The following is a 57,671-nucleotide window of genomic DNA, read 5'->3' as shown; positions in this document are numbered from 1 at the left end:
CGCAGTACGACGGTGTCGCCCGGGCGGACGTCCTTGCGGGCGACCTCCTTGGCGTTGTGCAGCGTGGCGTACTCGACCGTGGAACCGGCCACGCGGACCGGCTCCATGTGCGCGAACGGGGTGACCCGGCCGGTGCGGCCGACGTTCACCTCGATCTCGATCAGCTTGGTGTTGACCTCTTCGGGCGGGTACTTGTACGCGATCGCCCAGCGCGGGGCGCTCGAGGTCGACCCGAGCGCGCGCTGCAGATCGACCTCGTCGACCTTCACCACGACGCCGTCGATCTCGTGGTCCACCGAGTGCCGATTCTCGCCGTAGTACGCGATGAACTCGTTGACCTCGTCGAGCGTGCCGACCCGGCGCGCACGGTCGCTGACCGGCAGGCCCCAGGCCTTCAGCTGGTCGTACGCCTCCGACAGCCGGCCGACGTGGTAGCCCTCGACCTTGCCGAGGCCGTGGACGACGAACCGCAGCGGGCGGCCCGCCGAGACTCGCGGGTCCTTCTGGCGCAGCGATCCGGCCGCGCTGTTCCGCGGGTTGGAGAACACGTCCTTGCCGGCCTCGACGAGCTGGGCGTTGAGCTCCTCGAAGTCCTCGACCCGGAAGTAGACCTCGCCGCGGACCTCCAGGAAGGCCGGGAGGTCGTCGCCGCGCAGCTGCTCCGGGATGCCCTTGATCGTCCGGACGTTCGGCGTGACGTCCTCGCCGGTGCGGCCGTCGCCGCGGGTGGCGCCGCTGACCAGCTTGCCGTTCTCGTACACCAGGTCGAGGGCGAGGCCGTCCACCTTGAGCTCGCAGAGGAATCCGCTGTCGTGGATCTGCTGGACGGTGACCTCGCGCTCGAGCCGCTTCGCCCAGGCCTCCATCTGCTCGGCGGAGAACGCGTTGCCGAGGCTCTCCATCCGCGTCGGGTGGTCGACCGGCGTGAACAGCGTGGAGATCGGCGCGCCGACCTTCTGGGTGGGCGAATCAGGCGTCCGGAGCTCCGGATACTGCTCCTCGAGACCCTGCAGCTCGTGCATCAGCGCGTCGAAGTCGGCATCCGAGATGATCGGGCTGGCCAGGTAATACCGCGCCCGGTGGTCCTCGATCTCCTGGCTCAGCTCCGCGTGCCGCGTCCGTACCTCAGCCGGCGCTTCAGCCTTCTCCTCCGTGGCCATGGAGAAAACTTACAACTGTCCACCGACGTTTCCGGCGAGGTGAACGCCGCCTTCGGTGGCGGGTTGGGAGGGCTTCGCTCAAGCGTCGGCAGCTTCGCCGACCACGTCGACGATGTCGCGCAGGAGCTTCAACCGCGCTCTGGCATCGGCCGGTGACGGAGCGGATGCCAGCCCGCACGCGGGCGTGATGACGACCTTCTTCAGCAGTTCCGGGTCGAGCCCGAGTTCGCGCCAGCGGCGTACGAGCAGGTCTGCTGCCTTTTCGGCGGACGGAAGCGCGCCGGTGGTGGGTACGACGCCTGCGTAGAGCGTGGAGCCCGCCTCGGCGGCGATTGCTATCTGGTCCCAGGCCGCCGTGTTCAGCAGGGCCGTGTCGACGGCCACCCCGGTGGCGCCCGACTTGGAGAAGACCTCGATCGGCGGACGAGCCGCGCAGCAGTGAACGATGGTGGGTGCACCCGTGGTGAACAGGCTGAGGAGCTCCACAGCACCAGGCCCGTCGACAGAGCGGTGCTTGCTCCAGCCGGAGGCAGTTGGCACGGCTCCCGCGAGTACGGCGGGCAGCCCAGGCTCATCCACCTGCAGCACGACCTCAGCTCCCGGAACCCGCTTCCGTACGTCGGCCACGTGCTGCTGCACGCCATCCGCCAGGGCCTGCGCCAGGTCCCGCCGCGCACCGTGGTCCGCCAGCATCTTGTCCCCGCGCGGCCGCTCCACCGCTGCAGCCAGCGTCCACGGGCCGGTGACCTGTACCTTCAGCGGTCCCTGATACCCGTCGGCGTACTCCTCCAGCACGTCCAGGTCTTCATGCAGCAGTGCCCGCGCCCGCCGCTGGTCCAGACTCGCCCGCGAGTCCCCACCACCGGTCAGCCGCCACCCGACCGGCTGCAGGTCCGCAGCCAGCCCTGTCAGTACGGCGACGGTCCGGCTGATCATGTCGCCGTACGGACGCGCCGGCAACTCCGGCAGGAACGGGACGTCGACCAGCTCGAGTACGGCCCGCATCCACTCGCGGATGTCATCACCAGGGAGCGAGCCCAGGCCACTCGTCGTCATGGGGCCCCCGTCCTGGACTGAGGAGCGTAGGGAGCGTAGCGACTGAAGCGACGAGGGAAGGACGGGGACCAAGGCCCCATGACCCGCCGCGCCGGAGGCGTGGCATCCAGTTCAGTCGTCATACGGAAGCGGTGACGCGCTCGACGGTGTCGATCGTCGCGGAGCCGATCACGCGCGTGCCGTCGTACAGCACCACTGCCTGTCCGGGCGCGACTGCCGAGGTCGGCTCGTCGAAGGTGACCTGGACCTCGTCGCCGTCGACCTGTGCAGTCACAGCGACCTCTTCACCGTGCGCACGGAGCTGTGCCTTCACCTGGAGCTCCGCAGCGGGAGCTGGGCCGCACCAGCGGGGCTTGGACGCGGTCAGGTGCGAGACAGCCAGCTCCGCGCGGGAGCCGACGGTCACGGTGCGGTCGACCGGGCTGATGTCGAGGACGAAGCGTGGCTTGCCGTCCGCGGCCGGCGTACCGATCCGCAGGCCCTTGCGCTGGCCGATGGTGAAACCGTGCGTGCCCTGGTGCTCGCCGAGCTTGTTGCCCTGCGCATCGATGATGTCGCCCGGCGCCTCACCCAGCTGCGCGCCGAGGAAGCCCGCGGTGTTGCCGTCAGCAATGAAGCAGATGTCGTGGCTGTCCGGCTTGGCCGCGACCGACAGGCCACGCCGCTCGGCCTCCTCGCGCACCTCGGTCTTGACCGTGTCGCCGAGCGGGAAGAACGCATGCGCGAGCTGCTGCTGCGTCAGTACGCCGAGCACGTAGGACTGGTCCTTGGCCGGGTCAACGGCTCGGTGCAGCTCCCGACCGTCGGATGTGTCGACGATCCGCGCGTAGTGCCCGGTCGCGACCGCGTCGAAGCCGAGCGCGAGAGCCCGCTCCAGTACGGCGCTGAACTTGACCTTCTCGTTGCAGCGCAGACACGGGTTCGGCGTACGGCCGGCCGCGTACTCGCTGACGAAGTCCTCGACCACGTCGGCGTGGAACCGCTCGGCCAGGTCCCACACGTAGAACGGGATGCCGATCACGTCCGCGGCCCGGCGCGCGTCGCGGGAGTCCTCGATCGTGCAGCAGCCGCGTGCGCCGCTGCGGTACGACTGCGGGTTGCGGCTGAGCGCCAGGTGCACACCGGTCACGTCGTGCCCGGCCTCGGCCATCCGCGCGGCCGCGACGGCGGAGTCCACTCCGCCGGACATGGCTGCGAGTACCCGCATCAGTTGTTCCTTCCCACGTTCTGCAGGCCGGCGGACTTCGCCCGCTCCACCACCGGCCCGATGTTGTCCAGGACGGCGTCGATATCGGCCTGGGTCGAAGTGTGCCCGAGGGTGAACCGGAGCGAGCCGCGGGCCCGCTGGTCGTCGTACCCCATCGCCAGCAGCACGTGGCTCGGCTCGGCGACCCCGGCGTTGCACGCGGACCCGGTCGAGACCTCGATCCCCCGTGCGTCGAGCAGCAGCAACAGCGAGTCGCCCTCGCAGTCGCTGAACGACAAGTGTGCGTTACCGGGCAAGCGGTCCGTCGGGTCCCCCGACAACAGAGCGCCCTCGACGGTGCCGGTGATGCCCTTGATCAGGGTGTCCCGCAGTTCCGTCAGCCGGCGGGCCTCGTCCGCCTGGTGCTTCACCGCGTGCTCGGCCGCCACGGCGAACCCGGCGGTCGCGGGCGCGTCGAGAGTGCCGGACCGTACGTCGCGCTCCTGCCCGCCGCCGTGCAGGATTGGCGTCAGCTGCGTCTCCTTGTGGACGACGAGCGCCCCGATCCCGTACGGACCGCCGAGCTTGTGCGCGGACACCGTCATCGCGTCCACGCCCAGCTCGGCGAAGTCCACCGGCACCTGCCCGATCGCCTGCACCGCATCGGTGTGCACGGGTACGCCGTACTCCTGCGCGATCGCCGCCACATCAGCGACCGGCTGCAGCGTGCCGACCTCGTTGTTCGCCATCATCAGCGTGATGAACGACACGGACTCCGGGTCTCGCTCGACAGCCCGCCGTACGTCGTCCGGACGTACGCGACCCAGCTCGTCGACCGGGAGCCACTCGATCTCGGCGTGCTCGTGCTGACCGAGCCAGACCGCCGGGTCGAGCACCGCGTGATGCTCGATACCGCTCAGCAGGATCCGGCGCCGACGCGGGTCGGCGGCCAGCCGGGACCACCACAGGCCCTTCAGCGCGAGGTTGTCCGCCTCGGTGCCGCCGGAGGTGAACACGATCTCGCTCGGCTGCGCACCGAGCGCCGCGGCGATCGACTCGCGGGCTTCCTCGACCGTACGCCGTGCGCACCGGCCGGAGCCGTGTAGTGACGACGCGTTACCGGTCCGCGCGAGGTGATAGGTCATCGCCTCGATCGCGGAGGGGAGCATCGGGGTCGTCGCCGCGTGGTCCAGGTACACCGTGCGACGGTCGGGAGGAGTCATAACAGTTTCAAGGGTATGTCCGACCCGGATGTTCCCGCTCCTCGGGAGCCACCGCGCGAGACTACGAGCACACCGAAAGCGCCCACCTGACGTACGACGTACCCCATCAGGAGCAGTGATGACACAGGAGATCCTCGACCGGCGCGCGGCGGCGGTCATCGAAGCCAACAAGTACCTGGCGCTCGGGACGGTCGGCAGTGACGGGCTGCCCTGGGTGACGCCGGTCTACTTCACACCGGACGGGCACGACACGTTCTACTGGGCGTCGTCGCCGAACTCGCTGCACTCACGCAGCATCGCCGAGCGGCCGGACGTGAGCATCGCGATCTTCGACTCGACCGTGCCGATCGGCGGCGCGTCGGCCGTGTACTTCCGCGCGCAGGCCGCTCTCGTCCCGGACGACGAGCTGGAGGCGTGCGCGACGCTCTACTCGTCGCGGTACGAAGAGCTGCGCGCGTACACCGCCGACGAACTGCGCGACGACATCCGCCTGTACCGCGCCCGCGCCACCGAGCACTGGATCCTGGTCACCGGCGGCGACCCGGAGTTCGGCACCGGACGCGACTCCCGGCGGCCCGTGTGGACCTGATGACCCGCTGACACGCCATCCTTCCGGAGAGCAACGTCTGGTTGAGCGGAAGGCAGGAAATGAGCGACTGGTGGACCGAACGTAGGCAGAACCAACAGCTGTCCAACCTCGAGAGCGAGATGTCGTACGCGCGCGAGGAGGCCTCTAGTCTCCGGTCCCAATTGTCCCGGGTCCAGGGCAGCTTGCAAAGCCGCGTGGACAGCATGTCGCGTGCGTTCGACGCCTTTGTCGAGCTCTCCGACCTCCGCCACGAGACCGCCGGTTTCGTCGACGCCGCCGAGCTCCGCCGCTACGCCAGCCGGGTCCTCTCCGCGATGGCGTCCAGCACCGACCTACCGGAGCCCAGCGCGCCCGTCGCCCGGTACTGGTTGGACCCCGCCACGCAAGCGCTGATCTCCCTGCGCGCCTCCACGCCGGACGAGCAGGCGATCAGTACGGCGATGGAACTCGACCAGCGCCGTACGTCGATCTACCTGTCGCTGGCGTTGGCGGTGCTGGGGCAGCGGCACCAGGTGCAGAACGAGTGGCTCGACGTCGCATTCGGCGTACCGGCTGCGGACGGGACGCTCACCCGGGTGCAGCGGGTGCTCTGGACGACAGCCGCGCGTGGTGGCTTCGGGGCGGACGGCCTCGAGCTGGTGGTGAAGCGGCTGCAGTCCGCCCCGTCCCCCGAGGGCGTTTGGCTGTCGCGGCTCGAGAATCGCGGCAGCTCGAGCCGCTCGAGCGGTCCACGTCTCAAGGCGACCGAGCAGCAGGACGACGCAGCGAACCGCTTGAGCCGGATCCGCGACGCCGTCGAGACGATCCTCGGCAACACCGAGGCCCGCGAGCCCGACCCCGACCTGAACTACCCCGAGACCCGCAAGACCGACAGCACCCCCGACGACCGCAAGTCGTCCCGTCGCGACGCTGACGACGAGCCGGCTGAGGACAGTGCGGCGGCCATGCTGCGACTGCTGATCTCCGAAGGCAGCGCGCCGGAGCGCGAGACGCTGGCCCGCATCGCCGTACTGCGTGCACGGGTGACCGGGGCTGCCGAGTCGGCCGCTCAGACGCTCGACGACTCGGTCGGCACGGTCGACGCGCTGCTCACCGAGGACCTCGGCCTGTCCGCCGACCCGCACCTGGCGGCCGCCGCCCTACGCGTCGTCGGCCCGTTGGTGCTGCCCGCGGTCGAGACCGTGGCGCAGACGGCCGAGCTCCCGGGCCCGTCGGAGGTCTCCATCGACAGCGGCGCACACACGATCACCATCCGCGCCGACGGACCCGACCAGCTCGAACTCGGTAAGGCGACGTCATCGCTCACCGCGACCGCCGGCGTGATGACCACCGGACAGCGCGCCACTCCGATCGTGCTGCTGGCGGGCGGCGCGGTGGTGGCGATCGGGCTCGGCCTGCTCCTGCACTGGTTCTGGATCGTCGTCGGCCTCGCCGTGATGGCCTTCGGCCTCAACAGCTACCTGAAGCTGCGACGCGCCATCGACGCCGACAAGACCAGAGCCGCCGGGGAAGTCGCCAACCTCAACGAACGCTGCGCAACAGCCACCACCGCACTCGCGAACTACCTCAAGAACACCGACGCCCGAAAGACCGCCATCACCGACGACCTCACCACGATCCGCCACCAACTGACCACCTGAGTAAGCCGATCCACCGGCGTCACCGGGTCCGCTCCGCATCAGCCGATCCGCCACGCCCCGTCGTCCCCTCCAGCACCCGCCGCGCCCCATCACTCGATGGGATATCCGGCTCTTGTGACGCATGTGTGGGGTCATCGATTGGCCGTGCCGTCCTGCGGAGCGTGGCTCCCGGCGGTGTCTGAGCCGGTGCCGCCCCCGCCCCCTTCACCACCACGGCGTCCGAGCGGGTTACCGGGCGTGGCGTGGAGCGAGACTCAGGTGAGCGGGGAGGAACCCTGCCCGATCAGGGCAGAACATCCTCCCCAGTCCCCCAATCCCCCCAATGCCCCGGTGCCCCGGAGCTCTCGGGAGTGTGAGGTGTCGTGGCGGGGAAAGAAATCGTCACAACACGCACATTTGTTTCCCCGCTCCCAGGCACCCCGGATCGAGCATCGATCCCCCGCACCCGGCTCCACGCCGCGTAGGCGAACCGCCCGGCCGACAACCATGCCGCGACGACGGTCCGGAGACAGGAACCGGTAGCCACCGACACGAACTCACGGCTGAAGACACCCAGCAACCTGTTCAAGCCCCCGCCAGCCCCGACCCCGCCCTCCGCGCACCAGTCACCGCCCACACATCGAGCAGAAGAGCCGGATCTCCCCTCCAGGAATGTGGCAGCCCGGCTCGGGGTTCCGGGCCGGGCTGTCGGTGGTGCTGGGTGTCGCTGTGGTCAGGACTTGCGTTTGGTTACTTCTTCGGTGGCGGTGGGGAGGACCTTGTGGAGGTCGCCTACTACGCCGAAGTCGACCAGTTCGAAGATTGGGGCCTCGGGGTCCTTGTTGACTGCGACGATGGTCTTCGAGGTCTGCATGCCGGCGCGGTGCTGGATGGCGCCGGAGATGCCGGCGGCGACGTACAGCTGGGGGGACACGGTCTTGCCGGTCTGGCCGACCTGGTAGGCGTGCGGGTACCAACCCGAGTCCACCGCCGCACGGGATGCGCCCACCGCGGCGCCGAGGGAGTCGGCGAACGCCTCGATCGGGCCGAAGTTACCGCCCGTACCGCGGCCACCGGACACGATGATCGCGGCCTCGGTCAGCTCCGGGCGACCCGTCGCCTCGCGGGGCTTGGAGTCCGTGATCCGCGCCGTCTTGGCCGCGTCGGAGATCGTGACGTCGAACTCCTCCACCTCCGGCGAGGTCTCAGCGGCCTCGGGAGTGGCGGCGTTCGGCTTCACCGTGATGATCGGCGTGCCGTGTGTGACCTTCGCCTGCACGGTGAAGTTGCCAGCGAACACCGACTGCGTGGTGACAGGGCCGCCGTCGCCAGCGACCACGTCGACGGCGTCGGTGATCAGGCCGGAGTCCAGCTTGACCGCGAGCCGGGCCGCGATCTCCTTGCCCTCGGCGTTCGACGAGATCAGGATCGCCGACGGCTCGATCTTCGCCGCGACCTGCGCCAGCGCCTCGGCCTTGGGCGCCACCAGGAACTGTGTGAGCTCCGGGTTCGACAACGCGATCACCTTCGTCGCGCCGTACTGCCCCAGGGCCGGCAGCGCGTCCGAAACACCCTCACCGATGAACACCGCGACCGGCTCGCCGAGGCGGCGGGCGATCGTGAGGAGCTCGGCGGTCGTCTTACGGACCGTGCCCGCGGCGTGGTCGACAAGAACCAGAACGTTCGACATAACTAGACCCGCACCCCTCAGAGGAACTTGTTCGTGGACAGGAACTCGACGAGTCCGGCGGCACCGCTACCGTCCTCGTCAGTGACGATCGTGCCGGCGCTGCGCGGCGGACGGGCGGTCACCTCGACCACCTCGGTCCAGGCGCCCGAGCCACCCACCTGCTCCGGGGTCAGCTCGAGGTCGGCCAGCGACCAGGTCTCGACCGGCTTCTTCTTCGCGGCCATGATCCCCTTGAACGACGGGTACCGCGGCTCGTTCGCCTGGTCCGACACCGACAGCACCAGCGGCAGCGTGCCTTCGATGGTCTCGCTCGCGGTGTCGCCGTCACGGCGGATCCGCACAGTCTGCCCGTCGACCGTCACCTCCGACCCCAGCGTCACCGCCGGCAGCCCGAGCCGCTCCGACACCATCGCCGGAACAACACCCATACCGCCGTCGGTCGAACCCATGCCGAACACGACCAGGTCGGCTTCCAGCTTGGCCAGCGCCTTGGACAGGATCAGCGACGTCGCGACCGCGTCCGAACCGTGGATCGCGTCGTCGAGAACGTGGACACCGGCGTCGGCGCCCATCTGCAGACCCTTCTTCACCGCGTCCGCGGCCTGCTCCGGACCGACGGTCAACACCGTCACTTCGGCGTCCCCGGCCTCCTTGACGGTGAGAGCGGTCTCGACGGCATACTCGTCCAGCTCGGACAGCAGCCCGTCGACACCCGCACGGTCCACCGTGTTGTCCTCCGAGCGGAAGCGGCGGTCCGCGGTGGCATCCGGCACGAACTTCGCGCAGACGACGATCTTCATAGCGTGTGGGACCCCTTCTGGTTAACGGTCTCTGCCAGCCTGCCACGGATGTTACTCGCGAGAAACATAACTCTGGTGCGAGTCCCATCACAGTCTCGTAGACGACTAGTCTGACTCAGGTGATCGAGACGTTACCGCTGACCGGCGAGAGGACCGCGCCCGGGATCTGGCACGAGAACTATTGGTTCGCGCGTCATGATGCCGCCTATCGCTGGATCACGGCCCATCTGCCGATCGGGACCGGCCGGTTCCTCGACGCCGGCTGCGGCGAGGGCTACGGCGCGGAACAGCTCCGGCTCGCCGGAGCGAACCCGGCGACCGGTCTCGACTATGAAGATACGACGTTGCGGCACGTCCGCCGCGCTTATCCACAGGTCAATGTCGCGCGCGGCAATCTCGTGCAGACACCCTTTGCGGACAACGCTTTCGAGACCGTGACGTCGCTGCAGACGATCGAGCACCTCTGGGAGCAGCCGCGGTTCGTCGCCGAGTGCGCGCGCATTCTCGCGCCCGGCGGAACCTTGGTCCTCAGTACGCCGAACCGCCTGACCTTCCCGAGCGGGAACTGGTACCACACGCGCGAACTCACCGCCGCCGAGTTCATCGAACTGCTCGAGCCGCACTTCGAGATCACGCAGGCGCTCGGCCTCCACCACGGCGTACGGCTCACGTCTTGGGAGACGCAGTACGGGTCCTGTGTCGACGCACAGCTCGGCGCCGAGCACGACCAGTGGGACGACAACCTGGCCGGACTCGTGCGCAGTACGACGTACGCCGACTTCGAGATCCGCCCAGGAAACCTGGACGAATCTCTCGATCTCGTGCTCGTGGCAACGCCTACGGGCGGATGATCCGCTCGACGATCTTGCCGGCGATCAGGTAGACCAGGGCCGCGATCCCCCAGTTCACCAGGAGGGTGTTCTTCGCGGTCTCCAGCCGGAACAGGTCCTTGAACGGGCCGACCAGGTCGTGACCGCGTTCGAGGATCCAGCGCACGATCTCGTTGCTCTGGTTGGTCTGGTCGAGCGCGGTGAACAGCGCACCGAGCGCGAGCACCGCGGCCGCGAGGACCGCGATCAGCCAGATCAGCGACGCGATCAGGTTGCGCAGCTTCCGGACGCCGGAGCCGACCGAGGTCAGCGCCTGCTTGCCCACGCCGGATGCCGAGGAGCCGCTCTTCGCCGGTTTGTTGCCCGAGGCACCGGTCGGCTTCGCGGGCGGCTTGGCCGCCGCGGCAGTCGCACCAGTGGCCGCCGCAACCGGCTCCTTGCCAGAAGCAACAGCATCCTCCGAGCCGGCCGCGTCCGCTGCCGGGGCCTCGGCCGCCGCCTTCTCGCGGGCCCGCTGCTCCGCCACGATCTCCGCCGCCGTCTTCGGCCGCGCAGTCTTCGTCACGGTCGCCGTACCCGAACCGCCCGCGCCGGCCCCTGCACCAGTCACGGCGCCGGACTCGGTTGCGGTGCCCGGCTTCGCGCCGGCCTTGCCGGCTTCGGCGGCCGGGTTCAACTCAGCCTTCTCGTCGTGCGTACCCACGTCGTCCATCTCCTCAGCCGGGGTCCGTTCCTCGTCCGTGGCCACTGCGGCGGCCGGCGGTCTCCTCCGCCGGCTGACCGGGACCGGGCGTGGCGACAACCGGCGGCGCGCGCCCGCAACCGGTGCCGCTGCCGTACTGCCGTCCACTGTGCGGTCAACTGTGCCGTCTGCTGTGCCATCTACTGCGCCGTCCACTGCCTGTGCTTCCGGGTTCACGCTGGTATTCACGCCCATGTCTGACTCGTTCGTTTCAAGCACTGGTTCCAACGTAGCGCTGCCGGCGACCATCGGCTCGGCGACGATCGGCACCGGGTCGACCGCGCGGGTCCTCGCCTGCGTGATCGAGTTGTCGGCCGCGGCCTGGTCGAGCAGCGACCGGGCAGCCTGGTCGGCCGGCTCGATCGCAGCCTGGTCAGCCACGCTACTTCTCCTCTCCGATGCTCAGCAGCTGCTCATCAGGTCGTGGGCGTCCGACCGGATGTGGGGGCCATAGTGCCCGACTGGTGAGTAACTTGAGAACCCCTCACGCTCTCTTTTTCACCATCTGCTTCTACCTCATCACCACCCGCATCCCCCGGCGCCACGCTCGGGGACGGCGCAACCGGGGTTTCGCCGGCCCGCAGCAGGCCGGCGGTCCGGGTGTTCGCGGCAGCCAGTCCGGCCAGGTACTTGCGGCGTTCGGCGCTGGCGGCGTACCGAGTCGTGCGGTCACCGAGGACCTTCGCCGGTACGCCGGCCGCGATCGAGTACGCCGGGATGTTGCCGCGGGCAACGCTGTTGGCGCCGATCACCACGCCGCGGCCGATGTCGGCGCCCCGGGTGACCGTGACCTTCGTGGCCAGCCAGCAGTCCGGGCCGATCCGGACCGGGGACTTGACCAGGCCCTGGTCCTTGATCGGCAGGTCGAGGTCCTCGGTCTTGTGGTCGAAGTCGCAGATGTAGGTCCAGTCCGCGATCAGGGTCGACGCGCCGATCTCGATGTCCAGGTAGCAGTTCACCGTGACGTCGCGGGCGAACACCACCTTGTCGCCGATCCGCAGCGTGCCCTCGTGCGCGCGCAGCCGGGTCTCGTCGCCGAGGTGCACCCATTTGCCGAGCACGATCCGCCCGTGTCCGGGCCGGGCCACGATCTCCAGGTGCTTGCCGAGGAACACGAAACCCTGGGTGATCACGTGCGGGTGCCGCAGCCGGAACCAGGCGAACCGCCAGTAGCGCTTCAGGTAGTACGGCGTCCACGCCCGATGGCGCACCACCCAGCGCAGATTCGGCACGGACAGCAACCGCATCAACACACCCTACTGCTTGTCGGCTACCCCGGTGATCGAGACGTTGTAGTACAGCTCATCCGGTACGACGGCCGACAACGCCTTGTCCACCTTGGACAGTTGCAGCCACGACTTGTACGCGAACATCCGCCACCCGAACCCGAGCTTCTGCTCCGGTACGGCGGCCTCGAACGTACGGATCGGCCACCCGACCCATGCCGCCAGCAACTCCTCCGTGACGGTGCGAACGTCCGCGGCGCCCGCCCGCGACGCCATCCGCGCCAGCGTGTCCGGGTCGAACGTGTGCAGGTCCACGACAGCTTCCAGCGCGGCCGCTCGCGACGACTCGTCGAGCTCCTCCTGCGGCCGCCGCCAGTGCGCGAGCGCGGGCAGCTTGGTCACGTTGGTGGTCGCCCACCAGGTGAACCGGGACAGTCGCCGGGCCACGATGTCGCCGTACCGGGTGGGCTCGCCGCAGATCACGAAGCGTCCGCCCGGCTTCAGCACCCGGAGCATCTCGCGGAACGCCAGCTCGACGTCCGGGATGTGGTGGATGACCGCGTGCCCGATGACGAGGTCGAACGTGTTGTCGTCGTACGGCAGCTTCTCGGCGTCCGCGACCTTGCCCTCGATCGCGAACCCGAGGGTCTTCGCGTTCTTCTTCGCGGCCTCGACCATGCCCGGCGAGAGGTCGGTGACGTGCGCCTCGTCGAGGACGCCGGCCAGCTTGAGGTTCAGCGTGAAGAAGCCGGTGCCGGCGCCGATCTCGAGGGTCTTGCCGTACGGCCAGCCGCGGGTGCCGGCGACCGCGGTGAAGCGGTCCCGGGCGTAGTCGACGCAGCGTTCGTCGTACGAGATCGACCACTTCTCGTCGTACGTCGACGCTTCCCAGTCGTGGTACAGCACCTGGGCGAGCTTGTTGTCGTTCCAGGCGGCCTCGACTTCCTCAGCGGAGGCAGCAGGCTTGGAGGTAGCAGACATCAGATTCCCTTGAACTCAGCTTTGCCAGGACCGTTCTCGACGAAGGACTTCATGCCGATCGCGCGGTCCTCGGTGGCGAACAGCGCCGCGAACTGCTGACGCTCGATCTCCAGCCCGGTGGTCAGGTCGACGCCCAGCCCGGAGTCGATCGACTCCTTGGCCGCGCGCAGCGCCATCGCCGCGCCGCGGGAGAACTGGGACGCCCAGGCAACGGCTTCGGAGTACACCGACGCGGCCGGGACGACCTTGTCGACCAGACCGATCGCGAGCGACTCGGCGGCGTCGACGAAGCGGCCGGTGTAGATCAGGTCCTTGGCCTTCGACGGACCGACCAGGCGGGACAGCCGCTGCGTACCGCCGGCGCCCGGGATGATGCCGAGCAGGACCTCCGGCTGGCCGAGCTTGGCGTCCTCGGCCGCGATCCGGTAGTCGGCGCAGAGCGCGAGCTCGCAGCCGCCGCCGAGCGCGTACCCGGTGATCGCGGCGACGGTCGGCTTCGGGATCGCGGCGACCGCGGACAGCGAAGCTTGCAGCGGACCGGAGCGCTTGGCCATCTCGGCGTACGACATGTCCGCCATCTCCTTGATGTCCGCACCGGCCGCGAACACCCGCTCGCCGCCGTAGATCACCACGGCGCGGACGGCGTCGTCGGCCGTCGCCTCGAGCGCGGCGGCCCGGATCTCCTCCTGGACCTGGACGTTCAGCGCGTTCATCTTCGGCCGATCCAGCCGGATCGTGCCGACACCTTCACTCACGGTGAGGTTGACGAACTCGCCCATGGCGTCCACTCCTTACGGTTCCCGGGGCTTACCGGTCGGTCACATCCCCGGGAACCGTACCTGACAGGAGCGGGACCTTAAACATCCACCGCCTGGCCGGAGGCCGCCGAGCGGCGGGCTGCGTCGACGATCCGCAGCGTGCGGAGGCCGACGGCGCCGTCCGGCTGCGGTACGACGGCGGGCGCCTGGCCGGGCTGCGCCGGACCCGTCGTACGGACGGCGTCCAGGAACGTGTCGAGCAGCGACGCGTCCAGGTTGCCGCCGATCGGGAGGTAGACCTCGCCCGCGGCGTCCGTGCCGCCGACGTGCGCGACGAACGGCTCGATCTCCACGGACCCGTTGGTGCCGGTCACCTGCAGCGACACGCCACCCCAGGTCGGACCGTTGTCCGGCATGCTCCACGAGCAGTCGATGGTTGCCAGCAGCCCGTTGTCGTAGTTGATCGTCACCAGACCGCCCGTCTCCACCTCCACACCCTTGTCCTGGTGCAGGATCCGGTTCGCGGCGGCGTACACGCGGGTGGCGGACGCACCGCCGGTCAGGCCGTCGATCAGGTCCGCGCAGTGCACGGTGTGGTCGACCAGTGCTCCCCCACCGGCGAGTTTCGCGTCGGTGAACCACTGCCGGGCGGCGTGCGGGATCTTCCCGTTGTTGGTGCCGAGGATCGCGAACACGTCACCGAGCCGGCCCGCTTCGACGTTCGCCCGCAGTTGCGCGTACGACGGCGCGAACCGGACCGGGTACGCGATCATCAGGATCGTCCCGGCCGCCTCGCACGCCGCGAGCATCGCCTCTCCGTCCGCAACCTCGGTGGCGAGCGGCTTCTCGCACAGGACATGCGCACCGACGGCGGCGGCACGCTCGACCAGTTCGCGGTGGCCCGAGTTCTCGGACGTCACCACGACCGCGTCGGGTCCCCACGCGAACAGTTCGTCGTACGAGTCGACGTACGGGATGCCGAACTGCGCGGCGAAATCGGCACCGCGCGGACCGGGGTCCGGCGCCGCGGCGCCATCGGGGTCGGCGGACAGTACGTCGATCTCGGGCAGCGACGCGAGCAGATGCGCGTACGAACCCGCGTGGACGTGCGCGAACGAGGCGATCGCGACCTTCAAAGTCATGCCACTGCTCCCGTCGAGACGAAGGTCTTCATGTCGATCGGCTGACCGGATTCCATCGACGCGCGCGCCGCCTCGGCCAGGTAGACCGCGGTCGCACCGTCGGACGCGAGAACGCGCGGCTCCGGTCCGCCGCGCAGGCCGATCGCCAGCTCCCGCAGCTGAGTCTGGTACGGGCTCTCGCCCAGCGCCGACTCGGGAATCAGCAGGTCGCCGGCGGCAGCGCCGTTCTGCAGCTCTTCCTTGTAGCCCGTGTCGCCGTCGGACTTGAACTTCAGTACGCCGCTCGCGCCCGCGACCGTGAAGCCGGTCTGGAACGTCGTACCGGTCGCTCCCCAGGTCGCACGGCAGTGGCTGATCGCTCCGGACTCGTGCGTCAGCGTCACGTGCGCCGCCACGTTGACGGGGCTGACACCGTCCACGGTCGGCGGGTTCTGTACGGCGTACACCGTGGTGACCTCGCCGCACAGCCAGCGCGCCTGGTCGAGGTCGTGCACCATCAGGTCCATGATCACGCCACCGGACCGGGCCACGTCGCGGTACCAGCCCGCACCGGCCGGCGAGGACGCCTGGCGGTAGAACCGCGCCACCGCGATCTCACCGAGCCGCCCGGCCTCGATCGCGTCGTACGCCGCCTTGTACGCCGGGAACCACCGCACCACGTGCGCGGGGTAGAGCCGGACGCCGGCCGCCTTGGCCGCATCGATCACCTCGTGCGAGTCGGCCGCGGTGAGCGTCAGCGGCTTCTCGCAGATCACGTTCTTGCCCGCCTTGATCGCGGCCAGCGTGATCTCCTTGTGGGTCGCCGACGGCGTGACGATGTCGACGAACTCGACCTCGGCCAGCAGCGCGTCCAGCGACGGTGCGACCTCCAGCCCGTACTGCTCCGACAGCTCGTGCGCACCCTCCAGCGAGTACACCAGCACGTGGGCCCCGAGGGCCTTCCACGACTGGACGTGGATGCGGGCGATATTGCCCGCGCCGATCAGACCGACGGTCAGATCGGCAAGCTCTTCCGACATGAGATCCCCTACAACCGGAGAGATGGGAAATTATGAACGATCCTTGCGTATCACTGCGCACAGACGTTCGCAACTACCGTCTCACGAACACAACCACCTCACTATCGTGAACTGACGCCGTACTGTGCAGAATGACCCGGTGACCGAAGCGACCGCCGCCCCGAGCGCTCCAGACCTGTCCGCCGCGACCGGTCTGCGTCTGGGTGCAGTGGTCCAGACCGATGGGACCACCTTCACCCTCTGGGCTCCGGCCGCGGAACGGGTCGAGCTGGCGCTCATTGCCGACGACGGCAGTCAGCGGAACCTGGACCTCGCGCACACCGGTGAGTTCTGGACCGGGTTCGTGCCGGAGGTCGGCGCCGGCCAGCGGTACGGGTACCGGGTGCACGGTCCGTTCGACCCGTCGCACGGGCTGCGGTTCAACCCGTCGAAGCTGCTGCTCGACCCGTACGCGCGGGCCGTGGACGGTTCGCTGGACTTCACCAGTCCGCACATCTACGACTCCTCCGACGGCGACTCGGCAGGGCATGTCCCGGTCGGTGTGGTGGTCGCCGACTCCGCTCCGCCGCCACCGATCAGCAGGCCGGTGCACTGGGGCGAGACGGTCATCTACGAGCTGCACACGAAGGGGTTCACGAAGCTGCATCCCGACGTACCCGAGCACCAGCGCGGCACGTACGCCGGGCTCGCGCATCCGTCGGTGATCGAGTACCTGACCGAGCTCGGCGTCACGTCGGTGGAGCTGTTGCCGATCCACCACTTCCTCACCGAGCCGGCGATCGCGGCGCGCGGCCTGCCCAACTACTGGGGCTACAACACGCTCGGGTTCTTCGCGCCGCACGCGCCGTACGCGTCGTCCGGTTCGCGCGGTGAGCAGGTGGCCGAGTTCAAGGCGATGGTCGCCGCGTTCCATGCCGCGGGCATCGAAGTGATCCTCGACGTGGTCTACAACCACACCGCCGAGGGCGGCTTCGACGGGCCGACGCTGAGCTTCCGCGGGATCGACAACCGCGCGTACTACCGGCTGACCAGCAGTGACGGTCACGGCGCCGCGATGTACGACGTCACGGGCACCGGCAACTCGGTCGACACCTCGCACCCGCAGGTACGGCAACTGGTGATGGACTCGCTGCGGTACTGGGTCGAGGAGATGGGCGTCGACGGGTTCCGGTTCGACCTCGCCGTCACGCTGGTGCGCAACGAGCGGCACGAGGTCGACATCCCCGACCACCCGTTCCTCGCCGAGGTCGCGGCCGACCCGGTGCTCGGCCGGGTGAAACTGATCGCCGAGCCGTGGGACGTCGGGCCGTTCGGCTACCAGGTGGGCAACTTCGGCCCGCCGTGGTCGGAGTGGAACGGTAAATTCCGCGACAGCGTGCGCGACGTCTGGCGCAACACCTCCGACGGCGTAAAGGACCTCGCCTACCGGCTCTCCGGGTCCAGTGATCTGTACGGCGACGACGGGCGCTACCCGTACGCGTCGATCAACTTCGTCACCGCGCACGACGGGTTCACGCTGCGGGACCTGGTCAGCTACGACCACAAGCACAACGAGGCGAACCACGAGGACAACCGGGACGGAACCGACGACAACCGGTCCTGGAACTGCGGCGTCGAGGGCGAGACCGGCGACGCCGGTGTGATCGCCTTGCGCAAGCAGCAGATGGCGAACCTGATGTCCACGCTCATCCTGTCCACCGGCGTGCCGATGATCACCGCCGGGGACGAGTGCGGGCGGACGCAGGACGGCAACAACAACGCGTACTGCCAGGACAGCGAGATCTCCTGGTTCGACTGGTCGTTGCCGAGCGCCTGGTCCGATCACCTCGAGCTGACCAAGAAGCTACTGGCCCTCCGCGCCGCGCATCCCGCACTGCGGCAGTGGCACTACTTCTCCGGGCAGCCTGTCGTGTCCGGCGGCCGCAAGGACCTGTCGTGGATCGCTCCGCACGGCGGCGAGATGACCGACGCGGACTGGTTCGACGGGAGCCTGCGGACGATCGGCATGTTCCTGCGTGGTGACGCGCTAAGGGCCACCGACGCGGAGGGCAACGCCCTGACCGACAGCTCGTTCCTGCTCGCCCTCAATGCGACAGCGGAAACCAGACCGGTCGTCGTACCGGATGCGTCGTGGGCCCCGGCGTACGAGGTGGTACTGGACACTAGCAACAGCATGGTGACCGAGGTGGAGGCCGGTGCGACGGTGCCGCTCGGCCCTCGCTGTTTGGTGCTGCTGCGCGCTCTCTGAGGTCGTTAACCTTCCCCCTGTACATTCGGCGGTCACCTTCTGTTCATGTCTGGGGGGACCGATGTTCTTGCTGCGCCGAGGGGGCCTTGAGCGGACCACACCGATTGGCGCGCTGCACCAAGCGATCATGCGGTGGGGTGAGGCCGAGCGGACCAGTTCGCGGCTGGCGATCCAGCGCTGGGTGGACGGCGTGGCGTACGTCGACGTACAGGCGCGGACGTATGCGGAGTACTGGACGCAGCAGAACTCTCTGACGCTGTCTGCGGACGGACCGCTCTGGGTCGTCCTCGGTGACTCCACTGCGCAGGGGCTGGGCGCTTCGTCGCCGCTGCACGGGTACGTCGGCCAGGTGCTGAACGCCCTGCGCCGCAAGGGCACGCCGTGGCGGGTGCTGAACCTGTCGCGGTCCGGTGCGCAGACACGGCACGTGCTGGAGGATCAGCTGCCGTTGCTGGACGGTCTGACGCCGGCACTGGTCACCTGTGGCATCGGCAGCAACGACATCCTTGCTACGCCGCCAAAGCGTTTCCGCGACCACCTCCGCGAGGTGATCGACCGGCTCCCCTCATCGTCCGTGGTGATGGACCTGACGGTCCCAGACCGTTTCTGGCGAGTCGGAGGAGCCGTCAGCCCGTACGTCTCCGGAATCAACCAGCTGATCAGCAGTACGGCGACCTCCCGCGGCCTGCCGGTCGCTGAAGTGTCCCGCTACGCCCGCCCACCGTGGCGCGGCATGCTCGCGCCAGACGCGTTCCACCCCAACAACCTCGGGTACCGCCGCCACGCCGATGCACTACTCGCCGCGATCCCTGAGGAGCTCTTGTAGCCGGTCCAGCGTCTTTCTCGGATGTGCGTGACATCTGCGAAGAGGAGCCGGTCGGCCGAGACGTTCCCTGCGATGACGCAGGTCTCAGGCTTCGGGTGCCTTCGGGGTCTCCGGGATCACTGTGGTGTCGGGGATCACTGGGGCGTCGGCGAGCAGCAGGTAGAGCGAGCGCCGCGCCTCGGCGAGGATCTTGGCGGCCGCGGTGCGCTGCTCCTCCGAGCCGCTGCGGGCAACCTGCCGAGTCGCTGAGTGCAGTTCCTCGAGCAGCGCGCGCAGGTCGGTCGCGGGACCGGAGCTGGCGAAACCGGCGAACGGATCGATCGACGTCCCGCGACGCGTCTCGACGTACTCGCGGCCGGAGTCGGTCAGGGTGACGAGCTTGCGGCCGGCGTCGGCGGTCACGGTGACCAGGCCCTCGTCCTCCAGTTGGTTGATGGTCGGGTAGATCGCGCCGGGGCTGGGGGTCCAGCGCCCGTCGCTGCGGTCGGCGATGGCCTGCATCAGCTGGTAGCCGTGCATCGGCTCCTCGGCGAGCAGCATCAGGACGGCCGTTCGGACATCGCCGCGCGGGGCCCGGCCGCGGCCGGAGCCACGTCCAGGACCTCGACCACCGCGTCCGCGGTGCATCGGCATGCCTTCTCCCATCCGCGGTCCACCGCGGCCGCGTCGGCGGCCTCGGATTTCGTTGGGGGTGTTCATACTTTCCTCCTCGATATTCTTCATGACACTAACGATATATCGTTACCGTCTCCAACGCAAGCCCTCGTCCCTGCGCGAGGCAGGTCTCAGGCGCCGGCGAGGAGCTGGAGCGAGTAGCGGGCGTCGGCCAGGATCTTGGCGGCCGCGGTGCGCTGTTCCTCTGAGCCGCCGCGGGCGACCTGTCGAGTGGCTGCGTGGAGTTCCTCGGCCAGCGACATCAGGACGTCCGCCTCGGTGGAGACGAGTACGGGATCCTGCCGCAGGATCGCCTCCTGCAGTTCGTCGATCTCCGGCGCCGGATCCACACCGAGCTCGCGATTCAGCATCGCCCGCAACCGAAGGACCGTGTCCAGCGCTTCGGCCTGCCGACCGGATCGGTACTGCGCCGTAGCGAGCAGAACCGACCGTCGCTCCCGCAGTGGAGCTTCGGCGACCAGTGCCTGCGCCCGGCCGAGGACGCTGCTGTGCCGGCCCGACCGCAGCGCGGCCTCCACAGCCGTCTCCTGCGCGAGTTGCCGCAGCTCTTCGAGCCGGGCCGCCTCGATCCGGGCCGCATCCCAGCACTCGACCTCGATCAACGGCCGCCCCCGCCAGAGACGCAACGCGCCCGACAGCACGACCGCCGCACGCTCGGCATCGGTCGCCAGCAGTACGTCGGCCCGCTCGACAGCCCGTTCGAACCGTTGCGCGTCGATCTCGTCCGGCGGGACGGTCAGCCGGTAGCCGCGCGGCGCCGTCTCGATCGCACGGCTGCCCAGCGCCTTGCGCAACCGCACCACGCAACCTTGCACGATCTTGGTCCATGACGCCGGGAGTTCGTCACCCCACAGGACGTCCGCGAGTACGTCGGCACTGACGACGTCCCCCGGATGCACCACGAGCGCAGACAGGACGACGCGATCGCGCCGGCCCAGATGTTGCCCCCCATCGACCGTGAGTGGGCCCAGAACAGCGATACCCACCACTCGACTGTCGATCGGGCGGCGCGCCGCGTCAAGACCCGCACTCGATACCGCGCCGATACCTGCCCGGCCGACCATCAGGACGGGGGCGGTACGAGCATGTCCAGACGAGCACGAGGGGCACCGGCGCCACGAAGCAAGCGATCGATCACGGCCTGGCTGAGGAGGCTGGCAGCCGTCGCATTGTGCAGTGTGCCGCTGATCGCGACTGCTCCGGCGACGGCGCAGAACTATCCGCGGCCCGAGGGCGCGTCGGCGAGCTACAGCACGCAGACACCAGACCGTGGCGGTCTGGACGCAACCTCGGTGGCGGTCGGCGCAGCGAGCGGCATCGCACTGACCTGGCTCGGCCTGGGCGGGCGATCGCGCCGCGACCGCAGACCGGCGCCCTGAGGCCCCGCAGAATTCCGGTGGCGGATATTACGGATTCGGATAATCTGGATTCGTGGAAAATGACGAGTTGCTGCTGGTGCTGTTGCAGCGGGCTACGCATGTGACGTTGCAGGTGCTGGGGACGGAGCTGGCCGATCTGGGGTTGACGGCTTCCGAGCTGAACGTGCTGGCCATCCTTGCGGACGGGCAGCCGCGGACGGTGTCCGAGATCGGGATCGCGGCGGGTGTGCGGCCGACGACGCTCACCGGCGTACTCGATCGGCTTGCCGACAAGGGTTTGCTGAGCCGCGCCGCGCGAACCGGGGACCGGCGTGCCGTGGAGATCTCGTTGACCGCGGCCGGCGCCCGGAGTGCGGCCCGGGTGGCGAAGGCGTTCGAAGCGGTCGAAGTACGGGCGTTGCACGACGTACCGGCGTCGGCGGTCAAGCAGGCGCGGCGGCTGCTGAAGGCGCTCGCGGACTCATGAACGTCTTCGACGAACTGATGGACGATGTGATGTCGACCGCCCAGCGGTTCGGGCATCGAGAGCACGTCCGCCTGACCTGGCTCGCCGTACGGCGGTGTGGGACGGCCGGCGCGGTGGACCTGATCAGCGACGGGATCCGGAAGACGGCTCGGTACGCCGGAGTGCCGCAGAAGTACAACGCCACGGTCAGTAGGGCGTGGGTCGAGCTGACGGCGTACCACATGACCGAGGCGCCAGGCGAAGACTTCGAACAGCTGGTACGCCGAAACCCGGGGCTACTGGACAAGCGGCTGCTGACGCACTTCTACAGCTCACGTGCCTTGGCGTCTCCGGCCGCGCGGACCGGGTGGGTGGAGCCGGACGTCAAGGCATTCCCCTTTACTCTGCCCCAAGGGCAGGGGGTGTGATGGTCCGGTGTTGACGATCAGTGAGTTCGGGCGGAGGGCCGGGCTTTCGCACAAGGCATTGCGGTTGTACGACGTGTCGGGGCTGCTGGCACCGGCGCAGGTGGACCCGGCCAACGGGTACCGCTTGTACGACGAGGAGCAGCTGGAGCGGGCGCGCCGGATCAGTGTGCTGCGGCAGTTGGACATGCCGCTGACCACGATCGCCGAGGTCCTCACCGGGACGGACGAGGACGCGTTGATCCGGCTCGACCGGTGGTGGGCCGCCGAGGAGGCGACCACGGCGTCCCGGCGCGCGACGTTGCAGTACCTGCGGGACCGGCTGTCGCGATCAGGTACGACGGGACTCGCGCCGCGACCGGTGCGTACCCGGGACGTGCCGGCGACGAAGATCGCGTCGATCCGGGCGGACACCAATCAGCAGATGCTGATCGGGGTGATCGTGACGTGCACCGACGAGATCATGTCGTACCTGCGGGCCACCGGTGCGACCGCGGACGTCGGGTCGTGGGTGATCTACCACGGCGCGGTGACGCCCGAGGGTGAGGCGACGGTCGAGGTGTGCGTGCCGTTCGAGGGACTGGTGGACCCGGCCGGCCGGATCGGGATCCGGGTCGAGCCGGCGCACCGGGAGGCGTACTGCACGATCACGATGGACGAGTGCGCGTACCCGCGGATCATGCTCGCGTACGACCTCGTCTTCGATTGGGTCCGCGCATCCGGCGTACCGGATGCTGGTCCGCCACGGGAGGTCTACCGCCCGGACTGCCACCTGCTCCCCCGCAACGAGCCGGCCGTCGACATCGCACTGCCCATTCTCGAGAGGAACCTGTGATGGACTACGCGATTCAGACCCGCTTCAGCGACCCCGGCGTACACGCCGGACTGTTCGACGCGCTGCCGGACGATGTCAACGAGATCGCCGCGGTCGTCCGCAACCTGCTGATCCACTACCGCGGCGGCGGCATCGAGTTCACCGGCGAGCGACTCGCCGAGATCGACAACCGGTGGGTGTCGGCGATCCTGGCCACGGACCAGAAACGCAACGGTACGGCGCTCGCGGTGCCGCGCGAGCCGTTCGACCGGGTCGTCGGGTGCTGCCGGGACTACACGCTCTTGTTCGTCTCGATCCTGCGCCACAAGGGGATCCCGGCCCGCAGCCGGATCGGGTTCGCGGACTACTTCGCCGAGGGCTTCAACCACGATCATGTGGTCGCCGAGTACTGGAACGGCGACCGCTGGGTGATGATCGACGCCCAGCTGGATCCGGCCGACGCTCGCTACACGTTCGATGTCACGGACATGCCGGCCGGGCCGTTCGTGTCGGCGGCCGAGGTCTGGGTCGGGTACCGATCGGGTGCGCTCAACGGCGATCTGTACGGCGTCGACCCCAACCCGGACGCTCCGGTGAAGCTGCACGGCAGCTGGTTCATCCGCAACTACGTGCACAACCAGCTCGCCCACTTGAACGGCGACGAACTGCTGCTGTGGGACAACTGGGGCACGATGTCCGACACGCTGGACGGCGCCGACGTGGAGCTCACCGATCGGATCGCCCAGCTGATGGTTGCCTCCGACAACGGAGACGACACGGCGACGAAGGAGGTCGACGAGCTCTACCGCACCGATCCCGGCCTGACGTTCGCCGGCCGCGCGTTCGTCACCTCCCCTGCCGGCGGCGAGTTCGCCTGGAAGGACCTCACCTAGCCCGCTTTCCGGAACTTTTCTGCCGCCAGGTGCAACATTCTTTCCGGAAACCCCCGGCGGCAGAGCACTCAGGTCGCGAAGCCGTCGCGGAGTTTGTCGAAGAGTTGCTCGACCCGGGCGCGGTGGTCGTCGGCGACCTCGTCCGGGGTTTCGCCGGCCACGAGCCGCCGCGCGGTCCCGGTGAGGACCGTGGTGTAGCCAGCAACCAAGAACGCGGCGAGGAGCGCGGCGTCGCCGTCGAACGTGGCGTCGCCGGACAGCTCCTCGACCAGCGTCTGCTGGAGCTCGTCCGCGATCTCCCGGGCTCGCGCGATCAACGCCGGCGACGCAGCGACCGTCACGAAGAACGGGATCGACCTGTCCTTCAGCCCGGACAGGGCGTGCCGGTCGTGGGCCAGTCCCAGGACGGCCTGCCGGAGCGACGTCAGTACGTCGACGTCGTCCGAGCGGTCGCGTATCGCCGTACGGAGAAGTTCTGTCGCGTCGTCGGCGCGGTCGAGGAGCAGGTCCTCCTTGCGCGGGAAGTGCTTGAAGACCGTCACGCTCGACACGCCGGCCTCGCGCGCGACCTCGGCGACCGTCACGGCGTCGAAGCCGCGGTCCAGGAACAACTGGGTGGCGACGTCCGAGATCCGCGCACGCGTCTGCGGTCCGCCACGGGCTGCGGTTCTGGGCATGGGACCTCACTCTCTTGTGTCACTAAGTTTAGTCAATTAACCTAGTGGCATGTCCTCCGATCAGACAACTGTCATAGCAGGCGCTCCCCGGTCGTTGCGGGAGGCGTGGGTCGCGCTGGCGGGGCTGTCGGCGGTGTTCCTGTTCGAGATGCTCGACAACTCGATTCTGAACGTCGCGCTGCCCACCATCGGGCGCGAACTGCACGCGTCGACGACCGCGCTGCAATGGGTGACCGGCGCGTACGCCGTCGTGTTCGGCGGGCTGATGCTCGCGTTCGGGGCGATCGCCGACCGGTTCGGCCGCCGGCGCATCATGCTCGTCGGGCTAGCACTGCTAGCGGTTGCGAGTCTCGCGACCGCGTTCGTCTCCACGGTCGAGCAGCTGATCGCCGTACGCGTGGCGATGGGCGTCGCGGCCGCGATGACGACACCGGGCTCGCTCGCGCTGAGCTTCCGGCTGTTCGAGGACGACGGGCTCCGGGTGCGCGCGACGACGCTGATCTCGACCGTGGGGCTGGTCGGGCTCGCGGTCGGTCCGACGGCGGGTGGGTTCGTGCTGGCGATCGCGCCGTGGCAGGTCCTGCTGCTCGTCAACGTACCGATAGCAGTGCTAGCGATCATCGGCGTACGGCGCGGCATCTCCCCCGACGTACCGGCCGAGCTGCACCGCGATCCGATCGACGTCGCGGGCGCTGTCCTCGGTACGGCGACGATCGTGCTGGCGCTCGTGGCGCCGACGCTGTTCGTCAACGAGGGCGCCGGGTCGTGGAGCCCGTGGGCGATCACCGTCGCGGCCGCGGTCGGGGCTGTCTTGTTCTACATCCGCGAGCGTTCAGCGACGTACCCGCTCCTCGATCCCAAGCTGGTCGCGCATCCGCTGGTGTCGAGCGGGCTCGCGTTCAAGGCGGCGGCCGGTCTGGCGACGGCGGGGCTCGGGTACCTCGTGACGCTGCAGCTCCAGCTCGACTGGGGTTGGTCGCCCGCGCTCGCCGCGATCGGGATGCTGCCGCAGGTGGTGGTGCTGGTCGCCGGCGGTGCGCTGATCAGGCCGTTCGTCGAACGGGTCGGCCTCGAGCGGGCCGCGTGGATCAGCGCGGCGGCGGTCGTGTTCGGGCTCGCGGTCTTCGGAGCGCTCAGCCGGTACGGCTACGTGTGGGTCGCGATCGCGCTCGTCCTGGTCGCGGCCGGTATGCGCGTTGTCGGAGTCGTTGCCGGAGTCAACGTACTGCGGGGCCTCCCGAAGAACCGCACCACGATCGGCGCCGCCCTCACCGACACCGCGACGGAGGTGACCTCGGGCGCCGGCATCGCCATCAGCGGCACCATCCTCGCCACGATGTTCACCGGCACGATCACCGCCCCGAACTGGACCGTCCACCAGACCGCCCAGTTCCACCACGCCACCACGACTGCCGGCCTCACCCTCACCGCGCTCGCGGCCGCATTGGTTGCCTGGGGCATCGTTCGCAGTCGGGCCTGAACACACCCGCCGGTGCCACGAGACAGGTTATTGCCTGTCCCCCGCCCCCAAGAGGTGTTCACACCCCCGGCTCACGGCGCCGGGGCGGCGGGATGGCGGGCGGCGAGGTGGCGAGGTGGCGGGGTGCGGACACAAAACACCCCCGCCTGGTGAGGCAGGCGGAGGTGTGTCTTTTGTGGTGGTGGCTCAGAACTCCGAGCCGGCGGGGAGGTCGGGGGTGGATGGGTCGTCCGGGTCGGACGGGCCCGCGGCGAGGCCGAGTTCGGCGACGCTCGCCAGGCCGGTGTGGTTCGGGACGACGCGGACGGTGTAGCCGAACGGACCGGTGCGGTCCAGCTTCAGTTCGCCCTCGTACCGGTGCCGGTTGCCCTCGTACGTCTCGGCCAGCGAGAGCGTGGCGCGGACCGGGCCGGTGATCTCGTCGTTGGTGTCGACGCGACCGTGCAGTACCTCGACGCAGATGTCCGACGGGGCGAGGTCGCCGAGCGCCGCGAAGGCGCGGATCCCGACGGTCGTGCCCAGCTGCGGTACGTCGCCGAGGCCCTGGAGCTCCACGTGGTCGACCCGGATCTCCGGCCATGCGGCGCGGACCTTGTGCTTCCACGCAGCCAGTTCGCGAGCACCGTCGTACGTCGAGTTGAGCGCCCGGGACGACTGCGCCGCCGGTACGTACAACTGCTCGACGTAGTCGCGCACCATCCGGGTGGCGAGCACCTTCGGGCCGAGCTCCTTGATCGTGTGCCGCAGCATCTCGATCCAGCGGGTCGGCACGTCACCGTCGTAGAAGCGCGGCGCGACCTGCTTCTCGATCAGGTCGTACAGCGCGTGCGCCTCGAGGTCGTCGCGGCGGTCGGTGTCCTCGATCCCTTCGGCGGACGGGATCGCCCAGCCGAACTCGTCGTCGTACCACTCGTCCCACCAGCCGTCGCGGATGGACAGGTTGAGGCCACCGTTGAGCGCGGCCTTCATCCCGGACGTGCCGCACGCCTCGTACGGGCGGAGCGGGTTGTTCAGCCAGACGTCGGTGCCCGGGTACATCGGCTGCGCGAGCGCAATGTCGTAGTCCGGCACGAAGACGATCCGGTGCCGCACCTCCGGGTCGTCGGCGAAGCGGACCATCTCCTGGATCAGCTTCTTGCCGCCCTCGTCATGCGGGTGCGACTTGCCGGCGATGACGATCTGCACCGGACGCTCCGGGTGCAGCAGCAGCGCCTTCAGCCGCTCCGGGTCGCGCAGCATCAGCGTCAGCCGCTTGTACGACGGAACGCGCCGGGCGAACCCCATCGTCAGAACGTCCGGGTCGAGGATCGAGTCGACCCAGCCGAGCTCGGCCTCGCTGGCGCCGCGGTTGATCCAGGACTGCCGCACCCGCGCGCGGGTGTCGTCGATGAACCGCTGCCGGAGCAGCCGCTTGGTCTCCCAGATCTGCGCGTCGGTGGTCTTGTCCAGACCCTCGAACACCTCGTCGCCGTCGGCGGTGTAGTTCGCGTAGGTCAGGTCGTGCACCTCACGCGCCACCCACGTCGGCGCGTGCACGCCGTTCGTGATCGAGGTGATCGGCACGTCGACCGAGTCGAAGCTCGGCCACAGCCCCGCGAACATCCCGCGGCTGACCACACCGTGCAGCTTCGACACGCCGTTCGCGCGCTGGGCCAGCCGCAGCCCCATGATCGCCATGTTGAACAGCGCCGGGTCGCCGCCCTCGAAGTCCTCGGCGCCGAGCTCGAGGATCCGGTCGACCGGGACCTCCGGGCCGAACACGTCCGGCGAGAAGTGCTGCTGGATCAGCTCGACCGGGAACCGGTCGATACCGGCCGGGACCGGGGTATGCGTGGTGAAGACGGTGCCACCGCGGTTGACCTCGAGCGCGGTGTCGAAGTCGAGATCCTTCTCGGCGGCCAGCTCACGGATCCGCTCGATCCCGAGGAAGCCGGCGTGACCCTCGTTCGTGTGGAACACCTCGGGCGCCGCGTGACCGGTGATCCGGCAGTACGTGCGGACCGCGCGGACACCGCCGACGCCGAGCAGCAGCTCCTGGAGCAGACGGTGCTCGGTCGAACCGCCGTACAGCCGGTCGGTCACCTCGCGCTCCGACGGCTCGTTCTCCTCGATGTCGGAGTCGAGCATCAGCAGCGGCACCCGGCCGACCTGGGCGACCCAGATCTGCGCGTGCAGCTCACGGTTGCCGGGCAGGTTCAGCGTGACGGTGGCCGGTGCGTCACCATCCCGGAGCAGGCTGATCGGCAGCCCGTCCGGGTCCACCAGGGGGTAACGCTCCTGCTGCCAGCCCTCACGGTTCAGCGACTGCGCGAAGTACCCGTGCCGGTACAGCAGACCGACACCGATCAGCGGTACGGCGAGGTCGCTCGCCGCCTTCAGGTGGTCACCGGCGAGGATGCCGAGACCGCCGGAGTACTGCGGCAGCACATGGGTGATGCCGAACTCCGGGGAGAAGTACGCGACCGCGTCGAGCGGCGAACCGCCCGCGGTCTGGAACCACCGGTCTTCGGTCACGTAGCTGTCCAGGTCGGCTACAGCCAGTTCCAGCCGGCGCAGGAAAGCGTGGTCGTTGGCCAGCTCGTCGAGCCGGGCCGCCGGTACCTCGCCGAGCAGCTTGACCGGGTCACCGCCGGTGCTCCGCCACAACTGTGGGTCGACGGCCTCGAAGACGTCCTGCGTCTCCGGGTGCCAGGCCCAGCGGAGGTTGTTCACCAGGGTTCCCAGGCCGGTCAACGGCTCGGGCAGGACAGGGCGGACGGAAAATCGTCGTATCGCTCGCACCGGGACACCGTACAAGCCCAGGGCCAGCACGGCACCCTCGGCATGTGTCGATCTTGCAACGCGAGCAAGATTTTGCAGCTGTGCATGTCACGGACAGACGCTGGGAACCGATAACGTCAGCAGTGCAACTCCGCCGTACGTACCCATCCCGCCGGATCCGGAAAGCGAAGGTTCATCCACGCCATGACTGGGCGCATCCCGATCACCGACGTCACCCCGACCGTAGACGCCGGAGCGTATCCGGCGAAGTCCTCGGTCGGCGAGACGTTCACCATCGCGGCCACGGTCTTCAGGGAAGGCCATGACGCGGTGAACGCGAACGTCGTACTGACCTCGCCGTCGGGACAGACCAGACGGATGCTGATGGCCCCGGTCGGTCAGGGCACCGACCGCTGGACCGTCGACGTGACGCTGCAGGAGCAGGGCGCGTGGACGTTCGCGGTCGAGGGCTGGAGCGACCCGTACGGGACCTGGCGGCACAACGCCGAGATCAAGATCCCGGCCGGCCTCGACGTCGACCTGATGTTCCTGGAAGGCGCCGCGTTCTTCGACCGCGCGGCCGCCGGCGTACCACCCGCCGTACGGGCGGACCGCGGCACGCTGAGTGATGCGGCGCACGCGCTGGCGAACGGTGCGCTGCCCCCGGAGGCGCGGCTGGCCGCAGGCATCTCCCCGCAGGTACGGGCGGCGCTCGGTCGCTACCCGGTGCGTGAGCTGATCACCTCCTCCGAGACGTACCCGGTATGGGTCGACCGGACCCGCGCGCTGTACGGCAGCTGGTACGAGTTCTTCCCGCGCTCCGAAGGTGCGGCGTACGACGAAGAGGCCGGTGAGTGGAAGTCCGGGACCTTCCGGACCGCGGCGCAGCGACTCGAAGCGGTCGCGAAGATGGGCTTCGACATCCTCTACGTGCCGCCGGTCCACCCGATCGGGCACTCGTTCCGCAAGGGCCCGAACAACACCCTCGACCCGAAGCCGGGCGACCCGGGCTCGCCGTGGGCGATCGGCTCCGAGGACGGCGGCCACGACGCGATCCACCCGGAGCTCGGCACGTTCGAGGACTTCGAGTACTTCGTCGGCCGCGCCCGCGAGGTCGGCCTCGAAGTCGCGATCGACCTGGCGCTGCAGGCCTCGCCGGACCACCCGTGGGTGAAGGAACACCCGAAGTGGTTCTCGGTCCGCGCCGACGGCTCGATCGCGTACGCCGAGAACCCGCCGAAGAAGTACCAGGACATCTACCCGATCAACTTCGACAACGATCCCGAAGGCATCTACGCCGAAGTACTGCGGATCGTGAAGCTGTGGATCGGGCACGGCGTCACCGTGTTCCGGGTGGACAACCCGCACACCAAGCCGGTGAACTTCTGGGAGTGGCTGCTCGGCGAGATCCGCAAGACCGACCCGGACGTGGTGTTCCTGTCCGAGGCGTTCACCCGGCGCCCGATGATGCAGGAGCTCGCGAAGGTCGGGTTCCACCAGTCGTACACGTACTTCACCTGGCGCAACGAGAAGTGGGAGCTCGAGGAGTACCTGGAGGAGCTCACCAAGGAGACCGGTCACTTCCTCCGGCCGAACTTCTTCGTGAACACGCCGGACATCCTCACGGCGTACCTGCAGTACGGCGGACCGGGCGCGTTCAAGATCCGCGCGGCGATCGCGTCGACGTCGTCACCGGCCTGGGGCGTGTACGCCGGGTACGAACTGTTCGAGCACGTCGCGCTGCGGCCCGGCTCGGAGGAGTATCTGGACACCGAGAAGTTCCAGCTCCGCCCGCGGGACTGGAAGGCTGCCGAGGCGGAGGGGCGCTCGCTCGCGCCGTACCTGACGCTGCTGAACAACATCCGCCGCCGGCACCCGTCCCTGCAGCAGCTGCGCAACCTGACCCTGCACTCGGTCGACGACGAAGCGATCATGTGCTACTCGAAACGCTCCACCGCCCCCGACGGCCACACCGACACCGTCATCGTCGTCGTGAACACCGACCCGCACACCGTCCGCGAGTCGATGGTCCACCTCGACATGACCGCCCTCGGCATGCGCCCCGAAGACACCTTCACCGTGTACGACGAGATCACCGGCGCAACGTGGCGCTGGGGCCAGCAGAACTACATAAAACTGGACCCCAACGGCGAACCCGCCCACATCCTCGCCGTACGCCGCGGCCAAGCCTGAACGCAGCCTTCGATCAGTTCACGGGAAGGCTCAGCACCGCTGCGGCAAAGGCGGTCGGGGCCTCCTGTGGCACGTTGTGGCCGATGCCCGGCAGCGAGCGGATCTCGCAGGGGCCGGTGAAGTGCGGACCGTGGTCGGCGCCTTCCGGACCGGTCACGCCGTCTGCCTCGCTGACCAGGACGACAGTGGGTACGGCGATCCTCGGTAGCGCGGCGAGCTCGGTCTCCAGTTGCTCGTAGCGCGGATCGCCTTCGGTCAGCCCGTAACGGTGGCGGTACGAGTGGATCACCACGTCGACGAAGTCCGGGCTGTGCAGGCTGGGCGCGGTGGCCGGGTAGGCGACAGCGGAGGCGGTCCAGGCCGGCGACCAGTCGCGCCAGAGCAGGGCGCACAGCTCATCGCGGTTGCGGGTCAGACCGCGTCGACCGCGCTCGGAGTGGAAGTAGTACTGGTACCAGTACTTCTGCTCGCTCTCGGCCGGCGCGGGTTCGCCGGATTTCGCGATGTCCTGGATCGCGTAGCCACCGCAGGTCACCAGACCCGCGACCCGCTCCGGCCACAGGGCTGCGGCGATACACGCGGCCCGGCCGCCCCAGTCGTAGCCCGCGAGGACGGCCCGGTCGATCTCCAACGCGTCCATGAAGTCCAGCAGGTCCCGGCCCAACGCGGCCTGCTGGCCCGAACGCATCGTCCGGGCGTCGCGGAACCTCGTCGGACCGTAGCCGCGCAGGTAGGGCGCGACGACGTACCGGCCGCTCGCCGCGAGTTGGTCTGCCACCTCGTCGTAGGCGCGCACGTCGTACGGAAATCCGTGCAGCAGGATCACCGGAACGCCGTCCGCGCTCGGCTCGCCAGCCGCCTCGTAGCCGATCTCGAGCACGGCGGTGGTCACACTTGCCTGCCTGCGAAAGCTCATGCCCTGATCGTCGCACCGAGCTCCGACAAATCTTTCAGAGCGGAACGGTTTCCGGATACTTCAGGCCGGCGCCGGTGTTGAGGGCTACTACTTGGTCGTCGGCGCGGATCCAGCCGGACTCGCGGAGTTCGCGGATGGCGGCGAAGTTCGCGGCGCCTTCGGGACAGATGAAGGTGCCCTCGAGCTGAGCGACGCGGTGTTGTTCGGCCAGGATGTCCTCGTCGTCCACTGCGACGGCGCAACCGCCGGTCTCCGCGATCGCTTGTAGTACGAGGAAATCGCCGAGCGCCTTCGGGACGGTGATGCCGAAGGCAACGGTTTGCGCATTTACCCACGGCTCGCTTTCGGGGAGGCCTTTCTCCCAGGCGCGGACGATCGGTGCGCAGCCGGTCGACTGGACCGCGACCAGGCGCGGGAGGGGGCCCTCGATCCAGCCGAGGTCGCGGAGTTCGTTCAGCGCCTTCCAGATGCCGATGATGCCGACACCCCCGCCGGTCGGGTAGACGATCACGTCCGGCAGCTGCCAGCCGAGTTGTTCCGCGATCTCCAGGCCCATCGTCTTCTTGCCCTCGATCCGGTACGGCTCCTTCAGCGTCGACGCGTCGAAGTACCCGGGCTGCTCCCGGATGTACGCCGCCGCGTCGCCGATCAGCCCGTCGATCAGCTGCAGCCGCGCGCCGACCGCGATCACCTCGCGCCGGCAGATCTCCGGCGCGGCGATCGGCATCGCGATCAACGCCTCCATCCCGGCGCGCGCGGCGTACGCGGCCCAGGCCGAGCCGGCGTTCCCGTTCGTCGGCATCGCGATCTTCCGGACGCCGACCTCGTACGCACGCGACACCCCGACCGCCGCACCACGCGCCTTGAACGTCCCGGTCGGGATCAGCCCCTCGTCCTTCATCAGCAGGCGATCGACCCCGAGCTCGGCGCCGTACCGCGGCAACGGCAGGAGCGGCGTCATCCCCTCCCCCAGCGTCACCACGTTCTCGGGCGAGCGCACCGGAAGCAGTTCGTGATACCGCCACAGGTCCGGCGACCGCTCGGCCAGATCGGCCTTCGACAGCGACGGTACGTCGTACCGTGCGAGCAGCGGCGATCCGCACGGGCACAGGCCGATGATCTGATCGGCGTCATGGGTGGCGCCACAACGAGGACATTCGAGATGACTCAACGCGGAGAAGGGCACGACAACAGAAACTACCCCGCGCGCAAATCGGTGATCATCGGGCGCTGGTGATCGGTGAGCCGGAACCCGATACCGCGGACGGCGTCGATCGTCACCGTCGTACCGAGGTCGTCGAGTTTGCGGCGCAGGCGCTTCACCACCGAGTGCACGTCGGCGGTGCCGCGGACGTTCTGGTCCCGCCACACGGTGTGGTGCAGGGCGTCGTACGACCAGACCCGGAGCGGCGTGGACATCAGCCGGCTGAGCAGCTCCTGCTCGAGCTCGGTCAGCTGGATCTCGCGACCACGCCAGCGCGCGACCGAGCGAGCCTGATCGATGGTGAGTACGTCGGCGTCGGGGTCCTCGCCGGCTGCCTGGACGGCGGTGGCATCGACCGCATCGGGCTCCGGCGGCTCGGGCTGCCCAGGTGCGGCGGGCGGTGGTTGAGCGGGAACCAGCAGTCTGCGCAGTTCGTCGAGGCTGGACACGAGCAGCAGCGGCGCGACGTCGTCGACCAGTTCGGCCAGCCGGACGCGCTGCTCGGGTGAGGCCGCGACCGCGATGACCAGCGGGAACGGTTCGGATCTGGTCGCTGTCAGATCGACACGGGCGGTGACCATCTGATCACGATGTCAACATCTGCCTCGGATCGTCAACGGAATGCCAACGTTTGCCCACGTTGCTTCGATCGGCGCGACAGCTAGTCACAAGTTGCTCACCAGGTGTGCTTGTTACCACGTTGTTCTGACACATAAGGTCCACGACAGGCTCGCGGTGTCACATGCCGCGACAGCTCAGTCACACAGGGGGGCACAGAGCGTTCCTACGCCCTCCTGCAGCAATTGCAGCAATTGACTCGGGGGAGTCGACTCGGGGTCGTTTCAAGTGAGGGGCTGCAGAGATGTCACATCACCGAAAGGGACTCGCCAGATCACTGGCGGGCGCCCTCGCGACGGTGGCAGTCGTCGCAACCAGTCTGGCCGCCGCCGGCCAGGCCCAGGCTGTATCTGATGCTGGACCACCCACCAAGCCGGAGACCGCGGCTTCCAAGATCAAGCCAGAACTGCTGGAGAAGCTGGACGGCAAGGACGCCAAGTCCGCGACGGACTACTGGGTCCGGTTCGCGGCCAAGGCCGACCTGACCGCCGCCGGCAACATCACCAACTGGGACGAGCGCGGCACCGCAGTGGCCGCCGCGCTGAAGAAGGCCGCCGCGGACAGCCAGGCGAAGATCCGCGCCGAGCTGGACGCGCAGCACGTGAAGTACCAGTCCTTCTGGGGCACGAACGCGATCCGCATCGAGAGCGGCTCGCTCGAACTCGCCCAGAACCTGGCCGGTCACACCGAGGTCGAAGGTCTGTACGCGCCCGTGCAGATCGAGGTACCGAAGGTCACGCCCGGCCAGCAGGAGAAGGCGATCCAGTCCGTCGAGTGGGGCGTCGCCAACATCAAGGCGAACCAGGTCTGGTCGCAGTACGGCGACAAGGGCGAGGGGATCGTCGTCGCCAGCATCGACACCGGTGTGCAGTACGACCACCCGGCGCTGGTGAACCAGTACCGCGGCAACAACGGTGACGGCACCTTCAACCACAACTACAACTGGTTCGACGCGGCCGGCACCTCGCCGAACGCACCGTCCGACGGCAACGGCCACGGCACCCACACGATGGGCACCATGGCCGGCGACGACGGCGCGGGCAACCAGATCGGTGTCGCCCCGGGCGTGAAGTGGATCGCCGCGAACGGCTGCTGCCCGAGCGACGCAGCGCTGATCTCGTCCGGCCAGTGGATGCTCGAGCCGACCGACCTCGCCGGGCAGAACCCGGACGCGAGCAAGCGGCCGAACGTCATCAACAACTCGTGGGGCTCGACGCTGCCGTCGAACGACCCGTTCATGGAGGACATCACCCTGGCCTGGACCGCGTCCGGGATCTTCGGGACGTTCGCCAACGGCAACAGCGGCTCGGCCTGCAACACGTCCGGCTCGCCGGGCAGCCTGACGAGCAACTACTCGGCCGGCGCCTACGACATCAACAACAACATCGCGTCGTTCTCCGGCCGCGGTGTGGGCCAGGACGGCACCATCAAGCCGAACATCTCGGCCCCGGGTGTCAACGTCCGCTCCAGCCTGCCGGGCAACACGTACGGCGCCTTCAACGGTACGTCGATGGCGACACCGCACCTGACGGCCGCCGTCGCACTGCTCTGGTCGGCCTCGCCGTCCCTCAAGGGTGACGTCGCGGCCACGCGGGCGCTGCTGAACTCGACCGCGATCGACACACCGAACAGCCAGTGCGGCGGCACCGACGCGAACAACAACGTCTTCGGTCAGGGCCGTCTGGACGCGCTGGCGCTCGTGAGCGCGGCGCCGATCGGCGACACCGGCACGCTCTCCGGCACCGTCACCGCCGCAACCGGTGGTGCCGCTCTCGCCGGCGCCAGCGTGACGGTGAAGGCGGAAGGCAAGCCGGACAAGACGCTGACCACCAGCAGCAACGGCACCTTCTCGTCCGTGCTGGCGGCCGGCGACTACACCCTGACGGTCGCGTCGTTCGGCTACGCGACGCAGACCGCCACCGCAACTATTACTACTGGTCAGACCACCACCAAGAACTTCGCTCTGGTGAGCACTCCGCAGGTGAGCGTCGGCGGTACCGTCACCGACGGCTCCGGCCACGGCTGGCCGCTGTACGCGAAGGTGTCGGTCGAGGGCCCGGGTGGCGTGTTCGACTACACGACCCCGAGCAACGGCCGGTACAGCCTCAAGGTCCCGTCCGGTGCGGCGTACTCGCTCAAGGTCGAGTCGAAGTACCCGGGCTACCAGGCCGTCAGCCAGCCGATCACGGTCGGCACCGGCAACCTGACGCAGAACATCGCCGTACCGGCCGACGGCAACTCGTGCAGCACCGCGCCCGGTTACAAGTGGGGCTCGGACGGCGTCTACGAGACCTTCGACTCCGGCGCCACGCCGAGCGGCTGGACCGTCGTCGACAACAAGGGCAACGGTCAGGTCTGGAAGTTCGACGACCCGGGCAACCGGGGCAACCTGGCCGGTGGCAGCGGCAAGTTCGCCGTCATCGACAGCGACAAGTACGGCGGTAGCGGGTCGCAGGACACGTCGCTGGTCAGCCCGGTCGTGGACCTGACCTCGGTCACCGCTCCGGTGATCCGGTTCAACCAGGACCTGAACTACCTCAGCGGTGAGAAGGCCGACGTCGACCTGTCGATCGACGGCGGCACCACCTGGAGCAAGGTGCTCGCGCAGACCGCCGACGCCCGCGGCGTCAAGGAGATCGCGATCCCGCAGGCGGCCGGCCAGTCCGCGGTCCAGGTGCGGTTCCACTACTACGACGCGTCGTACGAATGGTGGTGGGAGGTCGACAACGTACTCGTCGGCAGCCAGATCACCTGTGTGCCGACCGGCGGCGGCATCGTCGTCGGCAACGTCAAGGACGCCAACACGAACGGCTTCGTGAACGGCGCCGTCGTCACCCGTGACGGCAGCACCGAGTCCGCAACCACCGTGGCGACGCCCGAGGACACCGGTCTGAACGACGGCTTCTACTGGCTGTACTCGTCCGCGGACGGCGACCAGGGCTTCACCGCCAAGGCCGGCAACTACGTCAGCGCGACCGCGACCGTCGGGGTCGAGGCGGACTGGACGACCACGGCCGACTACTCCCTCAAGGCCGGCCAACTGGCCGTCACGCCGGGCGCTGTCGCCGGCACCCTGAGGCTGCCGACCGGCAAGGTGACCAAGTCGTTCAAGGTCACGAACACCGGCGGCGCACCCGTCGACGTGAAGTTCGGTGAGAAGGACAGCGGTTTCGTCCTGCAGAACGCGAACGGCTCGACGACGACCAAGGCCCAGGTGGAGAACGGGCCCGGTGCTCCGCTGCAGCGGCTCGCCGTGGACACCTCGTTCGCCCGGATGCTGACGGGCAAGACCGGCAGCGCGCCGGCCGCCGCGAAGCCGATGGCGGCTCCGTGGACCGACATCGCCGACTATCCCGCGTCCGTGATGGACAACCGGGTGGTCAGCCTCGAGGGCAAGACGTACTCGATTGCCGGTGGCAACGGTAGTGCGTCGACCGGGAACAGCTACGTGTACGACCCGGCGACCCTCGCCTGGACCGCGATCGCCCCGCTGCCGGGTGCTCGCAACGCCATCAGCGTCGGCGTCATCGGCGGCAAGATCATCGCCAGCTCCGGCTGGGGAGCAGCCGGCCCGGCGCCGGAGACCTGGTCCTACGACCCGGCCGCCAACGCCTGGACCGCACTGGCCGCCAACCCGGCCCCGCGGGCCGCGGCCGGTCAGGCCGTGCTCGACGGCAAGCTGTACGCCGTCGGCGGGTGCACCACCTCCAGCTGTCTGCCGATGAGCAACACCGTCGTCCGGTACGACGCGGCGGCGAACGCCTGGGAGACGCTGGCGAACTACCCGCAGTCGGTCGCGTTCGCGTCCTGCGGTGCCATCGACGGCAAGCTGTACTGCGCCGGTGGCAACGACGGCACGAACTCGCTGAAGGCGGCGTACGTCTACGACCCGGGAGCCGACTCCTGGACCGCGATCGCGGACGCTCCGGCCGATCACTGGGCGGCGTCGTACGCCGTCGCCGGTGGCAAGCTGCTGGTCGTCGGCGGTGTCCAGGCCGGTGCCGTCACCAACGCCGGGTTCTCGTACGACCCGTCGGCGGACAGCTGGACCGCGCTGCCGAACGCCAACCTGCCGCGGTACCGCGGTGGCGCGGCGTGTGGCTTCTACAAGATCGGCGGCTCGTCCGGCAGCTTCAACGCGACCCCGGACAGTGAGGCCCTGCCGGGTCTCGAGGACTGCTCCGAGTCGTCGGCGGACGTGAGCTGGCTGTCCATCGACCAGACCGAGGTCACCCTGGCCCCGGGCGCGTCGACGACCGTCAAGGTCACGCTCTCCGCGAGCGTCGACCAGCCCGGCATCTACAGCGGCGCCGTGACGATCGGCGAGAACACGCCGTACACCGTCGCTCCGGTCGGCGTGACGATGACCGTCACCCCGCCCAGCACCTGGAGCAAGCTGCAGGGCACCGTCACGGGCGTCAGCTCGTCCGGCGCCTCCGCCGCCCTCCCGGGTGCGATCGTCCAGGTGGACTCGTGGGCGCAGTCGTACACCTTCATCACCGACAAGGACGGTAAGTACGCCTACTGGCTCGACCGTCGCAACAACCCGCTCACCCTGATCGCCGCGAAGGACGGCTACAAGCCCCAGACCCGCACCACCAAGCTGGTCGCCGGCACCCCCGTCACCGAAGACTTCGCCCTGAAGTCGATCAAGTAACCCCAACCCAAAACTCGGCCCCCGGACCACACGGTCCGGGGGCCGAGCCCTTTCCGGAGGGAGTGGGGAATCCACCGCACCTGAGATGACAGGTAGGACTCCCCACTCCAAGGACTTGTACACAGGGGGGAAGTGGGGGGCGGTTTGGGGTGGGGATTGGTGCATGTTCTTGGGGGTGGAACGGGAATTCGATGAGGTTTTGCAACGGCAACTGGGAGCGTTCAGCCGGGCGCAGGCGAACGCGTCGGGGATGTCGGACCGGTCGCTCGCGGCGAGGTGCCGGGCGGGACGTATTCAACGGCTCTATCGCGGCGCATACGTGTGCTTCTCCGGTCCGGTGCCCTGGGAGACGCGGCTGTGGGCCGCGTGGCTGGCGTACGGGCCGGAGGCGGCGCTGGCCGGCGAGACCGCGCTTCGGCAGTACGGGATCGATCGAGGCCGGAGCGAGGTGATCCGGCTGGAGATACCGCACCGGCGCAGGTTGCGGGGTGAAGCCGGCGTTGTCATCACGCGGACCCGCGACTTCGCCCATCGCGTGCTTGGATCGCGGGAGCCGCCGATGGTCCGGCTCGAAGTCGCTGTCCTGACGGTCGCGAGTCGTCGGGCCCGCCCGGACGATGCGGCGGCGCTGGTACTCGACGTCTGTCGTCAGCGTCGTACGACGCCACAACGTCTGCTCGCTGAGTTGGCCCGGATGCAGCAACTCCCCCGGCACGGCCTGCTCGTCCAGGTACTGCGCGACGCTGCGGAGGGAGTCGAGTCGTTCCTGGAGCTCTTCTACCTACGCAAGGTCGAACGGGCGCACGGGCTTCCGGCCGCCAGGCGACAGGTTCGGGTAACCGGCGAGGACGGCGTGGTCTACCGCGATACCGAGTACGACTACGACCTGATCGTCGAACTGGACGGTCGTACTGGACATGAGGACGCCGGCTCCCGCTGGCGCGACATGACCAGGGACAACGCGGCGCTGATGGCGGCGAAGGCAACCCTTCGGTTCGGTTACCAGATAGTGAGTGACCCCTGCGGTGCTGCCGTCCAGGTCGCCACGGTCCTCCGTGCCCGGGGCTGGCCCGGCGCCCCCACCTCGTGCGGCCCCGAGTGTCCGATCGGGTTGGGGAATGCAGCGAACCTGCATTGACCTGCTGGATTCCCCACGATGGACCGGCCAGGTTTGTCAGGTGGTGGGGAGGAGGTGGAAGCCGACGCCTCGGACTGCGTGGATGGTGACGGTGGCGCCTAGGTTCGTGAGTTTTTGGCGGAGGCGTTTGACTACCGAGTGGATGTGCGAGCCGTGGCCCAGGTGTTCGTTGCCCCAGACGGCGTGGTGGAGGCGTTGGTACGTCCATACGCGGCCGGGTTCCGCTACCAGGCAGTGCAGGAAGTCGTGCTCGAGCCGGGTCAGGGGCATCTCGCGGTCCTTCCAGCGGACCACGCGGCGGTCGACGTCCAGGCGCAGTTCGGCGACCGGCTCGGGTGCACGCACCGCCTGCATCCGCCGCTCCACGGCCTGTACTTTCGGTACGGCGCCTGTCGCACTGACAGCTGCGCTCGGGGCGACTGTTACGCCGGTCAGGTCGAGGAATGCGCGGGCCTGGTCGGCGTTCGAGACCAGGAGCAGCGCGTCGGCGCCGCCGAGCAGGCGGGCCAGGTGGACTCGTTCGGCTGTGGACGCGGCCACGCCGATGATCAACGACGAATCCGACGGCCTCTCCAACGGCATCACAAGCTCGCCCCTCCCAGTCGAACCGGTCGGACCTAAGTACTGTTCACGGTGCGAACTAAGTCAAGCGATTCACGGGGCAGCGGGCTGGCACATATGCGTCCTGTCCGAGACCGGACAGGCAAACCTTCGCAAAACCTCGCGACGCTCCTCGGACAGGTGTGCGATCGGCCCGCCAAGCGGAGTAGTCTCCTCGCGCACGGTCACTCTGACCGCATCCACGGAGGAACAGTGCCCGGTCTCGTTCGACGGCCGCTCGTCATCTGGTTGCTCGCGGCCCTCGCAGTCCCTGTACTGCTGACGGCTGTGCTGATTCCGGCCAGAGCCGGCACCACCGAGGACGACCTCCGCGAACGCACCACGGCCGCACTGAAGGCGCGCGGTATCGAAGCCGGAAGCGTCGACTTCGACGGCCGGAACGCGCGCGTCACCGTGCCGTCCGGAGTGGATCCGGGTGTGGTCCAGGAGGTCGTCTCCGGCGTCGACGGCGTACGGTCGGTCGAGCTCGTGAACGGGCAGGCCGCTACGCCGACACCTGCTCCGACGAGCAGCAGTACGCCGGAGAAGTCCGACGTACCGGCGTTCGAGCTCGGGCGGACGGACCGGTCGATCCGGGTCCAGGCGCCGGTGCGGAGCCAGGCGGTCAAGGACGCGCTCGCCGCCGAGGTCGACCAGTTGCTCGGCGAGGACCGCGAGTACGACGACCGCACCACGATCGACGCCGCGAACGGGCTCGCCGAGGCGTCGACGGTGTCCGCGCTGCTGCGGGCGCTGGCGATCGGTGGCGGTGATGCCTCGGTGCGGTACGACGGGGACACCGTCACGTTGTCGGGCCAGGTGCCTGACCAGGCGACCAAGGCGACGATCGGACGGGCCGCCGCGGCAGCTGTTCCGGGCGCGGTGATCGCGGACGAGCTGGCGCTGCCGGCGCCGCCGAAGAGCGCGGTCAGCGAGCCGTGCCGTACCTTCCCGAGCCGGCTGGCCGAGTTCAGCCGGCAGTACCCGATCAACTTCCTGTCCGGTACGCCGATCGTGAACGACGCGTCGAAGCCGTCCGTGCTGAAGGCCGCCGCCGTCCTCAAGTCGTGTACGACGATGCGCGTCGAGGTGGCCGGTCACACCGACGACCTGGGCTCGCCCGCGAGCAGCCTGCCGTTGTCCGAGCACCGGGCCGCCGCGCTGAAGGCCGAACTGGTGCGGCTCGGGGTCGGTGCGGACCGGATCCTCGCGCACGGGTACGGCGAGGCGTTCCCGATCGCATCCAACGCCACCGGCGCCGGGCGGGTCGCGAACCGCCGCGCCGAGATCCGAGTAGTGCAGGGGAATTGAATGAGCTGGCTGATCGCCGAGACCTGGATTCTGCTGCTGGTCGCGTTCGTACTGGGCAGCGCGGCCGCCTGGCTGGTGTACAGACTCGTCCGCCACTCGGCAAGAGGAGCACGCTCATGAGCTGGCTGCTGCGTGACAACTGGCTCGGCTCCCTCCTCGCGTTCGTAGTCGGCGCAGGCATCACCTGGCTCCTCCTGGACCGCCGCCGCCCCGCCCCCGCAGGCCCACAGCCTGCCGCTCACAACCCCGAACCCGCCTCCGCCCCCAACCACCTGACTCCCCCAGCCGCCCCACCAACAGCCAAGCAAGCCACCCCGGCACCAACAGCCGAGCCGGCACAGCCGATCTCGCCCGTCGGGCACGCGCCGGCGGGTTCCGGGGGTTCGGTTGGGGCGGTGGGGCAGCCGGTGTTTTCTCAGTTGATGGGTGGGGAGGAGACGCTGTTCGACCACATCCAGCCGGCTGCGGACACGGCTTCGGACGCGCCTGCCGACGTACCGGCTGGACGGTACGGCGAGGGGTCGGCGGATGCGGTGCCGCATCAGGGGCCGCCGGACGGGTTCACGATCAAGGGGAACGCGCAGTCGATGCTGTTCCACACGCCCGATTCGCCGTACTACGGCCGCACCAAGCCGGAGGTCTGGTTCCGCACCGAGGCCGACGCCGAGCGGGCCGGCTTCACCAAGTACACGCGCCGTCCGCGCAAGGCCGCGGACCCCCGCGACTGACCCCGCCGACTGACCCTCTGCGACCGACCCCGGGAGAGACCGTGCGACGCCAGCTCCACCTTCCCTTCATCATCGGCCAGGAAGAAGACGGCATGTGGATCTCCGAGGCGGCCGTCACCCCGGACATCTTCGTCTCCGGCGAGGGCGAGACCCGCGAGGCCTCCCTCGCCGACCTCCGCCTCCAGATAGCCCGCGTAGTAGCCGATTCCGGCGCCCCCGAACAACTCGTGGTCGACGTCGAAGTCCCGGACAACTGACCCGCACACAGTCCTACGCTTTCGGCAGGCCCCAGACTGAGAGAAGGAGGCCCGGTGATGGGTGAAGAGACGTCTCGGAGGGAGCCTGGTTCTGGTGTGCAGGGGGCGGGTGAGGTGTTGACGCCGGATGCTGTGATTCTTTCGGGGGAAGGGCAGGAGGGGCGGAACGTCAATGCGGACGAGGCGTACCCGGGTCTGCAGTCGGTGAACGTGCGGGGGCTGATGCGGCGGTACCGACGTGGTGGTGGTCGTGGTGGTGCGGGCCAGCAGACCGCGAAAGAGCGTGACGAGCGGTCGCCGCGGCGGTGATCCCGCGGCGGTGAACCGGCCGCGCCGAAGTCCGTCGTACCTGCCGTCATCGAATCGCAGTGTGGGCGGATCGCGTGGCCTATTTGCTTGTACTGGCAAAGGGCCGCCAGACTGTGCGGAACGCCTTGCGGACCCCGTCCGGCCGACGGCGTCACCACATCACCGCTGTACTCCCGGAGTCGTCCGGGCTCAACGCACTGCCCTCCCCTTTTAGGTGCGCCCGAACGGGGTACGGGACCTTAGGTTTGGAGACACCCGATGGAGGTGAGCGTGACCGACATGCTGCCGGAGCAGCACCACGGACTGACGAAGAGTGACCCGCTGTGGTTCAAGCGGGCCGTCTTCTACGAGGTCCTCGTGCGGTCCTTCAAGGACTCGAACGCCGACGGCATCGGCGACCTGCAAGGCCTGACCGAGAAACTCGACTATCTCGAGTGGCTCGGTGTCGACTGTCTCTGGTTACCGCCGTTCCAGCCCTCACCACTCCGTGACGGCGGATACGACATCTCCGACTACACCGGCGTGATGAGCGAGGTCGGCACGATCTCCGACTTCGCCGCGCTGATGGAGGCCGCGCACGCGCGCGGGATCCGGATCATCGTCGACTTCGTGATGAACCACACCTCCGACCAGCACCCCTGGTTCCAGGCGTCGCGCGAGGACCCCGAGGGTCCGTACGGCGATTTCTACGTGTGGTCCGACACCGACGACAAGTACTCCGACGCGCGGATCATCTTCGTCGACACCGAGACCTCGAACTGGACCTGGGACCCGGTGCGCGGGCAGTACTTCTGGCACCGGTTCTACGCCAACCAGCCGGACCTGAACTTCGAGAACCCGGCCGTCGGCGACGCGATCCTCGAGGCGCTGACGTTCTGGCTCGACCTCGGCGTGGACGGCTTCCGGCTGGACGCGGTGCCGTACCTGTTCGAGTCCGAGGGCTCCAACTGCGAGAACCTGCCGCGCACGCACGAGTTCCTGAAGCGGGTCCGCAAGGAGGTCGACGCGAACTACAGCGACCGGGTCCTGCTGTGCGAGGCGAACCAGTGGCCGGCCGACGTGGTCGAGTACTTCGGCGACCGGGACTCCGGCGGCGACGAGTGCCAGATGGCGTTCCACTTCCCGGTGATGCCGCGGATCTTCATGGGGGTACGGCGGGAGTCGCGGTTCCCGATCTCGGAGATCCTGGCCCAGACGCCGGAGATCCCGGACACCTGCCAGTGGGGCATCTTCCTGCGCAACCACGACGAGCTCACCCTCGAGATGGTCAGCGACGAAGAGCGCGACTACATGTGGGGCGAGTACGCGCAGGACCCGCGGATGAAGGCGAACATCGGCATCCGCCGCCGGCTCGCTCCGCTGCTGGACAACGACACCAACAAGATGGAGTTGTTCACCGCGCTGCTGCTCAGCCTGCCGGGCTCCCCGATCCTGTACTACGGCGACGAGATCGGCATGGGCGACAACATCTGGCTCGGTGACCGCGACGGCGTCCGTACGCCGATGCAGTGGTCTCCGGACCGCAACGCCTCGTTCTCGACCGCGACACCGGGCAAGCTCAGCCTGCCGGTGATCATGGACCCGGTCTACGGTTTCCAGGCGGTGAACGTCGAGGCCGAGATGGAGAACGCCTCGTCGCTGCTGCACTGGACCCGGCGGATGATCCAGACCCGCAAGCAGCACCCGTCGTTCGGCATGGGCAGCTTCACCGACCTGGGCGGCTCGAACCCGAGCGTGCTGTCGTACGTCCGGGAGTTCGGCGACGACGTCGTGCTGTGCGTGAACAACCTGTCGAGGTTCCCGCAGCCGATCGAACTGGACCTGCGGCAGTGGCAGGGCGTGGAGCCGATCGAACTTCTCGGTGGCGTGCACTTCCCCACGATCGGTGAGTTGCCCTACCTTCTGACCCTCGGCGCCCACGGTTTCTACTGGTTCCGGCTGCCGGTGGCGAAGCCGGAAGCACAGTCGGAAAAGCATGAGGAGAGCATTTAAGTGACTTCCCATCTGGACCAGGTCCAGTCCTTCTGCGCGAGCCAGAGGTGGTTCGGGGAGAAGGGACACGACGTTCACGTCGAAGCGGTGGCCACGTCGACGTGGCTGTCGGACGCGGACGCCTGGCCCGCGGTCCGGATCGGGTTCGTCTACTGTGCGGGGCCACCCGGGGCGGAATCCCCGATCCGGGTGTACCAGCTGCCGCTCAGCTACCACCGCACGCCGGTCGAGAACCTCGGCCACGCGCTGGTCGGTGAGTGGACCGAACCGGACCTCGGCGACACCGAGGTCTGGGTGTACGACGCCTTGTACGACAAGGAAGCGACGCCGTACTGGCTGGACGGGATCACGCACGGACGGAAGCTGGACGGGTTGGAGTTCCAGCCGGTCCAGGCTCCGGAGGGGTCGATCGAGGTGCCGGAGGACGCGCAGTCGCTGGTCCTCACGGTCGAGCAGAGCAACACGTCGCTGGTGTTCGGCGACGTCGCGTTGCTGAAGGTGTTCCGCCGGCTCGAGCCCGGGAGCAACCCCGGGGTGGAGATCGAGTCGGCGCTCACCGAGGCCGGGTCCGAACTGGTCCCGGAGGTGCTGGGGTCTGCGCGTGGTCGGTGGCCACGCGCGGGCGGTGGCACCGACAGCGGCGAGCTGGCGATGATGACGGCGTTCCAGAAGAACGCGACCGACGGCTGGACGTTCGCGACCTCGTCGGTGCGGGACCTGTACGCCGAGGCCGACCTGCACGCCGAGGAGGTCGGCGGTGACTTCGCCGCCGAGTCGCACCGGCTCGGCGCGAGTACGGCACAGGTGCACTCGGAGCTGGCGAAGGCGCTCGGCACCGACATCTGGGAGCCGGCCAAGCTGGTCGAGCACGCGAACGCGATGCGCCGCCGGCTCGAGAAGGCCGCGGCCGCAATCCCGGAGCTCGCGCCGTACGCCGGCGGACTGGCGCGGGCGTTCGACGCGCTGGCGGCGTACGACCAGCCGGTGACGGTGCAGCGGATCCACGGCGACTTCCATCTCGGTCAGGTGCTGCGGACGATCGACGGCTGGAAGCTGATCGATTTCGAGGGCGAGCCGGCCAAGTCGCTGGTCGAGCGGCGGGCGCTGGACACCGAGGTGAAGGACATCGCCGGGATGCTGCGCTCGTTCGACTACGCGGCCCGGTCGCTGCTGGCCGATCACCAGGGCGACCAGCAGATCGCGTACCGCGCGGCCGAGTGGGTGGCCCGCAATCAGCAGGCTTTCTGCGACGGGTACGCCGAGACGGCGGGCAGCGATCCGCGCGAGCAGAGCGTGCTGCTGAACGCGTTCCTGGCCGACAAGGTCATCTACGAGACCCTCTACGAAGCCCGCAACCGCCCGACCTGGCTACAGATCCCGCTGTCGGCCGCCGCGCAGTTGGCCGATGGGTGATACCCCAAATCTCCACCAAGTAATCCTCTCGTGGCTGAGAATTACAGAGCGCATGTGAACGCTCACTGCAATACTTTTGGGTATGTCGCCCGAGCCACCACAGTTAGAGGTCCTCGTCCTCGGGCCTCTCGCGGTCAGGCTCGGCGGCAATCGGGTCGCGGTCGACCGCCCGCTGGAGCGTGCGCTGCTGGTCCGGCTCGCGCTGGCCGGCGGCCTGTCCGTACCTGACCACCGGCTGGCGACCGACCTGTGGGGTCACGTCGATCTGGCCCGCCCGACGGAGCGGTTGCGGGTGCTCGCGTCCCGTTTGCGTGGCGCGATCGAGGCCCCCGAGGCGCTGGTCCGGGTCAACGGCGGCTACGCGCTTGCGGCTCGGCTCACTGACCTGACCGCAGCTCGTGTAGCGGCCGAGCAGATGCATGCGGCGGTGCGGTCGGGGGACCACTTCGCCGTACGTACGGCGGCACGCGCCGCGCTGGCGCAGTGGCGGGGGCCGTCGCTGGCCGATCTGCGCACGGTGCCGTACGCCGTGGCGGAAGGCGAGCAACTGGACGCGTGGCGGCTGACGCTGCAGGTGGAGCGGCTGGACGCGGAGCTCGCTCTCGGACACGCCGCCGAGGCTGCGCGCGAGCTGGAGGCTCTGGCGGCCGAGAACCCTTTGCACGAACGGCTCTGGTGCCTGCTGGCCCTGTCGCTCTACCGGACCGGCCGGCAGGCGGATGCACTGACGCGGCTGGCGAAGCTCCGGGGCCGGCTGGCCGACGAGCTGGGCGTGGACCCGGCCCCAGACACCGCTGCAATGGAGCTGCGCCTGCTCCGCCAGGACCCGTCCCTCCTCCCCGAACCCGTCACGCCCCCTCCCCCCGTCACCACCCCTGGCTCCGTCACAACCTCAGCCCCCGCCACGACCCCTGCCTACGTCACCACCTCAGCCCCCGTCACTACCTCATCCCCCGTCACGTCATCGGAGCCAGCACCTGCGCTGCCGGCTCCGATGACCAGCTTCGTCGGCCGTCACCAGGAGCTGGCTTCACTCGTGGAACGGCTCGGCCAGCCCGGCCTGGTCACGCTGACGGGCGGACCGGGCAGCGGGAAGTCCCGGCTCGCGTTCGAGGCGGCGCGGGCCGTGGCGAGTCGCGCCGTACGGCTGGTCGAACTAGCGCCGTTGCAGCGTGAGAGCGCCGTACTGGAAGCGATTGCGGGTGACGACGCCGGCGGTCACGATCCGATCGGTGCAGCCGCGGCGGCGCTGGACGGTTCGGTGCTGGTACTCGACAACGCCGAACACGTGGTCGAGCAGACGGCCGAGATCGTCGCCGCGTTGCTGCAGCGGGCGCCCGGCCTCACGGTCCTGGTCACCTCACAGCGGCCCTTGCAGCTCGCAGCGGAGGAGGTCCGGCCGATGCCGCCCCTGGACGCGCTGGACGCAGCCCGGCTGTTTAGCGAGCGGTCTGCAGCCGACGCGCAGGGTGCCGACCCAGAGCAGGTTGCAGCGATCTGTACGGCGGTTGACCGATACCCGCTCGGCATAGAGCTAGCCGCCGGTCTCACGAGGACTCTGACCGTGCCGCAGCTGGCCAAACGGTTGGCCGACCGCATGCGGTTGCTGGTCGCCGGTGCGCGGGATGCGCAACTGCGGCACACCAGTCTGGTCGCGGCACTCGACTGGAGTCACCAGCTCCTCGGCGACGCGGAGCGCGCCGTACTGCGTCGCATCGCGGTGTTCGCGGGCGGCTTCACCTTGGAGGCTGCAGAACAGGTCGCTGTCGATCCCCACGACGTAGCAGCGGCGCTTACTGAGCTGGCAGACCGGAGTCTGCTGACGGTCGAGGCCGTGAACGGGCGGCGGTTCCGGCTGCTGGAGACCGTGCGCGACTATGCGCTCGGAAAACTCGAGGAGGCCGGTGAAACCGAGCTGGCGCGGGCGGCGCAGCTGGAGTGGGCGGTCGGCTTCGTCGAAGCGGTAGGCCGCGCTGACGACGACTTCGCCTCGGCCGAGTCCGTGGCCGCGGTCTTCGTGGAGTGGCCGAACCTGCTCGACGTACTGGACCGCGCACCCGGGACGGACCGCGCGGTGGTCGGGCTGCGGCTGGCCCTCGCGTTGCACACGCCCTGGCTGATCCGAGGCATGTACGCCGAAGCCGCACGACACCTCGACGCGCTCGCGGACGCACCCGGTGCGACCACGGCCGAGAGGGTGGCTGCGCTGAGCAAGCACGGTTTCGTACTGACGATGCGTAGCCAGTTCGACCAGGCGGCGGAGTCGTTGACCGAGGCCGAGGCGCTCGCCCGGACTCAGGACGACGACACGCTCACGCTGACCGCGCTCTACTACCGCAGCATCGTCGAGATCGAACGCGGTCACCTCAGCGACGCGTTCACCCCGTTGCTCGCCTGTCAGTCCCTCGCGCGGACCTCGCCGCAACACGAACGCAGGCTGTCGGCATGCACCGACGCGCTCGGCACGCTGTACGTCTACACAGGCCAACCGGCCAAGGCGCTCGAGTGCTACGAGACGTGCATCGTTGCGGACCGCGAGTACGGCGACGAGCACGGCCTGTCCCGTGGTCTCAGCAACCTGGCCGGTGCACTGGTCGGCCTGGAGCGGTACGACGACGCGCTCAAGGCAGCCAACGAGTCCGACCACTACGCGCGCCGGCTCGACGACCGACAGATCCTGCCGCTCAACGAGGTGATCCGCGGGCTGGTCGCGATCGCCGGCGGGGATCTCGACGCCGGGGAGAAGTTCCTGCGCGCCGCGGTCGAGTACGCGATCGCGGACGACGGCGGCGTCACGCACGCGTACATCGACCTGGCCGATGTCCTGGTCCTCCAGGACGAACTAGACGAGGCCGCCAACCTCCTGGACGCAGTCTTCGCGGAAACCCCCGCCCACAGCACATCTTGGCTCGCGGCACGCGCGGTCGCCGCGGCCCTCGCACTAGCCCAGGGCAACCGCGACCACGCCACCACCCTGGTCACCGAAACCACCACGGCGTACACCCGAACCGGCTTCGCCTGGCCCCGCTACACCACCCGCCTGGACGCCGTTCGCGCCGCTTTGGCTGGTTGAGTGCGTGTACTTCGGGACTCGTCGGGTACGGGGTGCACTGTGTGGCGTCTTGATCGGGCAGGATGGGACTTATGGGAGAGCGTGAAGCTTTTGAGGAGCCGGTGGTGGCGGTCGAGGAGCCTGTGGTGACAGCGGTTCCGGTCGCGCGGACCGATCTCGAACGATTGGTCGCCGGTACCTTCCACGATCCTCATCAGGTGCTCGGCCCGCATCTCGGCGAGCACGGCGTCACCGTCCGCGCGCTACGCCCGTACGCGAACAGCGTGACGGTGCTGTACGACGACCAGCGGCTCGCGCTCCGGCACGAACACGACGGCATCTGGGTCGGCGTACTCGATATCGACAAGGTCCCGGACTACCGCCTCGAGGTCACCTACACCGACGGTCCCGCGACCGAGGTCGACGACCCGTACCGGTACCTCCCGTCGCTCGGCGAGGTCGACCTGCACCTGATCGGCGAGGGCCGCCACGAGCAGCTGTGGACCGTGCTCGGCGCCCACGTGCGGCGCTACGAGGGCCCGGGCGGCGCCGTGACCGGTACGTCGTTCGCGGTCTGGGCCCCGAACGCGCAGGGCATCCGGCTGACCGCGGACTTCAACTTCTGGGACGGCCGCGCGCATCCGATGCGCTCGCTCGGCGGCTCCGGCGTGTGGGAGCTGTTCGTTCCCGGCGTCGGCCCGGGCACGCGGTACAAGTTCGACATCTGCGGCCGGGACGGTGTCTGGCGGCAGAAGGCCGACCCGATGGCGAACCTGGCCGAGACTCCCCCGGCGAACGCGTCCGTCGTGCACGAGTCGACGTACGAGTGGGACGACGCCGCCTGGCTGGAGCGGCGCGCCGCGGCCGAGGCGTACGCCGAGCCGATGAGCGTGTACGAGGTGCATCTCGGCTCGTGGCGCAAGGGCAAGTCGTACCGCGAGCTGGCCGACGAGCTCGTTGCCTATGTCAACGAGATGGGCTTCACCCATGTCGAGTTCATGCCGGTGATGGAGCACCCGTTCGGCGGCTCGTGGGGCTACCAGGTCACGTCGTACTTCGCTCCGACCTCGCGGTTCGGCGACCCGGACGACTTCCGGTTCCTGGTCGACAGGCTGCACCAGGCCGGGATCGGCGTACTCGTCGACTGGGTGCCCGCACACTTCCCGAAGGACGCCTGGGCGCTGGCCCGGTTCGACGGTACGCCGCTCTACGAGCACCCGGACCCGCGGCGCGGCGAGCAGCCCGACTGGGGCACGCTGGTGTTCGACTTCGGCCGGCCGCAGGTGCGCAACTTCCTGGTCGCGAACGCGCTGTACTGGGCCGAGGAGTTCCACATCGACGGCCTGCGGGTGGACGCGGTCGCCTCGATGCTCTACCTGGACTACTCGCGGCAAGAAGGTCAGTGGATGCCGAACCAGTTCGGCGGCCGCGAGAACCTGGAGGCCGTGTCGTTCCTGCAGGAGATGAACGCGACGCTTTACAAGCGCGTCCCGGGCGTGATCACGGTCGCGGAGGAGTCGACGTCTTGGCCGGGCGTCACCCGCGCGACGCATCTCGGCGGGCTCGGGTTCGGCTTCAAGTGGAACATGGGCTGGATGAACGACTCGCTCCGCTACCTGGAGCACGAGCCGGTGCACCGGCAGTACCACCACCACGAGCTGACGTTCTCGATGATGTACGCGTACTCCGAGAACTTCGTCCTCCCGCTGTCCCACGACGAGGTCGTGCACGGCAAGGGGTCGCTGCTGCGGAAGATGCCCGGCGACCGCTGGCAGCAGCTGGCGAACCTCCGCGCGTACCTGGCGATGATGTGGGCGCACCCGGGCAAGCAGTTGCTGTTCATGGGCTGTGAGTTCGGCCAGGAGTCGGAATGGTCGGAGAAGGGCGAGCTGGACTGGTGGCTGCTGGAGCACAGCGACCACAAGGGTCTGCAGGACCTGGTCCGCGACCTGAACCGGGTCTACAAGGACAACCCGGCGTTCTGGCGGACCGACCACGACGCGGAGAAGTTCAGCTGGATCGACGCCAACGACGCCGGCAACAACGTGTTCTCGTTCGTCCGGTACGGCGAGGAAGGCGAGCCGACCGTGGCGTGTATCGCGAACTTCTCCGCGCTCCCGCACTACGGCTACCGTCTCGGCCTGCCGTACGCCGGCCGCTGGGAGGAAGTCGTCAACACCGACGCCAACGCGTACGGCGGATCCGGCGTGGGCAACTTCGGCGCGGTGGAGGCCAACGGCGTGCCGTGGCACGGCATGGAGTCGAGTGCCGAGCTGTCCGTGCCACCCCTGGCGACGGTGTACCTGCGCTTCACCGGGTAGCGTTCACGGCGTGACCGCCTTACATCCCCTGTCAGATGGCGACCTGACGCTGCACCCTTCGCAGCCGAACGGGCAGGTGGTGACCTTCGACGTCGAGCACGGCGAACCTCTCGGCAAGGTCGAGGTACGCCAGACCACGCCGGGCGTCGGGCTGGTCACGTGGGCGTTGGACGGCGGTCCCGGGGCGGCTCAGCAGGCTCTGCGACTCGTGACCGAGTACGCGTTCGGTGAGCTCGGGTTCGAGCGGTTACAGGTCGAGGTCGACCCCGAGCTGCACTCGTCGGCCCGAGTCGCCATCCGTTCCGGTTTCCGGCGAGAAGGTGTACTGCGGGGCGCCGCGCTGGTGGAGGGCGAGCGCCGGGACGTCGCGATCTACGGGATGCGCGTCGACGACCCCCGTCCGGAAACGGTGACGGGCTGGACCGCGTTGATGGACTCGACGCTGCCGAAGAAGCGGGTGATCGCGCACGTCGTCGTACGCGACACCACCGGACGGGTGCTGCTCTGCCAGGTCAGCTACAAGAAGGACCTGGAACTGCCGGGCGGCGTCGTCGAGCCGGACGAGGACCCGGCGACCGGTGCGGCCCGCGAGATGGAGGAGGAGCTCGGTACGGCGCTCCCGCTGCTCGGCGTACTCGCCATCGACTGGCTGCCGCGGTGGGAGGGCTGGGGCGACGCCGTCGAGATCCTGTACGACGGTGGCGTGCACGACCCCTCGCTCATCGACCGGTTGCAGCCGGACGGGTTCGAGATCCGCGGCATCTCGTGGCATGCGCCGGACAAGCTGGCCGGGCTGGTCTCGCCGCTGAATGCGCGCCGGCTCCCGATGCTCCTGGACGCGCCGGATCAGCTGCACAACCTCAGGAACGGCTCACCCATCACCTCGTGAGCTGGTTGACACACCAGACGTAGTGCCCGTCGCCGGCGTTCTCGTCGTACACGGTGGCGGTGACGATCGCGTACGCCTGCCGGTACAACCGCATCCGCTCCCGATCGTGCCCCAACTCCACAAACCGCTCAGTCAGCAGATCATCCAGCCGCCGCGCATCCGGCGAGTACATGTCGAAAAACCCCGCCGCCAACGAGGCTTCGAATGCGCTGTCCCCCGCCGTAGACAAAAACCCCCAGTCCAAAACCGCAGCCACCCGCCGACCGTCCATCAGCACGTTCGGCGGACAAACATCCCCATGCACAACGCTCAACCCACCCCCGAGCTGAGCGAGGCCGTCCAGCACTTCCTCCAACAAGCCTGAGAAACCGGCGACATCACGCTCCAGGTAACCGGTTGAGACTTCCGCGCGCCGTCGTACCAAGCCCGCCAAACTCTCACCCCAAGAACGCCCCCAGAACGCCTGCCCCACCACCGGCATCTTCCTGCTCGCCGGCCCGGGATGTGTGGTGCGCAGCGCCTCCACCACCGTCACAAACGCATCCAGCGCAACCTCTTCCGGCAGCCCCGCCTCGTGCAGCGGCACGCCGGTCAGCTTGTCCTCGACGCTGACCGCCAGCCCGTCCTCCCCCGCCGTGATCTCGCGGATCCGCGGCGTCCGGAACGGCAACTCGGGCAGCTCGTCGAGGAACGCCTTCAACGGCCGCACGTCCTCCGGCCGGCGATCGAACCAGACCTTCCGCACGGTCCCGTTGCCGAGATCGTAGACGGCCCCTTCCATCCCCTGCCCGATGAGTTCCACCGGGCAGACCCTAGTGGACGAAGCGGATCGTCAACGGATACCGGTAATCGTTCCCACCGGCGGCGGCGACCGTCGCGAGAACGATCACCACCAGCGCCGCGATCGCCCCGATTGCGACCAGCGGTACGACGATCAGCACCCCGAGACCGAACGTGATGAAGATCAGCACGGCCGAGATCGCCGAGTAGATCAGCAGCGAGATCTGGAAGTTCAGCGACTCCACCGCGTGCCGCCGTACGAACTCCGAACGGTCCCGGAACACCAGCCAGACGATCAGCGGGCACAGGAACCCCATCGCGAGCCAGGCCGCGACCAGCACCCCGATGTGCGCGACCAACGCCCACGTGCGCTCCTCCGAGGCCGATAGCGGCGGCCCAGGCGTACTCATACCTCAGTCAAGCACACCGATTCCTTTTCGCGGCGTCCTCGGTCTGTACCGGTGACAGACCTGCAACGAAAGGGACGCACGATGGCGAGCAAGGAGTCGGAGGCGGTACGGCGGCACTGGGCCGCGAATCGGAAGGCTGCCGAGGAGAACCTCCAGGACGGCGATCAGGAGCTGGCCGATCATCGCTGGGCCGAGCTGACGACCGAGCCGGCTGACGTGGACTACCTGGCGGTGCCCGGCCGCCGGGCGCTGTGGATCGTGCCGCACGAGGCGGCGGCGGACCGGGTACTGCTGTGCCTGCACGGCGGCGGTTTCATCGGCGGATCGCAGTACTCGCACCGGAAGCTGTTCGCGCACCTAGCCCGCGCGGCTGGCGCGCGGGCGCTGGTCTTCGACTATCCATTGGCGCCCGATCACACACATCCGGCCCAGGTCGACGACGCGGTCGACACGTACCGCTGGCTGCTCGACCAAGGCATCGCTCCCGAGCACGTCCTGTTCACGGGCGACTCGGCCGGCGGTGGGCTTGCGATCACCACGCAGCTACGCGCCCGCTCGGTCGGCCTGCCGCTGCCCGCAGGCGCGATGCCGTTCTCGCCGTGGGTGGACTTCGAGGCGACGGGTACGTCGTACGACGCGAACCGAGACCGCGACGCGTTCTTCCACCGGGATCTGGTCCGCGGACTCGCCCGGATCTTCCTCGGACCGGAGGGCTCGCCGCGCGACCCGTTCGTGAACCCGCTGTACGGCGACCTGACCGGGCTCGGACCGATCTACGTCCAGGTCGGCGGGGACGAGGTACTGCTGGACGACGCGCAACAACTCGCAACTGCCGCGGAGAAGGCCGGGGTGGAGGTGCAGCTGGACGTGTTCCCGGAGATGCAGCACACGTTCCAGATGGCGGCCGGGCGCGCGCCGGAGGCGGATGATGCGATCCAGCGGATGGGACGCTTTGCTCGGCGGGTGCTGGGGCTGTGACGATCGAGGGAGTGGTGATGAGCGAGTTCGGCCTGACTGAGCCGTTCCGCAAGGAGTTGCTGGCGCACTGCTACCGGATGCTCGCGTCCGTGCACGAGGCCGAGGACGCGGTGCAGGAGACGTACCTGCGGGCGTGGCGGTCGTGGTCGTCGTTCGAGGGCCGCTCGTCGGTGCGGGTCTGGCTGTACCGCATCGCGACCAACGTGTGCCTGACCGCGCTCGAGCAGCGCAGCCGCCGCGCCTTGCCCTCCGGTCTGGGAGCGCCTGCCACTGACCTCACTCCCGGAGTGCCGCCCGACGATCCCACGGTGCGCTTCGTGGAGCCGATCGCCGAGACCCTGGTCGCCTCCGATCCCGCGTCGATCGTCACCGTCCGGGAGAGCCTGCGGCTGGCGTTGATCGCCGCCCTGCAGTACCTGCCGCCGAAGCAGCGCGCCGTACTGATCCTGCGAGAGGTCCTCGCCTTCCCCGCCGCCGAGGTCGCCACGATGCTCGACACCTCGGTCGCGGCCGTGAAGAGCACGCTGCAACGCGCCCGCGCCCGACTGGACGAAACTGCGCCGTCGCAGGGCGAGGTCTCGGCGCCCACCGACCCCGAATCGCTAGCACTGCTAGATGACTACATCGCCGGCTTCGAGAACGCCGACATCGCTGCTCTAGAACGCGCTCTCCGCGCGGACGCCGCGATCGAGATGGTCGGTACGACGACGTGGTTCAACGGTCGCGTGATGTGCCTGCAACTCCTCGCCTCCGCCGTCGGCGCACCGGGTGACTGGCGGATGATCCCGATCATCGCGAACGGCCAGCCCGCAGTGGGGGCCTACTTCAAGGGCGAGCCGTACGGTGTCGCCGTACTCACGCCCACTCCGACCGGCCTAACCCACATCCACGTCTTCAGCGACCCGAGCCTCGTCACGTACTTCGGCCTGCCTACAGTTCCTGCACCGTAAGACGCGCGCGGCGGCTCGTGCTGATGAGAGCCAGCGCCAGTACGACGAGACCCATCGCGAGCGTCGGCCACCAGACAAGGTGCTCGGCGCGGACGAATCGCCGCGGATCGGTCGTCGCGGTGGCTCCGACGATCGATCCGGCGATCGCGACACCGAGCGATATACCGGTTTGCCGGCCGACCGACGCGAGCGAACCGGCCAGACCAGCCATCGACCCGGGCATCCCCGACACGGCCGAGTTCGCGATCGGCGGGTTGATGGTGCCGAGGAAGACGCCGAAGAACAGGAAGACCGCGAGCACCATCGGCAGCGGCGTCGACGCCTGGATCGTGAGCGAGGCGAGCGCTCCGAGCGTCAGCGCCGTACCGGCGACGACGAGTGGCAGACGTGGACCGCGCGAGCCGACGACCCGGCCCGTCAGCGGTGAGAGGACGCAGATGAGGAGACCGACGGGCAGCATGCAGAGGCCGGCGTCCAGGGCGGACAGGTGGCGAACGCTCTGCAGGTAGAGCGTGGTGACGAACAGGAACGCGCCGAACCCGGTGTAGGCGAACAGCGCGATCACCACGGCCGAGCTGAACGGGACGCTGCGGAACAACCTGAGCTCGAGCAACGGCTCCGCGCGGCGGCGTTCGTACGTGATCAGCAGTACGGCGGCAACCGCAGCCGCGACGATCAACGGCGTACTCCACCCGTTCTTCTCGATGATCGCGGACACCACGCTGCCGAGGAGCACGACGACGAGGAGCTGGCCGATCGGGTCGAAGCGGCGGCCGTGTGCGGCGCGCGACTCGGGGACGTACAGGCTGGTGAAGATCACCGCTAGGACGACGATCGGCAGGTTCACCCAGAAGATCGACCGCCAGCCGAGGCCGTCGACGAGCGCGCCGCCGAGGATCGGGCCGAGAACGAGCGACAGGCCGGCCGTCGCACCGAAGATCCCGATCGCGCGGGCCCGCTCGGCGCGGTCCGGGAACACTGTCACCACGATCGCCATCGCGACCGGGTTGAGCATCGTGCCGCCGACGGCCTGGACAGCGCGGGCTGCGATCAGCGCTTCGATGCTGGGGGCGAGGCTGCAGAGGAGCGAGCCGAGGCCGAAGACGGTGAGGCCGAGGCGGAACATGCGCTTGCGCCCGTACCGGTCGGCGGTCGAACCGGCCAGCAGCAGGAAGCTCGCCAGCACCAGGGTGTAGGCGTCGACGGTCCACTGCAGGCCGGCCGTCGAAGCGCCGAGATCGTCCCGGATCGCGGGCAGTGCCATGTTCACGATCGAGATGTCCATCACCGAGATCAGCAGGCTCGCGCAGCAGATCGTGAGGACCAGGTACCTACGTCTACTGGTCAGACCAGTGTCCTCGAGCGTTGGAAGGGTCATACCGGCAACGCTAAGATTTAGAGCGTGCTCGAAGTCAATGAACGCGGGATCAGCATCGCCGAAGCCGCCGAACGCACCGGCGTCAGCGTCCACACGCTGCGGTACTACGAACGCGCCGGCCTGGTCGTCACCACCGTCGACCGCACCGCCGGCGGGCGCCGCCGCTACCGCCAGATCGACCTGGACTGGATCAAGATCTGCACCAGATTCCGCGCCACCGGCATGCCCATCCGCACCATCCGCCGGTACGCCGAACTAGTCATCGCCGGCCGCGGCAACGAGAAGGACCGCCTCGAACTCCTCGAGACGCACCGCGCCGAGATCCTCACCCAACTGGCCGGCCTCACCGAGAGCCTCGAACTCATCGACCACAAGATCGACGTCTACCGAGGCCGCCTGCAAGCAGGCGACGCCGACCAACTCTGGGCCCCCCGCGAGTAACCGCCCCACCCCCACATTGCCCCCACCGACCCACCCCCTCGCTGCCCCCACCGACCCACCCCTCGCTGCCCCACCGACCGGCCCCGACCGAGCCCGACGAGAGCCCCGCACGCGAGGGGACTGATGTGTGGGCGGTCGACGAGTTCCAGGGCGACGTCGGACTCGGTGTGATCCGCAGCTCGACAGGATGTGTCAGGTGGCCGGGTAGTGCACCTGAGCGTGAACGAGTCCGCGCGTACACCGTCTCACCGGTGCACTACCTGTCGAACTTGCACATCACACCGCCACCAGGTCCGTGCCACCACCAACCCGATAACACAACACCCGCACCTCCGGCAGAAGCATCGGATATCCCCTGGCGTTGTGCCTTCTCCCCTCGCATACCAACAGAGAACCCAGGCGGATTCATGCGGTGGTTGCAACACCGGGTGGATTTGCTTGGTCGGATAGTAGTTTGTCGAGGGCTTCGGTAGGGGTGCGCCAGGCCAGGCGT

The 57,671-nt window shown here is 68.8% G+C and carries 49 protein-coding genes (1 of these 49 running past the window's edge); 26 read left to right on the top strand and 23 right to left on the bottom strand.

Going from position 1 to position 57,671, the window contains the following annotated elements; translation table 11 throughout:
- The 4 genes from ligA to ACWF0M_RS16245 all read right to left on the bottom strand — a co-directional run.
- Positions 1 to 1,160 carry the 5' portion of an NAD-dependent DNA ligase LigA gene (ligA, locus tag ACWF0M_RS16260; RefSeq protein ID WP_452236470.1) on the bottom strand. It extends 949 nt beyond the left edge of the window, so only the first 1,160 of its 2,109 coding nucleotides appear in the window; it begins with the start codon at positions 1,158 to 1,160; its stop codon lies beyond the left edge, outside the window.
- Positions 1,161 to 1,238: 78 nt separating this feature from the next.
- Positions 1,239 to 2,216, bottom strand: a complete 978-nt coding sequence (locus ACWF0M_RS16255) for a methionine synthase vitamin-B12 independent (protein WP_452236469.1) — start codon at positions 2,214 to 2,216, stop codon at positions 1,239 to 1,241.
- Between the two features lie 118 nt (positions 2,217 to 2,334).
- A complete protein-coding gene (gene mnmA, locus ACWF0M_RS16250; protein ID WP_452236468.1) occupies positions 2,335 to 3,423 on the bottom strand; it encodes a tRNA 2-thiouridine(34) synthase MnmA in 1,089 nt (362 codons plus the stop codon).
- The gene (locus tag ACWF0M_RS16245; protein ID WP_452236467.1) at positions 3,423 to 4,625 is read right to left on the bottom strand and encodes a cysteine desulfurase family protein; all 1,203 of its coding nucleotides are present in this window, start codon (positions 4,623 to 4,625) and stop codon (positions 3,423 to 3,425) included. The genes mnmA and ACWF0M_RS16245 overlap by 1 nt, the downstream gene beginning before the upstream one ends.
- Positions 4,626 to 4,743: 118 nt before the next feature.
- Here ACWF0M_RS16245 and ACWF0M_RS16240 point away from each other — a divergent pair, with 118 nt between their 5' ends.
- The gene (locus tag ACWF0M_RS16240; RefSeq protein WP_452236466.1) at positions 4,744 to 5,214 is read left to right on the top strand and encodes a pyridoxamine 5'-phosphate oxidase family protein; all 471 of its coding nucleotides are present in this window, start codon (positions 4,744 to 4,746) and stop codon (positions 5,212 to 5,214) included.
- A gap of 203 nt (positions 5,215 to 5,417) precedes the next feature.
- Positions 5,418 to 6,854, top strand: coding sequence for a hypothetical protein (locus ACWF0M_RS16235; RefSeq protein WP_452236465.1), 1,437 nt, complete (start codon positions 5,418 to 5,420; stop codon positions 6,852 to 6,854).
- 712 nt (positions 6,855 to 7,566) lie between these two features.
- On the opposite strand, the gene ACWF0M_RS16230 is transcribed toward ACWF0M_RS16235, so the two are convergent.
- Positions 7,567 to 8,523: an electron transfer flavoprotein subunit alpha/FixB family protein gene (locus ACWF0M_RS16230; protein WP_452236464.1), complete on the bottom strand. Its 957-nt coding sequence runs from the start codon at positions 8,521 to 8,523 to the stop codon at positions 7,567 to 7,569.
- 17 nt (positions 8,524 to 8,540) lie between these two features.
- Positions 8,541 to 9,323: an electron transfer flavoprotein subunit beta/FixA family protein gene (locus ACWF0M_RS16225; protein WP_452236463.1), complete on the bottom strand. Its 783-nt coding sequence runs from the start codon at positions 9,321 to 9,323 to the stop codon at positions 8,541 to 8,543.
- A 119-nt stretch (positions 9,324 to 9,442) separates the two neighbouring features.
- Between ACWF0M_RS16225 and ACWF0M_RS16220 the strand changes: the two genes are divergently transcribed.
- Complete coding sequence (locus tag ACWF0M_RS16220) at positions 9,443 to 10,174, top strand: class I SAM-dependent methyltransferase (protein WP_452236462.1); 732 nt, start codon at positions 9,443 to 9,445, stop codon at positions 10,172 to 10,174.
- Here ACWF0M_RS16220 and ACWF0M_RS16215 read toward each other — a convergent pair.
- The 6 genes from ACWF0M_RS16215 to ACWF0M_RS16190 all read right to left on the bottom strand — a co-directional run bounded on the left by ACWF0M_RS16215 (position 10,161) and on the right by ACWF0M_RS16190 (position 16,021).
- Entirely contained in the window at positions 10,161 to 11,276 is a 1,116-nt protein-coding gene (locus ACWF0M_RS16215) for a hypothetical protein (RefSeq protein ID WP_452236461.1), read from the bottom strand. The two genes, ACWF0M_RS16220 and ACWF0M_RS16215, sit on opposite strands and share 14 nt — an antisense overlap.
- A 35-nt stretch (positions 11,277 to 11,311) precedes the next feature.
- A complete protein-coding gene (locus tag ACWF0M_RS16210) occupies positions 11,312 to 12,142 on the bottom strand; it encodes an acyltransferase (RefSeq protein WP_452236460.1) in 831 nt (276 codons plus the stop codon).
- A 9-nt stretch (positions 12,143 to 12,151) separates the two neighbouring features.
- Positions 12,152 to 13,102, bottom strand: a complete 951-nt coding sequence (locus ACWF0M_RS16205) for a class I SAM-dependent methyltransferase (protein ID WP_452236459.1) — start codon at positions 13,100 to 13,102, stop codon at positions 12,152 to 12,154.
- Complete coding sequence (locus tag ACWF0M_RS16200) at positions 13,102 to 13,881, bottom strand: enoyl-CoA hydratase/isomerase family protein (RefSeq protein WP_452236458.1); 780 nt, start codon at positions 13,879 to 13,881, stop codon at positions 13,102 to 13,104. Before ACWF0M_RS16200 ends, ACWF0M_RS16205 begins: the two co-directional genes overlap by 1 nt.
- 77 nt (positions 13,882 to 13,958) lie before the next feature.
- Positions 13,959 to 15,002, bottom strand: a complete 1,044-nt coding sequence (locus tag ACWF0M_RS16195; protein WP_452236457.1) for a Gfo/Idh/MocA family protein — start codon at positions 15,000 to 15,002, stop codon at positions 13,959 to 13,961.
- Positions 14,999 to 16,021 carry a Gfo/Idh/MocA family protein gene (locus ACWF0M_RS16190; RefSeq protein WP_452236456.1) on the bottom strand — a complete coding sequence of 341 codons (1,023 nt, stop codon included), beginning with the start codon at positions 16,019 to 16,021 and terminating at the stop codon, positions 14,999 to 15,001. The genes ACWF0M_RS16195 and ACWF0M_RS16190 overlap by 4 nt, the downstream gene beginning before the upstream one ends.
- A gap of 139 nt (positions 16,022 to 16,160) precedes the next feature.
- Here ACWF0M_RS16190 and glgX point away from each other — a divergent pair, with 139 nt between their 5' ends.
- Together glgX and ACWF0M_RS16180 are read left to right on the top strand one after the other, a co-directional pair.
- Positions 16,161 to 18,269: a glycogen debranching protein GlgX gene (gene glgX, locus ACWF0M_RS16185; protein ID WP_452236455.1), complete on the top strand. Its 2,109-nt coding sequence runs from the start codon at positions 16,161 to 16,163 to the stop codon at positions 18,267 to 18,269.
- A gap of 127 nt (positions 18,270 to 18,396) precedes the next feature.
- Entirely contained in the window at positions 18,397 to 19,095 is a 699-nt protein-coding gene (locus tag ACWF0M_RS16180; RefSeq protein WP_452236454.1) for an SGNH/GDSL hydrolase family protein, read from the top strand.
- A gap of 84 nt (positions 19,096 to 19,179) precedes the next feature.
- On the opposite strand, the gene ACWF0M_RS16175 is transcribed toward ACWF0M_RS16180, so the two are convergent.
- Together ACWF0M_RS16175 and ACWF0M_RS16170 are read right to left on the bottom strand one after the other, a co-directional pair.
- Positions 19,180 to 19,818 carry a PadR family transcriptional regulator gene (locus tag ACWF0M_RS16175; RefSeq protein WP_452236453.1) on the bottom strand — a complete coding sequence of 213 codons (639 nt, stop codon included), beginning with the start codon at positions 19,816 to 19,818 and terminating at the stop codon, positions 19,180 to 19,182.
- A gap of 62 nt (positions 19,819 to 19,880) precedes the next feature.
- Positions 19,881 to 20,756: an AfsR/SARP family transcriptional regulator gene (locus ACWF0M_RS16170; RefSeq protein WP_452236452.1), complete on the bottom strand. Its 876-nt coding sequence runs from the start codon at positions 20,754 to 20,756 to the stop codon at positions 19,881 to 19,883.
- 192 nt (positions 20,757 to 20,948) lie between these two features.
- On the opposite strand from ACWF0M_RS16170, the gene ACWF0M_RS16165 reads away from it, so the two are divergent.
- From ACWF0M_RS16165 to ACWF0M_RS16145, 5 genes are read left to right on the top strand one after another with little or no spacing between them, the layout of a single operon-like run.
- Positions 20,949 to 21,149: a hypothetical protein gene (locus tag ACWF0M_RS16165; protein ID WP_452236451.1), complete on the top strand. Its 201-nt coding sequence runs from the start codon at positions 20,949 to 20,951 to the stop codon at positions 21,147 to 21,149.
- A 52-nt stretch (positions 21,150 to 21,201) separates the two neighbouring features.
- Positions 21,202 to 21,615, top strand: a complete 414-nt coding sequence (locus ACWF0M_RS16160) for a MarR family winged helix-turn-helix transcriptional regulator (protein WP_452236450.1) — start codon at positions 21,202 to 21,204, stop codon at positions 21,613 to 21,615.
- A complete protein-coding gene (locus tag ACWF0M_RS16155) occupies positions 21,612 to 22,022 on the top strand; it encodes a hypothetical protein (protein WP_452236449.1) in 411 nt (136 codons plus the stop codon). The genes ACWF0M_RS16160 and ACWF0M_RS16155 overlap by 4 nt, the downstream gene beginning before the upstream one ends.
- A 7-nt stretch (positions 22,023 to 22,029) precedes the next feature.
- Complete coding sequence (locus ACWF0M_RS16150) at positions 22,030 to 22,854, top strand: MerR family transcriptional regulator (protein ID WP_452236448.1); 825 nt, start codon at positions 22,030 to 22,032, stop codon at positions 22,852 to 22,854.
- Complete coding sequence (locus tag ACWF0M_RS16145; protein WP_452236447.1) at positions 22,854 to 23,726, top strand: transglutaminase-like domain-containing protein; 873 nt, start codon at positions 22,854 to 22,856, stop codon at positions 23,724 to 23,726. The genes ACWF0M_RS16150 and ACWF0M_RS16145 overlap by 1 nt, the downstream gene beginning before the upstream one ends.
- A 68-nt stretch (positions 23,727 to 23,794) precedes the next feature.
- Here the strand turns inward: ACWF0M_RS16145 and ACWF0M_RS16140 are convergent, their stop codons facing one another.
- Positions 23,795 to 24,403 (bottom strand): TetR/AcrR family transcriptional regulator, encoded by a 609-nt coding sequence (locus tag ACWF0M_RS16140; RefSeq protein WP_452236446.1) that lies wholly within the window; start codon positions 24,401 to 24,403, stop codon positions 23,795 to 23,797.
- A 49-nt stretch (positions 24,404 to 24,452) separates the two neighbouring features.
- Between ACWF0M_RS16140 and ACWF0M_RS16135 the strand changes: the two genes are divergently transcribed.
- Complete coding sequence (locus tag ACWF0M_RS16135) at positions 24,453 to 25,883, top strand: MFS transporter (protein ID WP_452236445.1); 1,431 nt, start codon at positions 24,453 to 24,455, stop codon at positions 25,881 to 25,883.
- 186 nt (positions 25,884 to 26,069) lie between these two features.
- Here the strand turns inward: ACWF0M_RS16135 and glgP are convergent, their stop codons facing one another.
- Positions 26,070 to 28,664: an alpha-glucan family phosphorylase gene (gene glgP / locus ACWF0M_RS16130; RefSeq protein ID WP_452236444.1), complete on the bottom strand. Its 2,595-nt coding sequence runs from the start codon at positions 28,662 to 28,664 to the stop codon at positions 26,070 to 26,072.
- A gap of 183 nt (positions 28,665 to 28,847) precedes the next feature.
- Here glgP and ACWF0M_RS16125 point away from each other — a divergent pair, with 183 nt between their 5' ends.
- Positions 28,848 to 30,836, top strand: a complete 1,989-nt coding sequence (locus ACWF0M_RS16125) for an alpha-1,4-glucan--maltose-1-phosphate maltosyltransferase (protein ID WP_452236443.1) — start codon at positions 28,848 to 28,850, stop codon at positions 30,834 to 30,836.
- A 13-nt stretch (positions 30,837 to 30,849) separates the two neighbouring features.
- On the opposite strand, the gene ACWF0M_RS16120 is transcribed toward ACWF0M_RS16125, so the two are convergent.
- Genes ACWF0M_RS16120 through ACWF0M_RS16110 form a run of 3 tightly spaced genes read right to left on the bottom strand, consistent with a single transcriptional unit; the run spans position 30,850 to position 33,537 of the window.
- Entirely contained in the window at positions 30,850 to 31,752 is a 903-nt protein-coding gene (locus ACWF0M_RS16120; RefSeq protein WP_452236442.1) for an alpha/beta fold hydrolase, read from the bottom strand.
- A 34-nt stretch (positions 31,753 to 31,786) separates the two neighbouring features.
- Positions 31,787 to 32,938: a threonine synthase gene (locus ACWF0M_RS16115; RefSeq protein ID WP_452236441.1), complete on the bottom strand. Its 1,152-nt coding sequence runs from the start codon at positions 32,936 to 32,938 to the stop codon at positions 31,787 to 31,789.
- Positions 32,939 to 32,949: 11 nt separating this feature from the next.
- Positions 32,950 to 33,537, bottom strand: coding sequence for a winged helix-turn-helix domain-containing protein (locus ACWF0M_RS16110; RefSeq protein WP_452236440.1), 588 nt, complete (start codon positions 33,535 to 33,537; stop codon positions 32,950 to 32,952).
- A gap of 335 nt (positions 33,538 to 33,872) precedes the next feature.
- Here ACWF0M_RS16110 and ACWF0M_RS16105 point away from each other — a divergent pair, with 335 nt between their 5' ends.
- A complete protein-coding gene (locus tag ACWF0M_RS16105; protein ID WP_452236439.1) occupies positions 33,873 to 38,231 on the top strand; it encodes a S8 family serine peptidase in 4,359 nt (1,452 codons plus the stop codon).
- 199 nt (positions 38,232 to 38,430) lie between these two features.
- Complete coding sequence (locus ACWF0M_RS16100) at positions 38,431 to 39,369, top strand: type IV toxin-antitoxin system AbiEi family antitoxin domain-containing protein (protein ID WP_452236438.1); 939 nt, start codon at positions 38,431 to 38,433, stop codon at positions 39,367 to 39,369.
- A gap of 36 nt (positions 39,370 to 39,405) precedes the next feature.
- Here ACWF0M_RS16100 and ACWF0M_RS16095 read toward each other — a convergent pair whose 3' ends face one another.
- Complete coding sequence (locus ACWF0M_RS16095) at positions 39,406 to 39,951, bottom strand: winged helix-turn-helix domain-containing protein (protein WP_452236437.1); 546 nt, start codon at positions 39,949 to 39,951, stop codon at positions 39,406 to 39,408.
- Positions 39,952 to 40,182: 231 nt separating this feature from the next.
- Here ACWF0M_RS16095 and arfA point away from each other — a divergent pair, with 231 nt between their 5' ends.
- From arfA to ACWF0M_RS16050, 9 genes are all read left to right on the top strand, one after another.
- Entirely contained in the window at positions 40,183 to 41,280 is a 1,098-nt protein-coding gene (gene arfA / locus ACWF0M_RS16090) for a channel-forming protein ArfA/OmpATb (RefSeq protein ID WP_452236436.1), read from the top strand.
- 116 nt (positions 41,281 to 41,396) lie between these two features.
- Positions 41,397 to 42,008, top strand: coding sequence for a sunset domain-containing protein (locus ACWF0M_RS16085; RefSeq protein WP_452236435.1), 612 nt, complete (start codon positions 41,397 to 41,399; stop codon positions 42,006 to 42,008).
- A 41-nt stretch (positions 42,009 to 42,049) separates the two neighbouring features.
- A complete protein-coding gene (locus ACWF0M_RS16080; RefSeq protein WP_452236434.1) occupies positions 42,050 to 42,265 on the top strand; it encodes a hypothetical protein in 216 nt (71 codons plus the stop codon).
- A 57-nt stretch (positions 42,266 to 42,322) separates the two neighbouring features.
- Positions 42,323 to 42,574: a hypothetical protein gene (locus tag ACWF0M_RS16075; RefSeq protein ID WP_452236433.1), complete on the top strand. Its 252-nt coding sequence runs from the start codon at positions 42,323 to 42,325 to the stop codon at positions 42,572 to 42,574.
- 258 nt (positions 42,575 to 42,832) lie between these two features.
- Positions 42,833 to 44,566 carry a maltose alpha-D-glucosyltransferase gene (gene treS / locus ACWF0M_RS16070; RefSeq protein WP_452236432.1) on the top strand — a complete coding sequence of 578 codons (1,734 nt, stop codon included), beginning with the start codon at positions 42,833 to 42,835 and terminating at the stop codon, positions 44,564 to 44,566.
- Positions 44,567 to 45,979, top strand: coding sequence for a maltokinase N-terminal cap-like domain-containing protein (locus ACWF0M_RS16065; protein WP_452236431.1), 1,413 nt, complete (start codon positions 44,567 to 44,569; stop codon positions 45,977 to 45,979).
- A gap of 82 nt (positions 45,980 to 46,061) precedes the next feature.
- On the top strand, positions 46,062 to 49,052 hold the full coding sequence (locus tag ACWF0M_RS16060; RefSeq protein ID WP_452236430.1) for an AfsR/SARP family transcriptional regulator: 2,991 nt from the start codon (positions 46,062 to 46,064) through the stop codon (positions 49,050 to 49,052).
- A gap of 71 nt (positions 49,053 to 49,123) precedes the next feature.
- Positions 49,124 to 51,352, top strand: coding sequence for a 1,4-alpha-glucan branching protein GlgB (glgB, locus tag ACWF0M_RS16055; protein ID WP_452236429.1), 2,229 nt, complete (start codon positions 49,124 to 49,126; stop codon positions 51,350 to 51,352).
- 10 nt (positions 51,353 to 51,362) lie between these two features.
- Positions 51,363 to 52,241: an NUDIX hydrolase gene (locus ACWF0M_RS16050; RefSeq protein WP_452236428.1), complete on the top strand. Its 879-nt coding sequence runs from the start codon at positions 51,363 to 51,365 to the stop codon at positions 52,239 to 52,241.
- Here the strand turns inward: ACWF0M_RS16050 and ACWF0M_RS16045 are convergent.
- Together ACWF0M_RS16045 and ACWF0M_RS16040 are read right to left on the bottom strand one after the other, a co-directional pair.
- Positions 52,231 to 53,043 (bottom strand): aminoglycoside phosphotransferase family protein, encoded by an 813-nt coding sequence (locus ACWF0M_RS16045; protein WP_452236427.1) that lies wholly within the window; start codon positions 53,041 to 53,043, stop codon positions 52,231 to 52,233. The two genes, ACWF0M_RS16050 and ACWF0M_RS16045, sit on opposite strands and share 11 nt — an antisense overlap.
- 10 nt (positions 53,044 to 53,053) lie before the next feature.
- On the bottom strand, positions 53,054 to 53,431 hold the full coding sequence (locus ACWF0M_RS16040; protein WP_452236426.1) for a DUF4870 domain-containing protein: 378 nt from the start codon (positions 53,429 to 53,431) through the stop codon (positions 53,054 to 53,056).
- Between the two features lie 81 nt (positions 53,432 to 53,512).
- Between ACWF0M_RS16040 and ACWF0M_RS16035 the strand changes: the two genes are divergently transcribed.
- Both ACWF0M_RS16035 and ACWF0M_RS16030 read left to right on the top strand, forming a co-directional pair.
- Entirely contained in the window at positions 53,513 to 54,409 is an 897-nt protein-coding gene (locus tag ACWF0M_RS16035) for an alpha/beta hydrolase (RefSeq protein ID WP_452236425.1), read from the top strand.
- Between the two features lie 17 nt (positions 54,410 to 54,426).
- The gene (locus ACWF0M_RS16030; protein WP_452236424.1) at positions 54,427 to 55,359 is read left to right on the top strand and encodes an RNA polymerase subunit sigma-70; all 933 of its coding nucleotides are present in this window, start codon (positions 54,427 to 54,429) and stop codon (positions 55,357 to 55,359) included.
- Here ACWF0M_RS16030 and ACWF0M_RS16025 read toward each other — a convergent pair.
- Positions 55,340 to 56,737, bottom strand: coding sequence for an MFS transporter (locus tag ACWF0M_RS16025; RefSeq protein WP_452236423.1), 1,398 nt, complete (start codon positions 56,735 to 56,737; stop codon positions 55,340 to 55,342). The genes ACWF0M_RS16030 and ACWF0M_RS16025 overlap by 20 nt on opposite strands.
- 24 nt (positions 56,738 to 56,761) lie before the next feature.
- Here ACWF0M_RS16025 and ACWF0M_RS16020 point away from each other — a divergent pair, with 24 nt between their 5' ends.
- Positions 56,762 to 57,178: a MerR family transcriptional regulator gene (locus ACWF0M_RS16020; protein ID WP_452236422.1), complete on the top strand. Its 417-nt coding sequence runs from the start codon at positions 56,762 to 56,764 to the stop codon at positions 57,176 to 57,178.
- Positions 57,179 to 57,671 lie beyond the last annotated feature (493 nt).

It is taken from the genome of Kribbella sp. NPDC055110, from assembly GCF_053607525.1.
The sequence above is the reverse complement of the archived record's forward strand: the minus strand, read 5'-3'. Positions and strand labels throughout refer to the sequence as shown.

Excerpts from the sequence above, each read along its gene's own strand:
- ACWF0M_RS16035 (WP_452236425.1), top strand. The coding sequence starts at position 53,513 with ATGGCGAGCAAGGAGTCGGAGGCGGTACGGCGGCACTGGGCCGCGAAT.
- ACWF0M_RS16140 (WP_452236446.1), bottom strand. The coding sequence starts at position 24,403 with ATGCCCAGAACCGCAGCCCGTGGCGGACCGCAGACGCGTGCGCGGATC.
- ACWF0M_RS16240 (WP_452236466.1), top strand. The coding sequence starts at position 4,744 with ATGACACAGGAGATCCTCGACCGGCGCGCGGCGGCGGTCATCGAAGCC.
- ACWF0M_RS16200 (WP_452236458.1), bottom strand. The coding sequence starts at position 13,881 with ATGGGCGAGTTCGTCAACCTCACCGTGAGTGAAGGTGTCGGCACGATC.
- mnmA (WP_452236468.1), bottom strand. The coding sequence starts at position 3,423 with ATGCGGGTACTCGCAGCCATGTCCGGCGGAGTGGACTCCGCCGTCGCG.
- ACWF0M_RS16095 (WP_452236437.1), bottom strand. The coding sequence starts at position 39,951 with ATGCCGTTGGAGAGGCCGTCGGATTCGTCGTTGATCATCGGCGTGGCC.
- treS (WP_452236432.1), top strand. The coding sequence starts at position 42,833 with ATGGAGGTGAGCGTGACCGACATGCTGCCGGAGCAGCACCACGGACTG.
- ACWF0M_RS16225 (WP_452236463.1), bottom strand. The coding sequence starts at position 9,323 with ATGAAGATCGTCGTCTGCGCGAAGTTCGTGCCGGATGCCACCGCGGAC.
- ACWF0M_RS16235 (WP_452236465.1), top strand. The coding sequence starts at position 5,418 with ATGTCGCGTGCGTTCGACGCCTTTGTCGAGCTCTCCGACCTCCGCCAC.
- ACWF0M_RS16175 (WP_452236453.1), bottom strand. The coding sequence starts at position 19,818 with ATGAAGAATATCGAGGAGGAAAGTATGAACACCCCCAACGAAATCCGA.
- ACWF0M_RS16230 (WP_452236464.1), bottom strand. The coding sequence starts at position 8,523 with ATGTCGAACGTTCTGGTTCTTGTCGACCACGCCGCGGGCACGGTCCGT.
- ACWF0M_RS16245 (WP_452236467.1), bottom strand. The coding sequence starts at position 4,625 with ATGACTCCTCCCGACCGTCGCACGGTGTACCTGGACCACGCGGCGACG.
- ACWF0M_RS16060 (WP_452236430.1), top strand. The coding sequence starts at position 46,062 with ATGTCGCCCGAGCCACCACAGTTAGAGGTCCTCGTCCTCGGGCCTCTC.
- ACWF0M_RS16135 (WP_452236445.1), top strand. The coding sequence starts at position 24,453 with ATGTCCTCCGATCAGACAACTGTCATAGCAGGCGCTCCCCGGTCGTTG.
- ACWF0M_RS16190 (WP_452236456.1), bottom strand. The coding sequence starts at position 16,021 with ATGTCGGAAGAGCTTGCCGATCTGACCGTCGGTCTGATCGGCGCGGGC.
- ACWF0M_RS16145 (WP_452236447.1), top strand. The coding sequence starts at position 22,854 with ATGGACTACGCGATTCAGACCCGCTTCAGCGACCCCGGCGTACACGCC.
- ACWF0M_RS16155 (WP_452236449.1), top strand. The coding sequence starts at position 21,612 with ATGAACGTCTTCGACGAACTGATGGACGATGTGATGTCGACCGCCCAG.
- ACWF0M_RS16110 (WP_452236440.1), bottom strand. The coding sequence starts at position 33,537 with ATGGTCACCGCCCGTGTCGATCTGACAGCGACCAGATCCGAACCGTTC.
- ACWF0M_RS16210 (WP_452236460.1), bottom strand. The coding sequence starts at position 12,142 with ATGCGGTTGCTGTCCGTGCCGAATCTGCGCTGGGTGGTGCGCCATCGG.
- ACWF0M_RS16255 (WP_452236469.1), bottom strand. The coding sequence starts at position 2,216 with ATGACGACGAGTGGCCTGGGCTCGCTCCCTGGTGATGACATCCGCGAG.
- ACWF0M_RS16120 (WP_452236442.1), bottom strand. The coding sequence starts at position 31,752 with ATGAGCTTTCGCAGGCAGGCAAGTGTGACCACCGCCGTGCTCGAGATC.
- ACWF0M_RS16125 (WP_452236443.1), top strand. The coding sequence starts at position 28,848 with ATGACTGGGCGCATCCCGATCACCGACGTCACCCCGACCGTAGACGCC.
- ACWF0M_RS16075 (WP_452236433.1), top strand. The coding sequence starts at position 42,323 with ATGGGTGAAGAGACGTCTCGGAGGGAGCCTGGTTCTGGTGTGCAGGGG.
- ACWF0M_RS16085 (WP_452236435.1), top strand. The coding sequence starts at position 41,397 with ATGAGCTGGCTGCTGCGTGACAACTGGCTCGGCTCCCTCCTCGCGTTC.
- ACWF0M_RS16205 (WP_452236459.1), bottom strand. The coding sequence starts at position 13,102 with ATGTCTGCTACCTCCAAGCCTGCTGCCTCCGCTGAGGAAGTCGAGGCC.
- ACWF0M_RS16180 (WP_452236454.1), top strand. The coding sequence starts at position 18,397 with ATGCGGTGGGGTGAGGCCGAGCGGACCAGTTCGCGGCTGGCGATCCAG.
- glgB (WP_452236429.1), top strand. The coding sequence starts at position 49,124 with ATGGGAGAGCGTGAAGCTTTTGAGGAGCCGGTGGTGGCGGTCGAGGAG.
- ACWF0M_RS16030 (WP_452236424.1), top strand. The coding sequence starts at position 54,427 with ATGAGCGAGTTCGGCCTGACTGAGCCGTTCCGCAAGGAGTTGCTGGCG.
- ACWF0M_RS16195 (WP_452236457.1), bottom strand. The coding sequence starts at position 15,002 with ATGACTTTGAAGGTCGCGATCGCCTCGTTCGCGCACGTCCACGCGGGT.
- ACWF0M_RS16040 (WP_452236426.1), bottom strand. The coding sequence starts at position 53,431 with ATGAGTACGCCTGGGCCGCCGCTATCGGCCTCGGAGGAGCGCACGTGG.
- ACWF0M_RS16025 (WP_452236423.1), bottom strand. The coding sequence starts at position 56,737 with ATGACCCTTCCAACGCTCGAGGACACTGGTCTGACCAGTAGACGTAGG.